We start from the raw sequence: 46773 nt of genomic DNA, 5'->3' as shown, positions 1-46773 counted from the left end.
AGACGAACCAGGGTTTTTCGAAACCGACACGGTGGCCCATTGCGGGCCAACCCTGCAAGGCGAATTCGCCCGCACCCTAACCATGACTGATGTGCGCACCGGGTGGGTGCACCTAGAAGTGCTCCGTCATAACGCCCAAGTGCACATCCTGGCAGGATTGGACCGGGCCGCAGCCGCCATCCCCTATGGGATCGCGGGCTTAGATTGTGACAACGGGTCAGAGTTCATCAACCACGAAGTCATGCACTGGGCTGCTGACCGGTTGATCTTTTTCACCCGGGGCCGGCCGTATCAAAAAAATGATCAAGCCACCGTGGAATCCAAAAACAACCACGCCGTGCGAAAATTTGGGTTTCACTACCGGTACGACACCGCAGATGAACGCGCCATCCTGGCGGCCCTATGGCAGGTGGTGGGTTTGAAACTCAACTACTTCACCGCCACCAAAAAACCCACCGGCTGGACCCAAGACGCCAGCGGGCGGCGCAAACGCCTCTATGACAAACCCAAGACTCCCTACCACCGGCTGCTGGATGCCGGGATCCTCAACGCCCAGCAGAAACAAGAGCTTCAGAAGTACCGGGCAGGTCTGGATCCGGTCGGCCTGGCTGCCGAGATCGATCAGATCCAGCAACGGTTGATCAAGCTCGCTGCGGGCAAGACTGCAAGGCTTGAACGCCAGATCGAGAAGGCTCAGGCCCTACCGGATCCCGCGGGCATCAAGGTCCACCACACCCGGGCCGGCTGAGACCCCGGTTAGCGGGGGAAATATGTGCGAGGCACGGCCTGCAATTCCCGGGGATCTTGACATGAGGCACTCCGGGGCATCTAGGCCACGAGTTACGGACGGCCGTGTGCGCGAAGCGCACGTCGGCCGCGTGACATGCACGTGTCCACTGAGAAGAAGGGGCTCGCGCTATCGCGCGTGTTGGCCTCGGCAGTGCTGCCTGGCGAAGCGTGAAACGTAGCTTGACCTCGACCGACGCCGACTACAGACTCCATTGCCGCCGAGCTCATGATCAGTCTCTCGCTCCGAGTGTTGACCTGGCCGCGACGGCATAGTTTTTCATAGTGCCATGAACAGAAGCACATGGGCATACTTCGGCTCCTATAGCTTGTCCCTCCTGGGCAACGGCATCGCATCAATCGTCCTGCCTCTTTTGGTGCTCGCGCGAACCGGTGACATCCTCGCCGCCGGAATCGTGGCGAGCGTTACATCTGCAGTGAGCGCGGTGATTGGACTATTCGCCGGCGTGTTAATCGATCGCATCAATCGTCGAACGATCTCGATCATCAGTGATGTTATTTCTGCCAGTGCGGTTGTAGCGCTTCCGATTGTTGACGCAACCGTAGGACTAAATTTAGCTTGGTTCATCGGCTTGGCAGTGTTAGGAGCTTTTGGGGATGCGCCTGGAATGACTGCCAGAGAGGCACTTTTGCCGAAATTGGCTAAGTTGAATAATGAACGCCCAGACACACTTGATCGTCTTGTTGGAACACGCGAGGCTCTTTCTGGTGCGCTCATGTTGGCTGGTCCGGGTCTAGGTGGGTTACTGATTGCCGTTTTCGGCGTTGGATCCACGACTTTATTTGTAACTGCGGCTACGACCCTAACCGCTGCAGTTGCCTCATATGGAATCCAACATAGAGCAGGAGACCCTGACCCTCTGGAATGCGCGGACAAGCATCAGTACCGCTCTCCGATGGTTGCAGTTCTGTCTGAACTCGGTGTGGCTCTACGGTTCTTGTTCTCTCAGCGCCTTATTCTTGGCGCCACCGTGCTTACCGCTTTGTTTGTTGCCACCTCCGCTGCGCTGCAGACGAGCTTGCTACCTGCATTCTTCGCGGCTGAAGATCTTCCCGGGCTCACGGGGCTGGTCGTCGCATGCCTATCCGCCGGAAGCCTGGTCGGGGCCGGTATATACGCTGTGACTGTAGGAAAGATATCGCGACGGACCTGGTTTGTTGTCGGGATGATTGGGACTTTGGTGGGATACATCGGCCTAGGAGTAATGGCAACTCCTTGGCTCGTAATTACCGCCGCTGTGGTTATAGGCCTTGCTGGCGCGCCCGTTTCGGCCGTGCTTGGAGTAGCGACAATTGAGGCTACGCCGGACCAAATGCGAGGTAGAGTGCTAAGCGCTCAGAATACTATTATGCTCGCGGCGCCAGCTGTATCGTCTGCCCCAATAGCTGCTGTCGCGAGCAACTGGGGGCTACCGGCGGCAGGGCTTTCTCTGGCAACTGTAATTGGTATCGTAGTTGCGGTTAGCATCGTAACGCCTGCGTTTAAGAACCTCGACAGTGTTCTGCCGAGCACCGACGCAGACGACTGATGTAATTCCCCGCGAGGTTGTGAACGCGTTCAGCTGGGGTGAGACCGCCGATGCCGGTGTGGGGTCGGTGATGATTGTAGTAGTGCAACCAGTCGGGGTAGGTTGCGGCGCGGGCTTCGTCACTGTAATAGGTTTGGGCATAGGCCCATTCCTGGGCCAGGGTGCGGTTGAAGCGTTCGACTTTGCCATTGGTTTGGGGTCGGTAGGGTTTGGTGAAGCGATGCTTGACGGTGTCCCCAAGGTTGGCCTTGAACAGGCGTGAGCGGTAACAGGCGCCATGATCAGTCATCACGGCCTGCACGGTGATCCCAGCATCGGCGAAGAATGCTTGGGCGCGTTGCCAGAACCCTGCGGCGGTCTCTTTGCGCTCATCGGACAGGATCTCAGAATAGGCCAGCCGCGAGTGATCATCCACGGCGTGGTGTAAGAACGCATAGCCGCGGCCCGTGTTGCCGTACCCGTTGTTTTTGCGGCCTGCGACCCCGAGTTTCCGATGGCCACCGCCGTCAGGGATTCGGCCCAGTTTCTTGATATCCACGTGCACGAGTTGCCCGGGAGCCGATTTTTCATAACGGATGGGGGCTGGTGTGCGCACCGGCAGCCCGGTGGTCTGATCCACGTGCGCTAACCGGGGCATCCGGTATCGGGCCAGCACCCGACCCACCGTGGAGCGGGCGATACCCAGGTGATAACTGATCCGATGCGGGCCCCACCGGCGGGTGAACCGCAACGCAATGATGCGCCGCTCCTTGCGAACAGACAACCGATGGGGTGACCGATGCGGCCGCGACGATCGATCCGTCAGCGGCTCCCCGGCCCGATAGCGAGCGGCCCACTTCGAGGCCGTGGCAGGTGAGACTTGCAAGCGTTCGGCCGCTCGACGAATCGTCCAGCCGTGCTCAACAATCAACACAGCAAGGCGACGACGGCCTTCAGGAGTCAACGGTGCATTAGAGTGGAACATGAAGACCTCCGGTTTTCAGACGCAGGTTGTGCTAACCCCATCTGTACCGGAGGTCTTCTTCCTACCGCGAGTGTTCACAACCTCCCGGGGAACTACACCTAGGCACCGTCAGCTCGATATCGCCGACCTCGCTGGCGACCGTCTTGGAATACGAGCCATTACGGGCATTGACCGGCCGGTCCGTGACGGCTTTAGCCTCCCGGTCACCAGGCCCGTAACCCAGATGCGAGGTCATCTGAGCCTGCAGGCCCCGTTCGAGTGCTTCCTTGATCAGTTCAGGAATCACTCCACCGTTGCCGGTCAGCTCGATCTCACCGGCGTCGATCCGAGCGAAAAGCTCGTCCAAGGCGCCACTGGCCTTCAACTGCGCAACAACATCAGCCCCACCAGGCTGATCAACACGATCATCTGTCATGGTCATCATCATGTCCTCTCATCGATGACTCTGTACACAAACAATCTGACACCCTCGTCTTTGCCACAGTTCTCAACATAAAACGTTGTTCGAAATCCTCGAACTCCTATGGCGGGTCACCAAGCGGAGAAGTTCTCGGTGACCTGCCTTTGACTAACACTGTCTTTCTCCCAACGCGATCGAAGAGATCGCAGAGGAAGAAACACAGCACCACAGGCGCGCTCCATGCTATGCGTGAGCGGGGCGAGATGGTGGACTGTTCAGGAACGTATCATTGAATGATTTTGCCGCATGTCAAAGCCAGGATCCTCTCTTAGGTGAAGGGTAATCCGCTAATGACACAGCGAGAAAAGGTATTTTCCAAGCGCGACGAAACGAATAAACTATGGTAAGACCAGAGTTTCACAATGTATTTGGAAGGTAGAACGCATCATGTCGTGGCAAAATAATCCTGGCCCGCAGGGTTCCGATCAGCAGGGTCCCCAACCAAATCCAGGTCAGGGCCAACCTTCTGGCTCAGGACAGTGGCAACAGCCTCAACAACCGGGACCATATCAGCAACCGCAACAGCCAGGTTTCCCGCAGGCAGGCCCTGCCGGTCAACGTTTTGGTGCTTCTGGAAGTGCACCCGGTGGTTTTCCGGGTGCAGTGACAAAGATGGAAGAACCTCAGGCATCCAAGATCGCCAAACTATTAGTGTTGGCCTCGGCCGCGGTGATGGTGGTGCATGCCATTTTGCAGATGGTCATCCTGGACGTGCGCGGAATCGTGACTAGCAGTTTTGTTGAAATTGACACCACCGGTACTGGTGTAACAGAGCGAGAGGTCATTGACGGTGCAACGGGTGCCGTTTCCGCATTGGCCTACGGAGTAGCGGCTTTCGTGTTGCTCATCAGCCTCGGTTTGTATGCTCTTGTGTATTTCGGCATGCGCGCCAATAAGAACTGGGCCAGAATCCTCGGTATTATCTTCGCGATTTTGGGAGGTCTGTCCTACCTGGGGACGCTGTTGACAAGCTTTGGCCACGTCGACACGGCCGGGATGATTATCGACCTGCTTGCAGGTCTGTTAGGTACGGCGATTGCGGTGTACTTCCTCGTGCTCGTGTTCCGCAAAGACGTCGCGGACTGGTACCGTGTCCAGTCTTTGCCAAAGTTCTAATCAATACCAGCTCCTCGGGTTCTTGGAGCTGACGTGTGGGCCATGAAGCGATATTCAGCTTGATGGCCCACCGTTTTAACCTGGAACTTGACGTTTGTTGGCACCTGCCGGCAGAAGCCGTGAGCCAGTAGAATAGTGGTCGCAGAGTTTTTCGCGTGAAAGGCCCTACTGTGAGCGACTTCCTGCCAGACAAGCACCCCTACACGACATGGATGCGACGTTACACCTTGGTGCCTGAACTCGCCGAAGAGTTCATCCAATTTTTGATTCACGAAGTCTTCCCAGCTCGCCGTGAATTTGGTTTCGAGCCATTACATGTATGGGTTGACGCCGATCGATCGCAGGTAACCTGGCTTGTTGGTGCAGCGTTGGATTCTCAAGATTTCGCCAGGCTGGAGGAGAACTGGGAAAACTCGGAGATCCGGGCCGATGTTTTTGACGGCAAACCCGCATACGTTGTAGCCAAAGACCTCCGTGAGGTTCAATCGGTGCCCATTGGCCCAGAGATCTAGTTAGTCCTCCTGTGGCGTCCGTGCCTGGGCGCGTGCCCGTTTTGAAGCCAAGCTCCTCACCAGCTCGGTTGCTGTGGCCATTGCGGCCATCCCTGCCATGACTCGGCGGGGTTTAGACAGACCCAACCGGAAGAGGCCGTAGCTGACCTTCCGATCCAGGCTCAGGAGCGGTCGGCGTGCCACCAAGGTAATCGTCGATGCCAACGCTCCGGCCACCCATGCTGGGACAACGGCCCGGGGCGCTTTTGGGTGATGCCTACGCAGACTGTCGAAGTCTGCGGTGTCGTAATAGTCCTGGGCAAATTCTTTGGCCAGATTGTCGTTGGCCGTTTGGATTGCGTGCGCCGTGGTCAAGCCCACAAGTGCACAGGTGGCGCCCCAGTACACCCATGACTTCAGGAAGGAGAGCTGATGTGGGTTAATAAGCGTGAGAGCAATACTAGTGGCGTTGAGGCCGACAGAGGTGAGATCGTTGTAGTCCGCATAGGAAATTAAGGTCTGTGGGGGTGCTTCAGCGTATGCTTGCTGTGGGCTTTTTGGGGTATGCGTCATCACACATCCGGTTCCGTCTACCAGGCGAACGCGCTGATCAGAGCATGCTAGTTGTACTCTTTTGTAATACTTATAGTTGATTGTACAATTGTCAAATAAAAGTAATGGATCTAAATAGGGTGTATCTTGAATCACGAAGTGTTCAGTGTATCGAACTGATTTAAATTAGGTTGCTCGTGCTGACTGCTTCAAAATGCCCTCGGTCGCAACCATGTGAGTGGCTACCTTACAGAATAACCTTTGAGGAACAATTCAGTGCCACCTAGGGTTCAAGATAAGAGGTTAGATGAAACGTTAAATATGCGAATGCCCATGTGTGGCAGAGTGGGACGACTGATATGTACGTGACGCGTTTGGGTAGAAATCAATTCTGTATGCCGATGCTCACTGTGCAATAAACACTAGCGCTTAACAGTGTTGGTTCAGATCCTGTGGCCTGGAATACAACACTCAGGGGCTCGTTGGTGCATTATTTGGTGTGAGCAATTTCTTCTAAATACTGCTGGAGTAGTTCACGGTCCTGAACGTGAGTTAAGGTTTTAAACGCTATAGGTGCGGTTACCCACTGAATTTGGTCGATTTCGTCGTTGGCGACAAAGGTGCCTTCTTCGGCCACGGACATCACCCAGTAATGGACTTCTTTATTTGGATACTTCTTGGTTCCTAAATCGTGCCGAGGAATGCAAACACATGCCGTTTCTTCATGTACTTCTCTTAGGGCAGTTTGGAGAATATCTTCACCAGGATCTTGTTTTCCCTTAGGAAAAGACCAGTCGGAATATCTAGGCCGGTGTACTAAAAGATAGTGGAGTTCACCATTGATATCTCGTGCAACCAACCCTCCTGCGGCGATAATGGTATGATTCAATCGATCAATCCTTCTCTAAAGATGGCTGAAAAGCATGGTTATGTGAGATCTAATATTCCCTTCACGCCACCATCTTTTTCTTTTACAAATAACGTTACTGAATCTGCGGCCTCGATGATCTTTGTGGTTGCGTATCGTCCTGTCATGATGATGTTTGTTTCGGAAGACCTCACACCAATGGCTTCCGTGACTGCGTTTTCCGAGAGCCAACCGTGGGATACCGCATTTGTGATTTCATCTAGCACTACAAGTTTCTTTCCTGGACGTCCAATCTCTTCTTTGGCTGTTACCAGCGCTGTTTGAGCTAGAGATCGAGGATCTTTTGCACCCCACGTTAACGTTCTTGAAAATGTCAGCCATCGAATGCCTAGTATTTTTGCTCCAGAGGATTCTGCTAAATTCCAGGGGACACCCTTAATAAATTGGATGACGATGGTGTCCTGCCCTTGTCCTACCGACCTAAGGGCGTAACCGAAAGCTGCGGTACTTTTGCCCCATCCTTCGCCGTAAAAAAGCATAACTATGCCTGGCGATTCGGACCTTAGACTAGCATTAATTGTTGGTTGGTTTTCGTTCATGACATATTTCCGAAAAACACTGCGCCACTAGCTTCTATGTTTGCGCTGACTGATTGCCCAACGTCAAAGTTGCTTGTGCTTGTAGCGATAAGATCACGTTGGTCATGCAGGCGTACGCGAATACGGTATTGGCGACCCTCAAAATTGCAACTTACAACTGTACCGGCAATTCCATCTGAGTTTTCAGACAGAGTGACTGCATCAGGATGGATGTATGCAACCGGTTCGTCTGATCGTCCAGCACCGTCCTCGCCTGGACCGCACCATCGCCCTACTATTTCCTTATCGTTTAGAAGTGCGGTGGAGGAGGACATGGGGGATGTAGAGATGTCTAGTCGGTCAAGTTCTAGACGGGTCGTGAAGCCTGTTATATTCGCTACCCAGCCGCTGGCTGGGGCGGTAAATAACTCCTCTGGTTTGGCAAGTTGGACCCTTTCGCCTTCGTGTAGTACAAGGATTTTGTCCGCGAGGCTGAGTGCTTCCGTAATGTCGTGTGTAACGTAGAGTACCGTCGTGTCGATTACTGAGAAGAGTTGCTTTAGTTCCTCTCGCATTTCGTCTCGTAAGGAGGCATCGAGATTCGATAAAGGTTCGTCGAATAATAATAAACTCGGCCGTGTTGCAAGTGCGCGAGCTATAGAAACACGTTGTTGTTGGCCTCCAGATAACTCCCCTGGTTTTCTGTTCTCTAATCCTGAGAGTTGTAGCATTTCCATAAGCTCTGCAACTCTTCGAGTACGGAGTTGAGAGTCTGTTTTGTTTCGACCGTATTTTAGTCCATATCCGATAGTTTGCCTGACGTTCAAGTGTGGCCACAAAGCGTAGTCTTGGAACACCATGCCAAGCCCTCGCCGTTCGGTTGGTACTTGGCGGGCAGGCGAAGATATCGTCTCGCCAGCCATTGATATGGTTCCCGCCGCCGGTCGCAAAGATCCCGCGACAATTTTCAATAAAGTGGACTTTCCACATCCTGATGGACCGAGAACTGCGAGCGTTGTGCCTTTTCCGACTTTCAGGGAAATGTTATGCAGTGCCCAGTCGTCGGTGCCATATTTAGCGCCTATACCATCAAGACGGAGACCTTCAGTAGGGTAATCACTGCTAGACGTCATCGCTGACCCCTTCCATGTTCTATTTCTGACGCATGAGTCTCTTGCCGACTATTTGGGAAAAGGCGACCAATATGATCATTAGGACCATACTGATCATCGCCCCTGCTGTTGCGTATCCGTACTCACCTTTTTCGTACTCGGCGAGAATCTCAACCGGGAGTGTGTCGAAGGAGGGCGGCGCAAGCATCGTTGCGCCTGCGAGGTCAAAAACGCTTGCAGCAAGAACTGCCGCAAATGCTGAAATCACAGCAGGACCTACCAGAGGTAGCAGGATTGACCTAATTCTCCGAAAGAAACCCACACCTGTAACACTTGCAGCGGTCACTAAATATTCTGATACTTGACCAAGCGCACCCATCTGCAATCTGACTGCTATAGGTAGTGCTGCCGCGACCCCAGAGAAAACGAGGAGCACCGGAGTTCCGTATAAATCTAAATTAATTGTATTTAGAGCTGGCTGATTCCAGACGAAAATATACCCCACGGCCAACACGATGCCGGGGACTGCTAAGCTTACCGTTCCGGCCAGATCTAACAACTTGTTGCCCGCAAAATTCGTGAAGGTCATCGAAATCGCCATCATGAGGCCGAGAAGAGTAGTTAAGAGGGCAACCACGACAGCGATAATTACTGAATTTCGAATCCCGTTCATCAAATTGGACCCCATTTCTAATGCCTGCTCGTAGTGGGCAAGCGTTAGATTGCTTATTGTGAATCCGTCTGCCAGTCGCTCGGACAGCGATACCTGAAGGGATGAACCGATTGGTATCCCAAGCGTTACAATAAAAGCAACTATCGAAATTAGGCTATATAGTCCTGAGATCCTGCTTTGTCTCTTTGTATTTTGAACCGAGCTCCCGGAGAGAAAACTGAAGGAGGAGCTCCTCAAGATTCTTAAGTATATGAATATCGCAATGGCAACGATTATTACTAAATAGAGGGATAAAACGCCTCCAAGTGCAAAGTTTACTGGACTTTGGCGCACGGACGCGTATATCGAATAGGGGAGAGTCGGAAAATTGTATTGAGACGATATGGCAGCAGGAAGACCAAAATCACCCAGCGTCTCTACGAAGACAAGCAACGCTCCGGATATCACTGCGGGGGCTAACAAGGGGAGGCGAAGGGTCCAGAAAACGGTCCAGGGGGATACCCCGAGCGAAGCGGCAGCTTCCCAGAGAGATGAGGTGTTCCAGTTTAGCGCAGCTGAAGTCGCCAGGTAAGACAACGGGAAATTGGTGAGTGCCATGACCGCAATTATCCCACCCGTGCTAAAAACTAATTGCGATACGTCGATTCCAAAAGTGTTTAGGGCAACTCCGCTTGGAGAAGCAAACATCACCCAGCCCTGGGCAATAATAAAGGATGGGCTGACAAGCAGAATCCAGACACATGCATCTATCAAGCTGGCAAATCGGAATTCCTTCGTGTGTCGTATGTAGGCGAGGGACATACCGATTAGGGTGCCTATGACCATGGAACCTGTGGCAAGCGTCAAGGAATTGAATAAACTCGCTTGCCAAAGCGGTCGTTCAAATATTTCTAGCAGAAGTTGTGGCTCGATCTGCCAGTCCCTTGTTAATCCCAATCCCGGGGCAAAGCCTTGTGCTATTACGAATAAGAGTGGTAGGCCGATCAAGACAAAGCAAATCGAGACCAGGATCCAACCAGCAGTCCGCGAACTATCGAGTGTTTTCAAAGTTGAACGTTCTGACCTTTGTGGTAGGAGGGATCTATCTCTTACTGAAGCTGCATATTGGCGAACCAGTCTTTTATCTCGGCTTCGTTTTCAGCGGCGAATTCAGCATCGGTGCTTTGGATATTTGGGTCTTCGGGTCGCGCGTCGGGCAGGCTGGATTGGTCTACGCCCTTCACATACGGCGTGATGATTCCATCGTCTTCACCCTCTTCCATCAAGTAGGTCATGTTGTCTGAATCCAGCATCCAATCGATGAGTGCGGCAGCCGCGCACGGTCGTGGAGTGTTAGCGCTAATCGCGGCTGCCCGGACTACTCCGGGTGATCCTTCGTCAGACCACACGATTTCGATCGGTTCCCCAGACTCCATAAATTCGTATGCGTGTTGCTCTTGGAGGATGGCGGTTTTCACCCCGCCCGTTGCCAATGCGGTCGCCACTGGGCCATTCTTGTCGTACAGGTTTAGCCCATTCTGATTTATCGTACTGAAATATTCCTCGGCTTCTTCTGTTCCGAGCTCTTGAAAAATCCAAGAAACGATGGGGTATGCCGGTGCTGCGACTGCCGGATCAGCGATGCCAACTGGCGCGTATTCAGGTTTAGTCAAGTCTTCCCAAGTTTCAGGGGCGTCACTTTCTTCAAACTCTTCAGTATTGTAAGCGATCACCCCAGCGGCGTGCTCGGAAATCGGGATCCACGCTCCATCTTCTGGAAGTAAATCTTGTGCCTCCTCTTCAAGATTATTCAGATTTCCTACAGGTGGGTTTTCGAGGAAATAACCTTGCTGACGCAACGATTCCAAACTGCCGTGGCCGTCAAGGAGCACTACATCCCATTGAGGATTGTTGGCCTCTGCTGAGATACGCGCGAGTACCTCTCCGCCGCCTAAATCGGCAATATCCGTTTCGATGCCTGTATCCGCTGTGAATTCATCCGTCAGGGTTGGTCCCCAAGGGTTCATATACACCCTAAGACTGCCTTCTTCAGTGGAACATTCTTCGGCATCTAGGGCTGGAGCTGAAGCAGCTTCTTGCTCAGCATCATTTGAGGCAGGCCCACATCCCGCGAGTGACAGCGTTACGGTGATGGCCAAGCCGCCCACAAAAACCTTCCCTGCGTTGTTCATTAAGACCACAAGCCTTCCTGTCCAATTGATGTCCCTATTATTCATTAGCTTGTCTCGGATGGCGAAGCGTCACATCAAAAAGTGCTTACTAAGCCTCGTACGTGTCCATGCTAAGTGGAGGTGTTGCACTGAGTATTTATTGTGTAACAACACGGTGAACAATCGAGGTAAATTGCCGTCAAATTTTCCGAGTGATATTTACGTGTATTCCATCAAGAGTTTTCTATTAGATACTCTAAATTTACTGGAGGGACACTTTTCGGTAGATATGGCAGAAGCAGGCGAGGTGTGTGGGCAGATGAGCCTGAAGGAAGAGAATTTAGTACGCACTTGTCTGGTGTAAACGACGCTGTCTCCCCTGCGGTGAATGCGGGCGACCAGTAGATTTATGTAGCTGTCGGAACTAGGTTCGATTAGGTTGTCACCTATGTAAGTTGCGGGATAAAAAGTCTTGGCCCGGGGCGAGTGCGCGACGTGCGTACTCACCCCGGGCCAAGGGCCAAGTTTACTGGAGTGTTAGAAGCTACGGGCCAAGATAGCCTGCTTGACTTCAGCGATAGCCTTGGTCACCTGAATACCGCGGGGGCATGCCTCGGTGCAGTTGAAGGTGGTGCGGCACCGCCATACGCCCTCTTTATCGTTGAGGATTTCCAGGCGCATGTCGCCGGCATCGTCACGGGAGTCGAAGATGAAGCGGTGAGCGTTCACGATCGCCGCCGGACCGAAGTACTGGCCATCGGTCCAGAAAATTGGGCACGAGGAGGTGCATGCTGCGCACAGAATGCACTTGGTGGTGTCATCGAACCGTTCGCGCTCAGCAGCGGACTGGATCCGCTCCCGAGTCGGCTCCTGATTGTCGTTGGACACCAGGAACGGCATGATTTCGCGGTAGGACTGGAAGAAGGGCTCCATGTCCACGATCAGGTCTTTCTCGCACGGCAGACCCTTGATCGGCTCGACGGTGATCGGCTTGGTGTGGTCAAGATCCTTCAGCAGGGTTTTGCAGGCCAAGCGGTTGCGTCCGTTGATGCGCATCGCATCGGAACCGCACACACCGTGAGCGCAGGAACGACGGAAGGACAGAGTACCGTCGTGTTCCCACTTGATCTTGTGCAGGGCATCCAGCACACGGTCAGTGGGGTACATTTCCAGTTGCCAGGTATCCCAGTAGGCATCTTCCTGGAACTCGGGGAGGTAACGACGTACCTGAACGGTGACGGTCAGGGTTTCCAGTTCTCCGGCGCCACCCTGATCGCCGAGGTCAATCTGTGATGCCGGCTCGGCCGGTTCAGCATATGTTGCAGTCATCAGTACTTACGCTCCATCGGTTCGTATCGGGTTTGGACGACGGGTTTGGTCTCGAAGCGGATACCTCTAATGCCTTCGGTTTCCGATTCGGAGTCGCGGTAGAGCATGGTGTGCTTCATCCACTTTTCGTCATCACGATCGGGGAAGTCCTCGCGGTAGTGACCACCGCGGGACTCTTGACGGTGCAAAGCGGCAACGGTCATTGCCTCAGCGATATCGAGCAAGTAGCCCAGCTCCAGCCCTTCGAGCAGGTCAAGGTTGAAACGACGACCCTTATCCTGGACCGAAACGTTTTCGTACCGCTGACGCAGGTCGCCGATCTCGTCCAGGGCGCGACGGATCGATTCTTCGGTGCGGAACACCTGCACGTCGGCGTCCATGACTTCCTGCAGGCGGGCACGCAGGTCAGCGACCTTCTCGTTGCCGGTCGCCGAGCGCAATTTCTCGATCTCGTCGACCACGAAGGATTCGCCGTTTTCAGGAAGTTCTACCCACTCAGCATCTTCGGCATAGCGAGCAGCGTCAATGCCAGCGCGACGACCGAAGACGTTGATGTCGAGCAAAGAGTTGGTGCCCAGACGGTTCGAGCCGTGCACGGAGACGCACGCAACCTCTCCGGCAGCGTAGAGGCCGGGAACAACGGTGTCGTTGTCCTGCAGTACTTGGGCATCAATGGTGGTTGGAATACCGCCCATGAAGTAGTGACAGGTCGGGAACACCGGAACCGGTTCGTAATAGGGCTCCACGCCCAGGTACGTGCGGGCGAACTCGGTAATGTCAGGAAGCTTGGCGTCAATGTGGGCCGGCTCGAGGTGGGTAAGGTCCAATAGGACGTAGTCCTTATTCGGGCCACAACCGCGCCCCTCACGCACCTCGTTGGCCATGGAACGAGCCACAATGTCACGTGGTGCGAGGTCCTTAATGGTCGGTGCGTAGCGCTCCATGAAACGCTCGCCCTCAGAGTTACGAAGAATACCGCCCTCACCGCGCGCGGCTTCAGAGAGCAAAATACCCAAGCCAGCCAGACCGGTGGGGTGGAACTGCACGAATTCCATGTCTTCCAGTGGCAGGCCGTGGCGGTAGGCGATTGCCATACCATCACCCGTCAGGGTGTGGGCGTTGGAGGTGGTCTTGAAAACCTTGCCGGCACCACCGGTAGCGAAGACAACAGACTTGGCCTGGAAAATGTGGATCTCTCCGGAGGCCAAATCATAGGAAACAACGCCAGCCACGCGCTTCTGTGTGTAAGGCGTGCCGTCTTCGCGGGTGGCTTCTTCATCAACCAGCAACAGGTCCAGCACATAGTATTCGTTGAAGAATTCCACGTTGTGCTTCACACAGTTCTGATACAGCGTCTGCAGAATCATGTGACCGGTACGGTCTGCAGCGTAGCAAGACCGTCGCACCGGGGACTTTCCGTGTTCGCGAGTGTGACCGCCGAAGCGTCGCTGGTCGATTTTGCCTTCCGGGGTGCGGTTGAAGGGCAACCCCATCTTCTCAAGGTCGAGCACCGCATCGATGGCTTCTTTAGCCATGATCTCCGCGGCGTCCTGGTCCACGAGGTAGTCGCCACCCTTAATGGTGTCGAAGGTGTGCCACTCCCAGTTATCTTCTTCAACGTTGGCTAGCGCCGCACACATACCACCCTGGGCAGCACCGGTGTGAGACCGGGTGGGGTAAAGCTTGGTCAGTACGGCGGTGCGGGTGCGTTGGCCGGCTTCAATAGCTGCACGCATCCCCGCGCCACCGGCACCAACGATGACAACATCGTATTTATGTACCTGAACCTGCATCTGGTGGAATCTTCTTTCTGTTAGGTCATCGAGTGGCTCGGAGTGATTCGGTGGGTCCGAGCGTTACGGAAAGATCCGGTCTTTAGCCGAATTGCGGCATGGAATAGCAGAAGCTCGGCGAACGGTCGAGCAGGTTGCCTGCGTCATCGACCATGCAGGGCTCAAAGGTGAAGATCACCAGGGTGCCCAAGACGATGATGGCGACCGAAGCCAAGTACAGAGCCATCTTCAACCAGAAACGGGTGCGGTCTGAACTGGTGTAGTCCTCAATGATTGTAGCCACACCAAACGTCCCGTGGATCATGGCCAACCAGAGCATGACGAGGTCCCAGATCTGCCACAACGGGTTTGCCCACTTGCCGGCAACGAGACCAAAGTCAATCCCGTGCACACCGTCACCAATCATCAAGTTGGAAAACAGGTGAACAAAAATCAGCACCAGCAGGATGGGGCCTGAAATGCGCATAAACAGCCATTTCAGCATTTCCTTGCTGGTATTCGAGCTGGAAGATTTCCGAGTGAATTTCGGGTCAATGGCACCGGTGCGCGGTGCTGCGATATTGGTTTCTTCGGTAGTAACGCTCATCCTAGACCCCCGCAAACGCTAACATCAGGTGGCGAACGGTGAAACCACCGACCACGACGACCCAGGCAATCAACACGATCCACAGCATGGTTTGGTGGTGTTTGGTGCCCTTTTTCCAGAAGTCCACCAGCACCAGACGAATGCCGTTGAAGGCGTGAAAGACGATGCAGGCCACCAGCCCGACTTCGCCGATGGCCATCAGTGGATTCTTATACGTGCCGATCACTGCATCGTAGGCTTCCGGAGAAACCCGCACGAGTGCGGTATCGAGCACGTGGACCAAAAGGAATAGGAAGATGACGACACCGGTGATTCGGTGGGCCACCCAGGACCACATTCCTGCTTTACCGCGATAAAGCGTGCCCCTGCCGGATTTTCGAGTGGTTTCGGCAGAGGTGTCCGCGGTTGTCACAGTAGACACTTTGTAACCTCCCAAGGATGCAAGGGCGCTGGAGACACCCTCAATGTCTACGTGTCAGCGCCGGTGCGAAAATGCTTCCTTCGAAGATAAGGATAATCGCACCGGGGGGTCTGTACCCAAATGAGTCACACTGTGTGTTATCTAACGAAGTGTTTGCCCGCTACCAGACCACAAGCAAACACGTGGGGCTCTGCGCATCCTTTCCTGAACAATTCCTGAGGAAGTGCCGGTTTCAGGCCACGTTAATCATCTGACAACCTACCGGTGGCTTACTGTGGGAAGGGTGAATGCTGATCCAATCAAGAATCCCGAAGACCGTTTTTGGGCGGTCATCCCAGCCGGCGGTGTCGGCACCCGCTTGTGGCCTCTATCCCGTGCTGCAGCGCCGAAGTTCCTCCACGACCTGACAGGGTCTGGACAAACCTTGATCCGAGCGACCTACGAACGTTTGGTGCCGATCTCCAAAGAACGCACCATGGTCGTGACTGGTCGGGCGCACCACGACGCCGTATGCACCCAGTTGCCCGATATCTCGGAGTCCAACCTCTTACTTGAGCCAGAACCGAAGGATTCCGCCGCCGCTATTGGGCTGGCGGCTGCGGTGCTGTATCACCGAGATCCAGAGATCATTATGGGATCTTTTGCTGCAGATCAGGTGATTGGTCCCGACCACGTTTTCCGGCAGGCAGCTCGGGAAGCCATCGCTACCGCTGCCGACGGATATATTGTCACGATCGGTATCAAGCCAACGTACCCATCGACAGGTTTTGGATACATTAAGGCAGGCGCACGGCTGGACGTGGATAATGCTCCGACTGCCCACGGCGTACAGCGCTTCGTGGAAAAACCCGAGCAGCACCTGGCGGAAGAATATGTTGCCTCGGGGGACTACTTGTGGAACGCCGGAATGTTTGTCGCTCCGGTGGGACTGATGCTGGAACACCTGAAACGCACTGAACCGGAGCTATATGAGGGACTGATGGAAATCGCCGCGGCGTGGGGGACCCAGCACCAAGAAACGGTGCTGGAACGGATTTGGCCGACCCTGCCGAAAACTGCCATTGATTACGCGGTGGCAGAACCAGCCGCCGACGCCGGTGTCGTGGCCGTGATTCCCGGAGACTTTATCTGGGACGACGTCGGCGACTTCGCCGCCATCGCTCGGCTGAACCCGGCCCGCGATGATTCGGGAGTGACCGTTATTGGTCCCACCCCGCGGGTCTATTCTGACGATTCCACCGGTGTGGTGGTTACCGACACGTCGCGAGTCATCGCACTGATCGGGGTCGAGAACATCGTGGTGGTTGATACCGGCGATGCTTTGCTGGTGACCACCACCGACGACGCTCAATCCGTGAAGCAAGCAGTGGAAGCACTCAAAGCCCACGGTGACGACGATGTTCTTTAAGTAACATCAGATGGCGGTTGCGTTGCTAGCGCCTTGACAATCTCCTTAAGATAAAACCCATGCACGAAGGATTACCAGCATCATTACCCGCAACTGAGACCGCCGAGCAACGGGCTCGGATCGCTGAAGACTCAGCACATGGCGGGGCAATGAATGTGGAATCTCCGTTTCGCAGTTCCGCCGAGAAACCCGTGCGCGATGACCCGGATCTCCCGCGGGTCTCACCAGTCGTTGACGGACTATTGCCGAGAATTCGGGCGTTTCGTCGAGATATTCACCAGCACCCCGAGCTGTCTCTGGAAGAACACCGCACCACCGCGAAGATTCTAGAGTTACTCAACTGCGCCGGGCTGGAACCACAACAAATGGAATCCACCGGTGCGTGGGTCGATATCGGTCAGGGGCCGATCGTGTTAGGGTTGCGCGCCGATATTGACGCGTTGCCGTTGCAAGAACGCACCGGACTGGACTACGCCTCGGTCCATGACGGCATCGCCCACGCCTGCGGACACGACATGCATACCGCCGTGATGGCCGGGACCGCGTTGAGCCTGCAACAGATTCTGTCCGGACAGAGCGTGCTGCATACATCCGGGCTGGAACTCAACGGCCGGGTACGTATCATCTTTCAGCCTGCTGAAGAACGACTACCCGGTGGTGCCTTGCAGGTTATGAAAGCCGGACTGTTGGATGAGGTGCCACGGATCTTGGCGGCCCACTGTGACCCGGCCTTTGACGTCGGCACCATCGGTACCCGCATCGGTGCTATTACTTCGGCTACCGACACGTTGCGCATTACGGTCACCGGTCACGGTGGCCACACCTCGCGCCCGCAACAGACCGAAGACGTGGTTTATGCGCTGTCCAAAATTGCTTCTGAGGTGCCAGCGGTGCTGTCGCGACTGGTGGACGTGCGCTCGGCAGTTCAAGTGGTCTGGGGACATATCTCCGCAGGGGCTGCCCCGAACGCGATTCCCTCGATTGGTCAGCTGTCGGGAACCTTGCGCTGTTTGGACGCCGATGCCTGGGGCGCAGCAGCAGATTTGCTCGACCAAGTCATTCGGCAGATCGCAGCGCCCTACGGTGTCGCGGTGGAAATCGACCACGTCCGCGGTGTGCCACCGGTGGTCAGCACAGAGAAAGAAACTGATCTGATCGAAGATGCAACCCGTTTTGAGATTGGGTCCCGCGCCATTACGTTGACCCCGCAATCGATGGGTGGCGAAGACTTTGCGTGGATGACCCAAAAAATCTCTGGAGCCATGTTCCGGCTGGGCACCCGAACCCCAGACGGGCCGATTTACGATCTGCATCAAGGGGATTTCAATCCGGATGAACGAGCCCTGGGCGTCGGGGTGAAAATCTTCACCGCCGCTGCGTTGCGGGCCTTGGCCGGGGTACAGTGAAAAGCGTGGGTGAAGGCATACGCACAGACGTCCCGGTTTTTGAAAACCAGTGGCAGGATCTGCACCGGCACGCGGTGGAAGCCACGAGGAAAGCCTACGCGCCGTACTCTGACTATCCGGTCGGGGTAGCCGGCCTGACCCAATCTGGTCGGATCCTCACCGGGGCCAATATTGAAAACGCCTCCTACGGGCTGACTCTGTGCGCCGAATGCACGCTGATCTGTCAGGCCATCATGCTCGAAGCTGACCCGCTCATCGCGGTGGTGATCGTTAATGCGTCCGGTGAATTCATCACCCCCTGTGGTCGGTGCCGACAGCTACTGATCGAACACACCGGGCCCAGGCTACAACTCACCACGGCTGAGGGGCTCACTACTCTGGGACAACTGCTACCTCAGGCCTTTGGCCCGAAAAACCTCGCCACCTGAGCGAACCCCAAGACACCGATGTGAGCAACTGGAAAGGCAACACCGGATGACATCAGGGCACTTTCACCCCGTAGAGCTGATCGCCACTAAACGCGACGGAGAAGCGCTAACGGCCGAGGCCATCACGTGGATCATCGAACGCTATACCGCCGGGGGCCTGCCGGATGAACAAATGTCGGCGTTGCTGATGGCGATCTACTACCAAGGGCTAAATACCCAGGAGCTCCATGCCTGGACCCAAGCGACGATCAACTCTGGGACCCGGATGGATTTCTCCACTCTGGGGCACCCTACCGCCGATAAACATTCCACCGGGGGAGTCGGCGATAAAATCACCCTCGTGTTGACTCCGTTGGTCGCCAGCTACGGGGTGGCAGTGCCCCAACTGTCTGGTCGCGGATTGGGCCACACCGGTGGCACCCTGGACAAGCTCGAGTCTATCCCCGGTTATCGGGTCAATCTCACGCCCGAGGAGATGACCCGCCAGCTGAAAGACATCCGGGCAGTGATTTGTGCGCCCACCGCGGCTCTCGCCCCGGCCGATCAGAAGATCTATGCGCTCCGGGATGCCACCGCGACTGTTGAGTCGATCCCGTTGATCGCCTCCTCGATCATGTCCAAGAAGATCGCCGAGGGAACCGACTCGCTGGTGCTCGACGTCAAAGTCGGCTCTGGTGCCTTTATGAAAGACCTGGGTTCAGCTCGCACACTGGCCCACACGCTAGTCCGCCTCGGCACAGATGCGCAGGTCAACACCACCGCACTGGTCACTGATATGTCCACCCCGCTGGGTCGCACCGTCGGCAACGCGCTGGAGGTCGAAGAATCCCTCGAGGTTCTCTCCGGCGGTGGCCCCCAAGATGTCCGTGACCTCACCGTCGCGCTGGCCACTGAAATGCTGAGGGCTGCTGGAATCACCGACGTGGATCCGGCCGAGCACCTGGACTCCGGGGCCGCCATGGATACTTTCGTCGCGATGGTTTTCGCTCAAGGCGGCGACCTGCGCGCCACGCTACCGACAGCACACCACGAGCACCAGGTGGTGGCGGACCGTTCCGGGAGTGTGACGAGCGTGGACGCGCTGACTGTCGGGCTGATCGCGCGCCGGCTGGGCGCCGGTCGCGCCCAGCGTTGTGATGCTGTCCAAGCTGGAGCCGGGGTGCGACTACACGTGCGCCGAGGCGACTCGGTCACCGCCGGTCAGCCAGTGGCGACTTTCTACACCGATGACACCAAGCTGATGGTATCGGCTTTGGAACTCACCGAGCAGATGATCGAGATCGGTCCTGACGCGACAGATACCACCGTCCCCGATGGCGTGATCCTTGATCGAATATCCAACTGATCTCGAGGACCCGTAGGCTAGAAGGGTGTTTGCATTCCTCGAAGATCTCATCCTGCGGGCGGCCACCGCGTGGTGGACCCCGCTGGCGCTGTTTATTCTGTGCTTCATTGATGGGTTCTTCCCGATCGTTCCCTCGGAATCGTTGATCGTTGCGCTGGCCGCGATCGCCGACCGAGAGAACACGGTGGGATTGACGACGCTGTTTTTTGTGGGCTGGTTCGGAGCCACTCTGGGTGACCAGGTTGCGTTCCGGCTGGGCCGTGCGATTGGCGTGACCCGATTCCGGTGGATGCGTTCCCGTCGGGTAGCCGGTATCGTCCAGCTAGCCAGACGGTCCCTGCACCGCAACGGGGCGCTACTGATCATCACGGCCCGGCATGTGCCCGGTGGACGGGTCGCCGTGAATTTTGTGGCCGGAGCGACCGGATACGCCTGGTGGAAATTCTCGCTCTTAGATTTTGTCTCAGCCGGGGTATGGGCCGGGTACTCCATCGCCATCGGGGTATTGACCACCGGATGGTTAGACAACGTCTTACTGCAAATTGTGGTGGCGCTCATCTTTGCGGGACTGTTGGGCCTGCTGATTGATTTTGTTGCCCGCAAGGTGGTGGCCCGGATTTCCTCGACGCCGGCTCAGGCGCCGGCCGAGGTAATCCGCCCGGCCGGGTTTAGCGAAGACTCCTCCGAAAATGGGCATGGCTCTAACGTGCGGGGCCGTTCTGGCATAGACTCGCAAGAGTGAGTCCAAAACACGCTGCTTCTGCACCCGTTGTCACCAATCCGCTCGCGCTTGATCTCGCCGCTCTGCCCAAGGTGAGTCTGCACGATCACCTCGACGGCGGATTGAGACCAGCCACCATCTTGGACCTGGCCCAATCCATCGGTCATCAGCTGCCGGCCGATACCACCGAAACATTGGCTGAATGGTTCCAGGTCGCTGCCAACGCCGGCAGTTTGGAAAGCTATCTAGAAACCTTTGAGCACACCACTGCGGTGATGCAGACGGCTGATGCGCTACAACGGGTGGCCCGAGAATTCGTCGAAGACCTCATCGACGACGGAGTGGTCTATGCCGAAGTGCGGTGGGCTCCGGAGCAACACACCCACCAAGGACTCAGCCTGGAAGACGCCGTGGAAGCAGTCCAAGCCGGTCTCGAACAAGGGTGTCAACAAGCCAGCGATCAAGGTCAGAGCATTCAGGTACAGCAATTACTGTGCGCCATGCGTCAAGCTGACCAGGCTCAAACGATCGCTGAACTGGCGGTGCGCTACCGCGACTCCGGGGTGGCCGGCTTTGACATTGCCGGGCCCGAAGACGGATTCCCGCCCCACCGCTTCGCTGAGACCTTCACCTGGCTGACCGAACAATTCATGCCCATCACCGTCCACGCTGGCGAAGCAGCCGGAATCGACTCGGTGGCCGATGCCATCATCTCCGGCCGGACCCTGCGACTAGGCCACGGCGTCCGGGTCTCCGATGACATCATGATGGAAGACACTGAGACCGGTGACGCGCTGGTCAGTCTGGGTCGGGTCGCTGAAGGCGTATTGCAACGCCAGATGGTGCTAGAACTGTGCCCCAGCTCCAATCTGCAAACCGGTGCTGTCGAGCCCGGGACGGCAGAAGACCCACTGGCCAACCACCCCTTCGGATTGTTGCATGAGCTTGGATTTGCCGTCACCGTCAATCCGGATAATAGGTTGATCTCCGGCACCACCGTGACCGATGAACTCTACTTACTGACCCACTCCTATGGTTACACCCTGGAAGACCTGCTGGAGTTCCAGCTCAACGCCGCTCGCGGAGCGTTCATCTCGCAGGCCGAACGCGATAACTTATTGGAGAAGATCAATCGCCACTGGTGTGCGGTGATCGAGGATCACCTGGACCCTCACGACCCGCACCGCCCGACCTGCTTTACTGCCCTGAACGATGACTGATACCACCCAGCACACCGGCCCCGTGACCTCGAGTGAATTAGCACGATTGCGCTGGATTACCGCACAATTGCGTCGGTGGTGCCCCTGGACGGCACAGCTGACCCACCGTGAGCTAACCAACTATCTGATTGAAGAAGCCCACGAAGCCGTCGACGCCATCGAAACCGGGGATATCGCGGAGATACGCGATGAGCTCGGTGATGTGCTCTTCCAAGTTGCCTTGCACTCTGCCCTGGCTGAAACGAACCCGAAACCAGCCCAACGGTTCACCATCGAAGACGTCGCAGCAACCATTAACCAGAAAATGATTCGGCGCAACCCCCACGTGTTTACCCCGGAAGGACAGCTACAGGACCCCTCCGTTCTTGGGCAATCCACGGTCGAGGATGTCGAGCACACCTGGGAACACATTAAACAGCAGGAAAAAGCCGATACCACTCCTGACAGCACCGACGAGTCCAAAGCACAGGCCGAACGCGTCGCTCACGCCTCGATTTTTTCAACCCCCTCGGGATACCCGAGTCTGGCGGCCGCTGCCAAGATCCTGTCGCGGGCCCGCAGACAAGAGGTCAACCCGCTTGAGGAGACCGCGGGTAACACACCAAATCCCCCGGAGTCCATCGAGACCGAGCATCAGTTGGGGGCGCAACTGTTCGCGTTGGTTGCCCAAGCCACCCAACGGGGGTTGGATCCAGAAAGAGCCTTGCGGGAATATCTGCACTGGCTTGAGGCTCAGTCTGTGCCGAGCTCTGCTCAGCGCACTGATAGGGTGACACCATGATCTGGCTGATGAATTCCACGCAAACCATCGAGGCACCGTGGGGTGTTTGGGTGGCAGTTGCACTCATCGCCGGTGTGCTGGCGGTCCTGGTTGTTATGGTCGCCGCCGTTCTGCGCGGATCCTCTAATTATCGTCGCTCCAACACGTTGAAGGATTTCCGTGCCCGACAGCGTGCCAACGATACCACACAGTGTCACGAACCCAGAGAATCCACTGAACCCAGCGAATCCTCCACCGATACTTCCGAGAACTGACCGATCGATCCCTCAGATTCCCTAATCCGTTGATCTCTAAGGAGAGGACCCCAACACCATGTCCTTTATCGATGCAATCCACGCACGCGAAATCCTCGATTCCCGTGGTAACCCCACCATCGAGGTCGAAGTCCTGCTGACCGACGGCTCAATGGGACGTGCCGCAGTGCCATCAGGCGCCTCCACCGGTGAATTTGAAGCAGTCGAGCGCCGCGACGGCGATGCAGAACGCTATAACGGCAAAGGCGTGCTCGACGCTGTTGTGGCAGTCAACACCGACATCGCCCAAGAACTGTTGGGCGAAGACGCCACGGATCAACGTCGCATTGACCAGCTGATGTTGGATCTGGACGGCACCGAAGCCAAATCCAACCTGGGCGCTAACGCCATCCTAGGCGTCTCCATGGCAGTGGCCGATGCAGCCGCAGAGTTCACCGACCTGTCACTATTCAAGTACCTCGGTGGCCCCCACGCCCACACGTTGCCGGTGCCGATGATGAACATTCTCAATGGTGGCGCTCACGCAGACTCTAACGTCGACGTTCAAGAGTTCATGATCGCCCCGCTGGGTGCTGCATCCTTCTCGGAAGCCCTGCGCTGGGGCGCTGAGGTCTATCACAGTCTGAAAGCTGTGCTCAAAGAACGGGGCTACGGTACCGGCCTGGGGGATGAAGGAGGCTTCGCACCGTCGCTACCATCTAACCGCGACGCCCTGGACCTGATCACCACCGCGATCACCAAGGCCGGCTACACCCCCGGCACCGATATTGCTCTCGCCCTGGACGTGGCCAGCTCAGAGTTCTTTGACAACGGCACTTACACCTTCGAAGGTCAGGAACGCACCGCCGAAGAAATGACTGCGTACTACCAAGACTTGGTGACCGACTACCCGCTGGTTTCGATCGAAGATCCCCTGGACGAAGAAGATTGGGAGGGCTGGGCAACTCTGACTCAGGCCCTGGGTGAAAAGGTTCAGCTGGTCGGTGACGACCTGTTCGTGACCAATAAAGTCCGTCTGCAGCGCGGTATTGACGAGCGCGCCGGTAACGCCATTCTGATCAAAGTCAATCAGATCGGTTCGCTGACCGAAACCTTCGAGACCATCTCGCTGGCCCAGTCGCGGACCTTCAACTGCATGATCTCCCACCGTTCCGGTGAAACCGAGGACACCTTCATCGCCGACCTGTCGGTGGCCACTAACGCCGGTCAGATCAAAACCGGGGCTCCGGCACGCTCTGACCGTGTGGCTAAGTACAACCAATTGCTACGTATTGAAGAAGAACTCGACGACTCGGCGCGCTACGCCGGTCGTAGCGCATTCCCGCGTTTCCAGATTTAACGAACTTCTGTCGGTAGCCCACAATCAACGGCCGAAGAGTATCAATCGGCACTCTTCGGCCGTTGCTAGTTTACCGATTTCGAGTTTGCGGGCGCGGGCGACGGACAGTCGCCAGTTGTGGTGACTAAGGTAGGGCCAGAACAATTGCGTCAACAGTGCCAGTCAACCGGTGAACTGGTGCGAGCTGGGCGCCGGAACGGACCATCAGAGACGACGCGCCACGGAAGGAGTCGTTGTGAGCCCGAAAAAGCCCAGGGTCCCGAAAAACTCCTCCACATCGCGAGTAGCTGATGCCACACGTGATGCCCAGCGTCGGCAGGATCAACGTGAAAAAGCTGTCCAACGCGGTACGGCCGGAACGGACACCCGGCGTGGACAGAAACTATTAGCCCGGCGCGCCCAAGAGCGCGTCCGGCAACGTTACAGTCACGCCACCCCGGAAGAACAACGTCCTGCCCGCAACTTCTCCGGCCGGATGATTGCGGTGATCATGGTGCTGTTTCTTGCTGTGGTGGTGATGGCACCCAGCCTGCGCACTATGTTGGAACAAAACCAGGAGATCTCCCAGGCCGAGGCCGATTTGCAGGCAGAGCAACAGCGCAACGAAGAGCTCACTCAACAACTCAATCGCTGGGACGATCCGGCGTATGTGCAACAGCAAGCCCGAGAACGGTTTAATATGGTCATGCCAGGTGAACATAAGTACCTGGTGGTCGGTGGCGAGGAACTAGCCGAAGGCGAGGAGCCGGTGACCGAGGAAGAGGAAATTACCGAAGACCAGGCACCGGCCTGGGCCGATGACTTTTGGAACTCTTTCGTCCACGCCAGCCAACACCAAACGAGCCAACCATAAAACGCAAGAACCAAAGAATACTCCCGCACAGCATGGAGGATGCGTGGCCACGGTAGACCACCCCACTGAAGCAGACCTGCAGACCCTCAGTCGTCAGCTGGGGCGACCGGTGCGCGATGTGGTGGCCATCGGTGCACGGTGTCAGGGATGCGGGTCACCCCTGGTTGCCACCACAGCGCCACGACTGTCGAATGGTATCCCGTTCCCCACCACGTTCTACCTGACCCACCCGCTGGCTACTACCGCCGTGTCCCGGCTGGAAGCCACCGGGATCATGGCGGAGATGACCGACGAACTGGCTCACAACCGGCACCTTGCTGATCAATACCGGGCTGCCCACGAGAATTACTTAGCCGAGCGTGATCGGATCGGCCAGATTGCCGGGGTGGGCGAGGTCCCCGAAATCGAAGGAATTTCTGCCGGCGGAATGCCCGAACGGGTCAAATGCTTACACGTGCTGGCCGCTCACTCCTTGTCGGTGGGCCCCGGAGTCAACCCATTGGGGGACCGCGTGCTGGATCTGATCTCCGAAGAGTTCTCGGCGCAGAGGTGCCGATGTGAACAGGGATGGGACGATGCATCAGTCGCCCCACGTCAGGATCTGTCCCGCCACGTGCGTCGACTCAACCGGCAGGGGCGGACCAACCCGATCCAGCACCGCCGGGTTAGCGCCGATGAGGCCACTGCGGTGGCTGCTATCGACTGCGGGACGAATTCGCTTCGTCTGCTGGTGGCCCGCCCGGTTGCCGACCCCGACACCGGGGCCAAACTGGTCGAACTGCACCGTGAAATGCAGGTGGTTCGACTGGGCGAAGGGGTAGACCAGAGCGGAGAATTTGCCCCGCAAGCCCTAGAACGTACTTTCGCCACCTGCCGGGATTACGCCGAAGTGATTGAACACCACCGCGCCGAGACCGTCCGATTTGTAGCCACCTCGGCCTCCCGTGATGTCTCCAATCGCGATGCGTTCATCGCCGGGGTGCGCCAGGCGCTGAACGTGACACCAGAAGTCGTCTCCGGCGCCGAGGAAGCCCACCTAACCTTCTCCGGTGCCCTGAGTGCCCTCGATGATGCACAACTCCAAGCCATTGCTGTCGAGTGCGAAAACCCGGATCAATCGGTGCGGGTCATGGTGGTGGACCTCGGCGGCGGGTCCACCGAGTGCGTGGTCGGCGAGGTGGGTTTTGCCTCGGGACATCGCGAGATTACTCTGGTCGGCTCGGTTTCAGAAAACATCGGGTGTGTCCGCTTCACCGAACGATACCTGCGTTCTGACCCACCGACCGCCGAGGAAATTGCCGTTGCAGACCGTGAGCTCAACGAGGTTTTCACCCGAGTGCACGAGGAACTGGACTTCTCCACGATCGATGCGGTCATCGGGGTTGCTGGGACCGTCACGACGCTCACCGCAGCGGCGTTGGGCCTGAAAGAATACGATGCCGATGCCATCCACGGCGCCCAACTGGATCGAGAAACCCTGAAAGCCACTGCGGCCACCTTGCTTCACTCGACCCGCGCCGAACGGGCCAACCTAGGGTTCATGCACCCGGGCCGTGCCGATGTGATCGGAGCCGGCGCGCTGATCTGGTCGACGTTGCTACAGATAGTGCACGACGCTACTGGCGGAAAACTGGCCGCCATTATCACCTCCGAACACGATATTCTCGACGGCATCGCCCTATCGCTGATCGGGCCGAACGACAGCAGGGTCCAGGACTCATAGCATGAAGGTCGTGGTGATCGTCAATCCACTGAGCGATGCAGTTCTACGTGCGACGACGCTGGCTCTTGCTCTGTTGTTATGCTTGGTCAGCACACCGGTGCCCAAAGCGCAGGCCGATCAATGGCGGGACAGCCAAGAGTGGATCACCGAGTACGGTTTCGACCAAGCCTGGAAAGAAACCCGCGGCGAGGGGGTCACCGTTGCGGTGATTGACACCGGTATCGATGACACGCACCCGGATTTGACTGGCCAGGTGATCGGGGGAACCGATGTGTCGGGGCAGGGTCACGACGACGGCACCAAACCGATTGGTGAGGACCCTCACCACGGCACGAGCGTGGCATCTCTGTTGGCCGGGCACGGCAATAATCTGCGCGAGGTTGACCAAGCCACTCAGCAAGAGCCCGAGAACGACGACAATGACGAGGAAGATGCCAACGCCTCTGAGGATGCCGAGACGGACACAGAATCAGAATCGGAGCCCTCTGCTGAACCGGGTCCCGGAGACGACGGCATCATCGGGACCGCACCCGAAGCGCAGCTGCTGAGCATTTCGGTCTATCTCGGCGACGGCGAGGATGTTCCCAGCGCCGAAGAACAGATTGCTGAAGCCGTGACCTGGGCGGTTGACCAAGGTGCCGATGTCATCAATATTTCACTGGCCTCCTCCGAACAAGATTGGCCAGAATCCTGGGACGATGCCTTTCTCTACGCTGAGGAAAACGACGTGGTGGTCGTGGTGGCTGCCGGCAACCGGGCCGGCGGATCGACGACGGTGGGAGTCCCGGCCACAATCCCTGGTGTACTCACCGTGGCAGGACTGGACGCGGATGGATCCGCCAGTTGGGACTTTTCCACTGAGGGCATCACGATCGGTGTGGCCGCCCCGGCCGACCCGCTGGTCGGAGTAACCTCGGACGGCGGGTATCAGAACTGGTCGGGAACCTCTGGTGCCGCACCGCTGGTCTCGGGCCTCGTCGCGCTCGTGCGCTCGGCCCATCCGGAGGATTCGGCAGCACAAGTCATCAACCGAATTTTGTCCACGGCCCAACCTGCAGGCGATTCCGGCACCGATGCGCTCTACGGTCACGGAGTGATCAACGCCGAACAGGCCGTCACCACGCAGGTGCCGACCGTAACGGAAAACCCGATGGGCTCGATGGGCGAGTGGATCCGCGTACACCGTCGTTCATCTGACGACGATGCGCTCACCGGTAGGTCTGACCAATATCAGGGCCACGAGCCGGTGGAGGTGCCCACCGAACTGCCTGGGGATGCCACAGCCCAATCGACTCCCGCGACACCGATGACCGGTGCGGCCAGTTGGTGGCAACCTGTCATGGTCATCGGTGGGACGGGCCTGGTGGTAGCGTTGGCCGGGACCGGAATATGGCAATTGGCGACCCGCCGAGCTGCTGGTCGTCCCACGAGTCGTTAGCCCGCCCACAACCTGAATATCTCACCGTGTCAGAATGTGGTATAGATCTCACTGTGTAGTTAATACAATCAACCGTCGCTGTTGAATTCACAACCGCGCGTAACCGGCCTAACATAGGAAACATGGCTATAACTCCTCAATTATCACCGAAACCACGCGTGCTCATTGTGGGCGGCGGTTACGCCGGCATCACTGTTGCACGGAAGCTCCAGAAAAAAGTTCGTGATCGGGGCGGTGTGGTCACCGTCGTTGACCCCAACGCATACATGACCTACCTCCCGTTCCTGCCCGAGGTTCTCGGCGGACACATTGAGGCCCGCCACGCTACGGTGGACCTGCACACTCACCTCAAGCACGCCGAAATCGTTCAGGGCTCGGTCGTCAATGTCTCTCACGCCGAGAAGATCGCGACTGTAGCCGCCGAAGACGGCGAACAGTTCGAGATTCCATATCAGGACATCGTGATGACCGCAGGTTCTAACACCCGTGTATTCCCGATTGACGGTCTAGATAAGACCGGCATCGGTATGAAGACCATTGAAGAGGCAGTCACTCTGCGCAACCAGATCCTGGAACGCGTCGAGTCGGCAGCCTTGATGACCGACGCTGCTGAGCGTCGTCGCGCGCTGACCTTCGTGCTAGTCGGTGGTGGCTTCGCCGGTGTGGAGACCATCTCCGAGATCGATGACCTGGTCCGCAACGCCATCGCCCGTAACTCCCGATTGTCGCAGTCCGAGGCTCGCATCGTGCTCGTTGAAGCCATGGGACGCATTATGCCCGAGGTCTCTGAAGCGCAGGCGGAAGGCGTTGTCGAGCACCTGCGCGACCGTGGCATCGAGGTGTTGCTGAACACTTCGCTGGACAGCGCCGTTGACTACGAAGTCAAGCTCAAAGACATGCGTGACGATTCACCGGCCGGATCCTTCTACGCTGACACCATCGTGTGGTCCGCCGGTGTTGCCGCCAACGGTATGGCCAAAGAAACCGATTTCCCGGTGGACGACCGTGGTCGCATCGAGGTTACTCCGACTCTGCAGATCTCGGATGGAGACGGTGGCGTGACTGAAGGTGCCTGGGGTTGTGGCGACATCTGCGCTGTGCCGGATCTGACCGGTGATGGCCCCGGTGGATTCTGTGTGCCGAACGCACAGCACGCCGGCCGTCAGGCGAAGCGCCTGGCCGAAAACCTATTGGCCGTACGCTTCGGCGAAGGTGTCGTTGAAGAGTACTACCACAAGTCTCTGGGTACCGTTGCCGGAATGGGGCTTGGCAAGGGCGTCGGTAACCCGCTGGGCGTTGAACTCAACGGCCTGCCCGCCTGGCTGGCACACCGTGTCTACCACGCCTACGCGTTGCCGACCCTTGAGCGCAAGTCTCGCGTGGTCTCCGGCTGGATCCAGGAACTGCTGTGGGGTACAGACACTACCCAGACCAAGCGTCTGGAGCGTCCGTTCAACGCCTTCCGCAAGGCCGCCGGTAAGCCTGAGATTCCGTCACGGTTCACCAAGAAGACCGAAGAAATCGAAGCCTAAGCTCTCGATCACACCAGCGCAGACGACATTTGTGACGCGCTGAGTTAAAACAACGGCCCCGGTCGAGCGCCTCCAGTATGATCTGGAAGGTGTTCTGGCCGGGGCCTTGTGATGTCTCGGAGCCACGAATGAGCCCCCATAGCCCAATTGGTAGAGGCAAGCGACTTAAAATCGCTGTGTTGTCAGTTCGAGTCTGACTGGGGGTACCGGCGTCCTGAATAGAGGCTGATGATTCACTGAATCGCCTATTCAGTTTCGGGGACTACACTCGGGGTGATCATCCCAAGGAGACGCGCAACCGGCGCGAGGACAGCTCCTGACACCCAACCCGAAGGGACGGTAGACGTTTGCTCGGCAAAAAGATCCTCAGTTCCATCGCACTGATTGCCATGTTGAGCCTGTCAGCCTGTAATGCAGATGAGGAAAACGCAGATGGGGCGCCCGAAGCCTCTGCATCGGCTGGCGACCAAGGAGCGCTTCCGGAACCAAATCTCGACGACGTTCCCGACGTGGTGGCCACGATCAACGATACCGAGATCACCAAAGAGGAATTTGCTACCAACTATGAGTCTCAGTATCAGCAGATGGCGTACCAGGCTCAAATGAGCGGTTCGGACGTTGACGAAGATCAACTCAAACAGGAGAGCCTGGAGATCATGATCGGCAATGAGCTGTTGCTCCAAGAAGCAGAGGACCAAGATATCGAGGTCACAGAGGATGATGTCGATGAGTTCCTCGATGACTTTGCTAAACAACAAGGGCTGGAATCTCAGGACGAGCTCATCGCGCAGTTTGAGGAACAAGGCATGGACGAGGAACAACTGCGTGACGATTCCAAGAAACAAGTTGCCATGGATCGGCTGATCGAGACTCTCGATGTTGACGAGCCTTCGGAAGAAGAGCTCAAAGATCTCTACGACGACCAGATGGAACAACAGAAGCAACTCATGGAGGCTCAAGCCTCGGCTGATCCGTCCGCACAGGCCGAGGATGGATCGTCGGAATCCGCCTCGGGCGAAGACCAGCTACCGAGCTTTGAAGAGTCCAAGGACGACCTGGAAGAGCAGGTTAAGCTTCAAAACGAGAATGAAGCCGTCACTGAATTGGTGGAGGATTTACGCGAGGATGCCGATATCGAGATTTTCCTCGAAACCCCCGCTACTACAGAATCTAGCTCTGAGGACGATAGCGACGAGGACGCAAAGTAACAAGTGTGCAGGATAGTGCCATACAGCAGGGGATTATCACCGCTGGTAGTTAACCTAGCTTGCGGGTAGTTAGCTAACACCGGCGCAGTGGTTACCGTTAGACTGGCACATGAACACCTGACCGTCAGATACGAGAGGACGGCCCATGGCCAACCCAGTCTTTAACTCCGACAATTTCAAGCAACAAGCTTCTGGGGGCGTGCAGACTCCTCAGACCATTTCCGCATCTGAACTCGAAGAGATGTATGCTCGCCCCTCCGCGACTCCACAGGATACCGGGCGAGTCAGCTACAATGATGTGATCCTGCGGACCGCTTCCCAGCTAGCCGTGGTGTTGGTCGGAGCTTTGGGACTGTGGTTTGCCGGAACGATGCTCGGATTGGGCGGAACCGTCGGTCCCGCCACGCTCATCGGTGCTATTGGCGCGATCGTCCTGTCCTTGGTGAACGCGTTCAAAAAGCAGCCCTCACCGTTGCTGATCACGCTGTTCTCCCTCGCGGAGGGCCTGTTCCTTGGGGGGATCTCCCTCACCTTGGACGCCATGTACCCGGGGGTGGCCAGCCAGGCTGTTCTGGCGACCTTGTGCGTCTTCCTGGTGATGTTGGCGCTATTCTCCTCTGGTAAGGTCCGTGCTACGGCGCGTGGCATGCAGATCTTCATGCTGGCCTCTCTGGGTTACGCCGTATTTGCTTTGGTGAACTTCGTGCTGATGATTACCGGAGTCACCGAGGGGATGTTCGGTCTACGTTCAGGTTGGCTGGGTGTCATCGTCGGCGTGATCGCGATCGTTTTGGCCGCTTATTCGCTGGTGATGAGTTTTTCCATGATCCAGCAGGGTGTGCGCAACGGTGCCCCACGCTCCTTCGCCTGGACTGCAGCATTTGGCTTGGTCACCGACTTGACCTGGCTTTACCTGGAAATTCTGCGTGTGCTGTCGATCTTGCGCGAGATGGCCGATGCGTGATTTCCGGCGCACGGCTATCGTGTTTTCGTCAGGTCACGATCTGAGGTGACCGATAATACGGGCGGTGTCACGCTGAGGCCACCTTTGGTTAGTCTGCGTGACACCGCCCGCGTATGTTCTGTCTTGGGTTTTCTTCACAATTTCCGGGACAGAGTATGCTTACAAGGGTTGAGGCTTGGCACGAGCCTTTACCGTAGTGATCAGCACAGAGAGGACCTGGCCGATGAGTTCAGCCCCTCCGAAAAGGCCTGTCGAGGACTCAGAGTTCGACTCGCCTACTTTGGCTGAAGTCGGGAGAAAACTAGCGGCTGACATTCCCTACGGTGTCACTGTCGCAACTGGATGGGCGCTACAGTTCATTATTATTGTCGTCGCGGCAGGTATCGGAATTTGGCTGTTTTCACACGTCTCCCTGCTCGTAATCCCGCTACTGATCGCTGCTTTGCTGTCCAGCCTGCTCTATCCGGTGCATAGCTTTTTGAAAAACCGGTTTCGGTTCCCCGCCTGGCTGTCGGTAGTTACCGTGATGCTAGGCTTCCTCTCGCTCATCGTGGGACTGCTGTGGCTGGCAGGGCAACAATTGGCCGTCGGGTTCGCTGATATGTGGCAGCAGATCCAAGAAGGCATCGTAGGACTTTTCGCCCTGGCCGAGTCCTACGGTCTCACCACAGACCGATGGCAAGAAATCCTGGCCGATGTCTGGAACACCTTTACCCAGAATTCCGACGCTCTCGTCTCCGGGGCCATCGGCTTCGGCTCCACCGCGACGAACATCGGTGCCGGAACACTGATCGCGCTATTCGCGTTGATCTTCTTCCTCATCGACGGTTCCCGGATCTGGAACTTCATGCTCAACTTCGTGCCACGTCGCCACCGCCGTGCAATCGACGGAGCCGGACACGCCGGTTGGAAGTCACTGGGAAGCTATGTGCGAGTCCAAATCTTCGTGGCCTTCGTTGACGCGGTCGGAATTGGCTTGGGCGCCTGGCTACTCTCGGTCCCGCTCGCCCTGCCCCTCGCGGTGCTCGTCTTCCTCGGTTCTTTCATCCCCATGATTGGTGCGGTTTTGACCGGTGCGATCGCGGTGATCCTAGCACTGGTTGCCAACGGTTGGGTCAACGCGCTGTTGATGTTAGTGGTGGTGCTGATCGTGCAACAAGCCGAATCACATATTCTGCAACCACTGGTTATGGGACGCGCCGTGCAGCTACACCCCTTGGTGGTATTCCTCGCTGTCTCTGGCGGTACTGCGCTGATGGGTATCGTCGGGGCGATCTTTGCGGTACCGGCCATTGCCTTCGCTAATTCTTTCGTCAAATATCTGGCGGCGCGACCATGGGAGAAGAACAAAGATCCCCACGCGGTCGACCCCGAAGCACCCGACGAGATCGCCCCCAGCGCTGGCGACCTCTGACGATCCGATCCGCTGCTCTCATCCATCGCGTATCAACCCTCAGGAGACCGACTCGTGACATCCACTGATTCTTCTGTACCTGTATTGCCCGCTGAGGTGCCGGTGAGTTTCGACGATATTCTTGCTGCGCGCGACGTCATTAGCGCGGTAGCGGTGGAAACCGGCATGGAGCACTCCAGAGCGCTGGGGCGGATGACCGGTGCCACGGTGCATCTGAAGTGCGAAAATCTTCAGCGTGCTGGCTCATTCAAAGTGCGGGGCGCCTACAACCGGATGTATCACATTCCCGAAGAGGACAAGGGAAACGGGGTGGTGGCTGCCTCTGCAGGAAACCACGCCCAAGGTGTTGCCTTAGCGGCGTCAAAACTTGGACTGCGCGCCACGATCTTCATGCCCCTAGGAGCAGCACTACCTAAGGTTCAGGCTACGAAAGATCACGGCGCGGAAGTCGTCTTGCTTGGCAATAACGTCGACGAAGCCTTGGCAGCAGCGAAGGACCACGCAGCAAAAACCGGGGCAACGTTTATTCATCCCTTCGACGACGAGAAGGTCGTGGCAGGGCAAGGAACTGTTGGACTCGAAATTCTCGAGCAACAACCCGATGTCGACACGGTGATCACCAGTATCGGTGGTGGGGGACTGTTGGCAGGGACAGCAATCGCCATCAAGGAACTGGCACGGCGACAAGGACGCGACATCACGATTATCGGTGTGCAAGCCGAAGATGCGGCCGCCTACCCGGCCTCGCTGGCCGCTGACGGCGTCGTTTCTCTCGAGCAACTCACGACGATTGCTGACGGCATTGCGGTGGGCCGTCCGGGCAATCTACCCTTTAGCATCATCAAGGATCTCGTGGATCACGTGGTGACAGTTTCTGAAGACCAAATCGCTAACGCTTTGGTGTTCTTATTGGAGCGGTCCAAGATGGTGGTCGAACCAGCCGGTGCGGTATCGGTGGCGGCGTTGATGTCGGGGAAGCTGAAGGACCTGGGGCTGGCACCGAAATCAGTGGTCGCGCTGTTGTCCGGGGGCAATATTGACCCGCTGTTGATGCTCAAAGTGGTTCAGTCGGGTCTGTTGGCGGCCGGACGCTATCTCACCGTGCGGATTCCCCTCCGAGACCGCCCAGGCGAGCTGAAGAACGTGTCACGGATTATTGCCGAGGCCGAAGCGAATGTCATCGGAGTGGACCACACCTCAATCGGTCCTTCGCTGGGCATGGGCGAAGTGTATATCACCATTAACATGGAAACACGTGGCCATTACCACTCAGACCACCTACTTGAAAAACTTCGTGAAAGTGGCTACGAGCCCGAAATCACACACTAAGGCCCGGGAACGTGGCTACAGTGTAGCTGGTCCTAACTGCGACTTAGTCATCAATGCTGAGGTGCCACTGGTCTGAGCGTGCAACACCGACAGCACCGGGTGGTGCCCATCAAGCTCGTGCACCCGGTTGCTGAAGTCCTTTTGCTCCCAATCAGCGTTGGCGGTCGCGAACATGAGGCCGGTGGCGTTGATGCTCTCAATGATGCCCAATAGTAGACGGTCTTCGTAGGTGGGCTCACGACGCCCCAACAGCACCTGCGTTAGAGGTGTGATGACCTCTTCAGCGGTGGTATCAAGAACGAGCTCGTAGCGCGTTGGTCTAAATGGTCCTGGGTTATGGGTGGACACCAAACCGTTGTGCTCAAAGTTGTCCAAGACACCCTGCAGCGGATCGAACTTCTTGGACTTCACGATCCGGGAGAGCTCATCGCCAGTCTTATCGCGCAGTTTCTCGACGACGTCGTTCAAGGCCGGAGAGCTCGAGGTTTTTTCCTTGACGATAATCTTCGGATCATCCATGTTCCACGGTTCGGTCAGCTCGGCGGGGGTAAAGGACACCACGCCATCGGTCTCCAAATCGGCCATGGTGGCTGCCACCCGTGCTTTCGAGAGCAAGGAGGAAACTCCTGCTAGCTCGTCTTGGAACTCCAGGCTGAGTACTACGAAACGCTCTACAATCTTCACAAATCCTAGGCTAGCAGTTAACTGCCACAATCACAGATGGTCTACCAGCCACTTTGTCATCTGCGTGGTTGCTCTCAGCACAGTGGGCAAGGGGAAATAACACCAGGAATATTGTCCCTTAAACAAGTCCCGGGCCTCGGTGTTGCACGCGAGGCCCGGGAGGAGGCGAAGCTTCTGAAAAAGTTACTTTCCAGGATTGTAGGGAGTAACCTTCTTCAGAACAACTTCGATGTCCTTACCATTCGGGGCAGTGTAGGACAGGGTTTCGCCAGCTTGACGACCGTGAATTGCTTCGCCGAGGGGAGAGCGCTCAGAGTAGACATCGAGTTGCTCGTCTTCGGAAGCGATTTCACGGTTACCAAAGATAAAGGTCATTTCGTTACCGCCGACGGTGGCCTCAACGACCATACCGGCCTCAACGACGCCGTCGTCCTGTGGCGTGTCGCCCACAACTGCGTTCTCCAACAGCTGTTTTAGTTCCGCGATGCGGCCTTCGTTTTTGGACTGTTCTTCACGAGCGGCGTGGTACCCGCCGTTCTCCTTCAAGTCGCCTTCATCGCGGGCCGCTTCAATGCGGTCGACGATTTCTTGACGACCTTCGCCAGCGCGGTATTCGAGTTCTTTGCTCAACCGGTCATAGGCTTCTTGGGTCAGCCAAGGAGCTGAGGGTGAGGTGGTCATAATTCCTCCTTGAAGGATCGTTTGGCAGGGAAAGTTTGAGTTGTCCACTGCACGTCAAGTTCTTTACTGCACAAAGACCCGCCGTGGGGCGTGCGGTTTAACCGAATCCGATTTTATCGGATGCGATTCGCATGCCCCCACGACGGGACTTCGTCAACGCTTTTGCGGGGTTAGGGAGAATTCTAGCACTGGACCGCGACACGGTGTAGTCTGGTCGCCGTGGGAGCGTCTACCGGGCTCTCTTGCGCCAGGAAGGCTACCGTTCGACATCAAAATATGAGATGTTGCTGGGACCGTCTTCGTAGTACCAGCAATCATTCACGCCACCATTGGTTCCTAGCCCATCGGTTCGGACCTGGACGTCGTAGTAACTAGTCAGATCTGAGGGGCTGGAATCAATTTGTTCGCCGATGGCCTCAGGGCCAATGATGACTGTTTTCCATCCCACCACCGCATAATTATCGGCCAGCACCTGCACCGCACAGGAGACCGTGGCGTCGTGCTCTTTAGTGAGCTGGAAGCGAACAGTGGCATGATCTTCGGAGACGATGTCGAAGCCCACGTCTTTATAGCTCAATCGGTCTTCGGTCATCGAGTAGGTCCACACACCGGCGAGCGCTACGGCTAGAATGAGAGCCGTCACCGCAATAATGATCCCCCAACGACGCCGTCGCTCCTGCCTTTCAGGCGAGTTCTTACTTTGGGAGCGACCATAACGATTGGCTAAGCTATCAGAAGCCGATGCCTGCGCCGGAACTGGGCTATTGACCATAGACTTAAACTCTACCCAGCCACGGCGTAGCACAGCCAATGTGACCGCGAAGCAGTGGATCAGGAGTACAGACAACTCGTGAGCGTTTCAACACAACAAAGGTCCGGATCATCGCAACACCCAGAGTTTGGTGTGCCCGTAGGATCCGAGGACTACGGTAGCACGCAGCCGAGTGACTATCAGCGTCCAGAAGCCACCGATGTTCCGCCCTCCCAAGGGTTGCGCCTGATGGCTGTTCACGCACACCCTGATGATGAATCCTCCAAGGGGGCGGCGATGATGGCAGCATATGAGGATGCCGGTGCTGACGTCATGGTGGCATTGTGCACCTCGGGAGAAGCTGGGTCGTTGCTGAACCAGCACTACCAGGGTGACGTTGCCCGTTTGCACCGAGACATGACCGCGGTACGGCGAGTCGAGATGGAAGAGTCCTCTCAAGCGCTTGGCATAGACTACCGCTGGCTCGGGTTTATTGATTCGGGCCTGCCAGAAGGCGATCCAGTTCCCGAACTACCCTATGGGGTTTTTGCCAATTCTGATCGTGATACTCAGGTCGCGGTGCTCGTACGACTGATTCGAGAGTTTCGCCCCCATGTGTTGATTTCCTATGATGAGATCGGTGGCTACCCCCACCCCGATCACCTGCGCGCTCACGAGATCACAGTCAAGGCGTATCAAAGCTCAGGCGATCCGCAAGCCTATCCGGGCACAGGGCAAGCGTGGGAAGTATCCAAGCTGTACTACGACCGGGCTTTCAACCCGGATAAATATTTTGCCCTGCACAAAGCCTATGAAGCCTCCGGCCAGACCTCGCCTTATGCGGATCGCATTCAGTGGTACGAGTGGTTGCAATCCGGTGAAGACCCGGACGCGTGGCGGTTGACCAAGCACCAGGTCACCACACAGATTCCAGTGGGGAACTACCTGGACCGTCGCGATGCTGCACTACGGGCTCATGCCACGCAGATCGATCCGCACGGGTTCTTCTTCACCCCCCACGACATTGTGCGGGATGCCTGGCCCTGGGAAGACTACGTGCTGATTGACTCGCGCGTACCAACTCACCTGCCCGAAACCGACCTGTTCTCCGGTCTGCGCACCCCCACCCCAGACCAGGCAGATCAGGGAAACGAGGCCTGATGACAACTGCCCTGCAGACCGCGGTCCTGCTGGCCGCTGAGGAATCGAACTTGCGCCCCGGACTCGACCAGGAAGAGGTCACTCCGGGTATTGAAGGGTTTCTGCTGACCTTTCTGATGGTGGCGCTGTCCGTGGTGGTTATCCGCATGATGGTGCGCTCGGTCCGCAAAGTGAAGCTACGTTCCAAAACCGCCGAAGATATGCTGGTGGAGCGAAACCAGCCAAGACTTTCTGAGAAACAACGCCAGCGCCCTGAGATCGACGAGCTCAGCCCTGACCGTCTCGGAATGATGCGCAAGAAGTACCCCGGCTATTTGGACTCGCCTCCGCTCGAGCCACAAGAGCCTGAATCTGGGCGGGACCATCGCTAGAGTTGGGGTATGGACTATCCCGACCTGTTTTATCGACTTTACGAGCGCCGGTTAGCTCAGGGCCTTGACGCCTCCCGTTTGCCCGGGCATATCGGTGTCGTCCTGGACGGCAACCGGCGCTGGGCGAAAGCCGCGGGGGAGCCTACTGCCCGGGGTCACCAAGCCGGTGCCGATAAGATCCTCGAGTTTTTGGGGTGGAGCGCAGAGATCGGGATCCCAATGGTAACTCTCTATATGCTCTCCACCGATAATCTGAATCGGGATGCCTCCGAGCTGAGGTCCCTGGTCGCTATTATTTCCGATACGCTCAAACGGCTGGAAGAAGGCGAAATCAACGGTCGGCCGATCAAAGTCCAACCCGTGGGGTCGACCGAGATTTTGCCAGCATCGCTCTCCGAACAAATCCGTCACCTTACGCGGCGCGGTGCCCAACACAATGAATCCGGGATGCACGTGAACGTGGCAGTCGGTTACGGCGGTCGTCAAGAAATCGTGGACGGGGTCAAAGAGCTTCTAATCGAAGCCGAAGAACAAGGCCAAACCCCCGGTGACGTGGCGGAAAAACTCAGCATCGAAGAAATCTCGAATCGACTGTACACCCGAGGTCTTCCGGACCCCGACCTGGTGATTCGGACCTCCGGTGAACAGCGACTCTCCGGATTTTTGATGTGGCAGTCAGCCTACGCCGAATTTTACTTTTGTGAAGCTCTATGGCCTGATTTTCGGCGGGTTGATTTCCTGCGTGCCCTGCGTGATTATGCCTCACGACAGCGCCGGTACGGGAGTTAAAGCCACAGCTGCGCACCTGCGGGATTCACCGGGAGTTCATGTCCTGGTTAGCTCTTTCTCACTGAATGCCCGTACCCTCTGACTCGTCAGGAAAGGTACGTAACCGAGAGACCTCTTACATTAACGGCAGGAGCTTCCACCGTGTCGCTTACCCCTCCCCGTTCTGTTTCCGTTCCGCAGACCACGGCGGCAGAACACAATATCGACCAAAACCAACAGACCCCAGCATCAGAAACCGAGGTCAGGACTTATCTCCTGGATACCTCGGTTTTGTTGTCTGACCCGCACGCTCTGCTGCGGTTCGCCGAGCACAAAGTCGTGTTACCGATCGTGGTCATTTCTGAGCTGGAGAAGAAACGTCACGACCCGGAACTAGGTTATTTTGCCCGCTCAGCATTACGGTTGTTGGACGATCTACGCGTCCAACATGGGTCGCTAAACCAGCCGGTCCCGCTCAATGACGAAGGCGGTCAACTGGTGGTCGAGCTCAACCACATTTCGGTCGACGTTTTGCCCTATGGCTTCCGTGGCACTGATAACGATTCCCGCATCCTCGCGGTGGCTCAGAACCTCTCTGATGAAGGTGAACGCGTCACCGTCGTGTCCAAAGACCTACCCATGCGTGTCAAAGCCTCCTCCATGGGGCTGGAAGCCGATGAATACCGCAACGAACTGGTCAAATCTTCCGGGTGGACCGGCTTGGACCGCCTGGACGTCACCGACGAGCAGCTCTCCCAGCTTTACTCCGGAGAGAACCTGCTGGATGATCGTGTGGCAGAGATGCCCATCAACACCGGGCTGGTTCTCAACTCCGGTACTGGCTCTGGACTAGGGCGCGTCACCGAAGACCACCAGATTCAACTGGTCAAAGGTGACACCGAAGTCTTCGGCGTGCACGGTCGCTCAGCCGAACAGCGTCTAGCCATCGACCTGCTCAACGATCCCAGTGTCGGGATTGTTTCGCTGGGCGGTCGCGCCGGCACCGGTAAGTCGGCGCTGGCACTGTGTGCAGGTTTGGAAGCAGTGTTGGAACGTGGCGACCACCGCAAGGTCGTGGTCTTCCGTCCGCTCTACGCAGTGGGCGGACAGGACCTGGGATACTTGCCCGGTTCAGAGGGTGAGAAGATGTCTCCGTGGGCCCAGGCGGTCTTTGACACCCTCGGAGCGTTGGTGTCTCCGACCGTGATGGATGAAGTCATCGAGCGCGAATTACTTGAGGTTTTGCCCTTGACTCATATTCGCGGCCGGTCTCTGCACGAGTCGTGGGTGGTGGTCGATGAGGCCCAATCATTGGAGCGCAATGTGCTACTCACGGTGCTGTCCCGGATCGGGCAGAACTCCAAAGTCGTGCTGACCCATGACGTAGCGCAGCGCGATAACCTGCGTGTGGGCCGTCACGACGGTATTGCTGCAGTTGTCGAGACGCTGAAGGATAACCCGTTATTCGGCCACATCACGCTGACCCGTTCGGAGCGCTCACCGATTGCAGCGCTGGTGACTGAACTACTTGAAGACCGCATGCACTAAGCCCCGGGCCGCAGCCCCACACATCGTACACAAGCCAGGCAGGTCAGGACACGATACGTCGGGCCTGCTTGGCTTCTTTTAACGCCTTGCGTTCAGCCCGGATATCTTTGGTGAGCGTCAGCGCGGCCACGATGCCGGCAATCACCCCGCCCAGGTGTCCTTGCCAGGACACACCTGCCTGCGGGAACAATCCCCATACCAGTCCGGCATAGCCGATAATCGTGATCACCGAGATCAGCATGGCCCAGAATTTACGGACCAAGATGCCGTAGATCATCAAGAACGCGGCATAACCGTAGATCACCCCGGACGCGCCAGTATGCACCGAGTTGGAACCGCCGATCAGCCACGTGATGACACCGGAAATCAGCCAAATCTGAAGGGTCACCTGACCATACTTGCGCGTGATCACCGCCAGGAGTGTGCCCAGGATGATCCAGGGCACCGTATTGGAGAGCAGATGAGAAAAACTAAAGTGCAGCACCGGAGCGGCGACAATCCCGACCAACCCCTCGAGACTGCGTGGTTGAATACCGGCGGCATTCGATAATGCATACCCGGTGACGGCGTTGATGATCTGCAAAACCCACATGACCGCCAGCGGCACCAAGACCGGGGCCCACGCCCACAGAATGCGACGGGTTAGGGAATTGTCATCGCTGGACTGCTCGCGTGACTCGGCGGATTCATCTGTACGGGAACGAAAAAGGGCCATAACCGGTCCGATCCTTCAGGGGACAACAAAGGGTAGGTGAGTTTCTAGTGTCCAGTCTACTGAGAACTCCCTACCAGTCAGCTGTGGCGAGATACCCACAGGGGGCGCACTCGCGCTCGTGAGACCGCATGTCTCTTCGGTATGCTCGCAACTGTGTTCAGCCTGCTGTCGGAAATGACCTTCTCAGCCCACACCCCGGGGTTCGTGTGGCTGTGCTGTGTCATCGCGATGCTGATCTATGTGGTCAGCTGCATCGTGTTGTTCACGGTTGATGTGCGGCAACACCGGCTACCCAACGGGTGGACTGCGACCTTGGCCATCGGTGCAGTGGCCTTCTTAGGCGTGAGCACGTTGATCGCTCCGCAGGATTCTGTAGCCCATGGCAGACTAGCCACGATGGTCGTGGGCTTGTTCGGATATCCCGCGGTGATGTTTGTGTTGCATCTGATCACCCGGGGTGGCTTGGGCATGGGGGATGTGAAACTTGCCGCCGGGCTGGGCGCCTATACCGGTTTTGTCGGCTGGGAAGCCACGGTGGTGGCGCTAGTGTTGGGCTTCGTGTTGGGTGGCCTCATTTCCCTGGTTGCGGTGGTGTTCACCTCGGCGACCTGGGCCTCACGCATTCCGTTCGGGCCAGCGATGATCCTCGCAGCCACCTTCGCTTTGCTGGGATAAATGTCACCTGGTGCTCCAGAGGCGATGTGTTCTAGCACGAACACCGGTTCTGATCCTAGAGTGGAGATCACGTCCACCGACGCCTGTCGGGTCCACTATTCCGATGACCGACTTTTTGGAGGGTTGCCATCATGTCATCAGCTCTTTCTGCTCTGTTCGATGACCTGAAAGACATCGTTGCCCAACGTACTGAGCTCTCAACACCTGCACCGCAACCCTGAACTGAGTATGCAGGAACACGACACCGCCAACACTATTGACAAAGAGCTCTCCGACCTGGGGTTGGAGACACAGCGTATTGGTGGCACGGGAGTGGTGGCGGTCATCACGAACGGCCCGGGTCCGACCGTGCTGGCCCGGGCAGACATCGACGGACTACCGGTGACCGAGAACACCGGGTTGGATTACACCTCGGAACGCGAGGGCGTGATGCACGCCTGCGGTCACGATATGCATATGGCCACGTTGTTCGGAGCCATCGATGTGCTACTCCAACACCGCGATGCCTGGTCCGGAACCTACATCGCCCTCTTCCAGCCTGGAGAAGAAAAAGCCGCAGGAGCCAAAGCCATGGTTGAAGACGGCCTGGTCGACAAGATCCCGACCCCCGATGTGTGCTTTGGGCAGCACGTGATGGTTTTTGAAGCCGGACATATCGGCGTCGTTGCCGGCCCGGTCATGTCGGCCGCCGATTCGGTGAAGATCACCGTCCACGGTCGAGGCGCCCACGGATCCTTGCCCCAAAACTCCATCGACCCGGTCGTGATCGCCGCGACGATCGTGTTGCGTTTGCAGACCTTGGTCTCGCGGGAGATCTCCCCCTCCGACTTTGGTGTGGTGACCGTCGGCGCGCTCAACGCTGGGTCCAGTGCCAACATCATTCCTGATAAAGCCGAGCTCCGTCTTAATCTGCGCACCTACGACAGTGCGGTGCGTGACAAACTGGTGGCCGGCATCGATCGTATTGTACAGGCCGAATGCGAGGCTGCTGGAGTTGAGAAAGAACCGGAGATTGAATACTACGACCAGTTCCCGCTGACCACCAACGACGAGAGCCTGACCGAGCGAGTGGCTGAGGCCTTTGAGCAGGTCTTTGAGGATGGTCAGGTGTTCCGTAGCGCGCGGGTGCCGGCCTCGGAGGACTTCAACATCATCCCTGATGCCTTCGGAGTGCCGTATCACTACTGGCAACTTGGTGGCACCGACCCGAAGCTATTTCGCTCGAGTCTCGAAAACGGCACGTTGGTCGAAAACATCCCGGTCAACCACTCACCGGGTTTCGCTCCGGTCATCGATCCCACGCTGGAAGCTGGCATCAAGGCGCACCTCGCAGCTGCGTTGACCTATTTGGGACAGGACCAAGCCCCCCAAAGCTAGCGGATCGATCGTGTTCCCCCTCTCGTTCTGAACGTCGTGACGCGGTTATGCTCCATGGCGTGAACTTTACTCCAGAGACGGCCGTTTCGGTCTCACAGATTGTCGTCATGCTACTCGTCGCAACGATGCTGGGCCCTTGGGCCAAACAGGTCTTAGCACCGCAACGACGCCACCGGAGGCATCGGTGGTTGCAGGTGACCTCGTGGCTGTCCTACTTCTCGAAGGTTTTTGCGCTGTTTGGCTTGCTGATCAACATGCAGGCGGTGTCATTGCTGTTGGTCGCGCTATCCCACATGGGCGTATTTGCGCTCGCACAGCCTGATACCGCCGGGAGGAGACGTCCTCGGCGTGCGCTGATCAGCCAGTAGGAACTCCACAGGCCCCGGAGCAGTAACGCTGTAGCGAACTGTTCGGAGCCTGCGGTGGTTGGTACGTGGTGATCTCGGGACGATCCTGGTCCCGGGGAGCTTACTCGCCGGGGTGGGTCATCGACATCAAATCCAGGGCCTCGTCGAGCTGTTGTTCGGTAACGTCACCTCGGTCCACATAGCCCAGGGCAATAACGGCTTCACGCACGGTGACCTTTTCGTTCACGGCGTGCTTGGCGATCTTGGCAGCTGCTTCGTAGCCGATCAGCTTATTCAGCGGGGTCACGGTCGACGGGGACGCACCAGCCAAGAAGGCAGCGCGCTCAACGTTGGCCTGAATGCCAGCAATCATCTTCTCCGCCATGACCTTCGCAGAGTTGGACAGCAGCCGAATGGACTCCAGCAGGTTCGCTGACATGACCGGGATACCCACGTTGAGTTCGAACGCACCGTTGGTAGCAGACAGCGACACAGTGGTGTCGTTACCGATCACCTGCGCGCACACCTGGATGACAGCCTCACAGATCACGGGGTTGACCTTGCCCGGCATGATGGAGGAACCCGGTTGAAGGTCCGGGATCGCGATTTCGCCCAGACCGGTGTTGGGGCCCGATCCCATCCAGCGCAGGTCGTTGTTGATCTTCATCAGCGAGTAGGCGATATTGCGCAACTGTCCGGAGGCTTCCACCAGGCCGTCACGGTTGGCTTGAGCCTCGAAGTGGTTGCGAGCCTCGGTGATGGGCAGACCGGTTTGTTCCACTAAGAGCTCGATCACGCGCTGGGAGAAGCCCTTCGGGGTGTTGATCCCGGTACCGACGGCAGTACCGCCCTGGGGAACCTCGGCTACTCGGGGTAGCGAGGCGTCGATACGCTCGATGGCGTAGCGCACCTGAGCGGCATAGCCACCGAATTCCTGGCCCAAAGTCACCGGGGTGGCATCCATCAGGTGCGTCCGACCGGACTTGACGACCTCGGCGAATTCTTCAGCCTTGGTTTCGAGCGAGCTGGCCAGGATGTCCAAGGCCGGCTTGAGGTCGTTGATCAGCGCGCCGGTAACGGCGACGTGCACCGAGGTGGGGTAGACGTCGTTGGAAGACTGGGAGGCGTTGACGTGGTCGTTGGGGTGAACCTCGGTGTCCGAACCGGCCTCGGCCAGAGCGCGGGTGGCCAGAGTAGCGATGACCTCATTGGTGTTCATGTTTGAGGAGGTTCCGGAACCGGTCTGGAAGACATCGACCGGGAAGTGGTCGTCGTGTTCACCGGCAATGACCTGATCGGCTGCGGCAATGATGGCCTCGGCACGCTCGGCGTCGAGCACACCCAGTTCCTGATTGGTGCGGGCAGCGGCTTTTTTGACCTGCGCCAGGGCGTAAATGTTCTGCGGTTCGATCGGCTTGCCCGAAATCGGGAAGTTCTGCACGGCCCGCTGGGTCTGGGCTCGATACAGCGCGTTGATGGGGACTTGAACCTCACCCATGGTGTCGTGTTCAGTGCGGTACTGTTGCTGGTCGTTGTGCTGTTCGGTCATTGGTTGTGTCCTCTCTGACTGATCTGACGGATGTGACGGATCGAAGGGGGCCTGGAGTGGGGACGGTGGGGCTTAGGCAGTGACAGGTCCTAGCGTATCGCCGACCTGCACGGTGCCGTCGGCTAGCGAATAGGTCAGGGCCATCACCGCGGTGCGACCGGCTTCCACGGCCTCGGCCACCACCCGGTTGGAGTCAACCAGCCGATGGACCATCTGGTCGGTGTGTTCTAGCACGGTGCCGTCGACGTCGGTGATGCCGGCCTGGCGGGCCGCCATGACCGATGGCGTGATGCGCTCGACCAAAGAACGCAGAAAGCCACCGGGGACGGTGCCGGACTCATAGGACTCCACGGCGGTGGTGACTGCACCGCAAGAGTCGTGGCCCAGCACCACGATCAGCGGTATATTGAGCACCCCAACACCGAATTCCAATGAACCCAGCACGGCATCGTCGATGACTTGCCCGGCGGTGCGAATCACGAATACATCGCCGAGACCGACATCAAAAATAATCTCGGCAGCCAACCGCGAGTCAGCGCATCCGAAAATGATCGCAATGGGTTCTTGAGAGGTGGCCAGCTCTTGGCGACGGGCAGCATTCTGGTGCGGGTGGGTGACTTGTCCGGAGACGAACCGGGCGTTGCCGTCTTTGAGCGCCTGCCATGCCTGATCAGGGGTCAGTGTAGCGTTGGCGTCCTCGGTGGGGGTATCGGTCATGCGTCAGCCTCCTGGGGCGGGGTAGCAGTGGATGGTGCGGTAGCCGAGGTCTTCTCCACGGCGACCTCACGGTCTTCGATCAATGTTGCGGTCAGCTGCGATAACTGGTCGTCGGGTAGCGAACCTGACACCACGAGGGTGACCGGTTCGGTGGCCTTCGGGTCGGGGACCTCCCCAACTAAGTAGGTGTGTCCATCTTCTGCATAGTAGACCTCGAAGGGATAGTTCAAGATTTCTGCAGCACCCTGGGGCTCGCCACTTTTGACCCGGTCATCAATCCACAACTCTCCAGCCCCAGCCGCCTGATCGACGCCAAAAAATTCGTCGTCGTCGCTGGAGTACCCCACCGACCAGTAGGGTGTGTCATCATCGGCAGAGGGATTGTGCCAGCGGGCGTAGTTGGCCGACCAGTCCTCGGGAAGTTCGGGAATGACAGGATCAAAGCTGGCCACACTGCTGGCCTCGGACGCGGTGGCTGCGACGTCAATGTCCAGGTCGTAATCGCCACCTTGGCGCGGGTTAAAAGCGATCACAATACCGACCACGACCAGCGTGATTAACACCGAATAGGCGATTCCCTGAATATTTTGACGCATCCGCTGCGACTGAGATTTCGTGACCCGCGGTTTGGGCGCCT

Annotated in this window: 47 protein-coding genes, 1 tRNA gene and 1 pseudogene (1 of these 49 running past the window's edge); 29 read left to right on the top strand and 20 right to left on the bottom strand. The window is 57.3% G+C overall.

Annotated elements, in window-relative coordinates; genetic code table 11:
- Nucleotides 1-748 (top strand): DDE-type integrase/transposase/recombinase (locus DCC25_RS07245; protein ID WP_199445895.1); only part of this gene is annotated, 748 nt, incomplete at its 5' end.
- 328 nt (nucleotides 749-1076) lie between these two features.
- On the top strand, nucleotides 1077-2336 hold the full coding sequence (locus tag DCC25_RS07240; protein WP_110101166.1) for an MFS transporter: 1260 nt from the start codon (nucleotides 1077-1079) through the stop codon (nucleotides 2334-2336).
- Here DCC25_RS07240 and DCC25_RS07235 read toward each other — a convergent pair.
- From DCC25_RS07235 to DCC25_RS07225, 3 genes and pseudogenes are all read right to left on the bottom strand, one after another.
- Nucleotides 2290-3300 carry an IS481 family transposase gene (locus DCC25_RS07235; RefSeq protein WP_110101165.1) on the bottom strand — a complete coding sequence of 337 codons (1011 nt, stop codon included), beginning with the start codon at nucleotides 3298-3300 and terminating at the stop codon, nucleotides 2290-2292. The two genes, DCC25_RS07240 and DCC25_RS07235, sit on opposite strands and share 47 nt — an antisense overlap.
- Before the next feature lie 97 nt (nucleotides 3301-3397).
- Nucleotides 3398-3715, bottom strand: a pseudogene (locus DCC25_RS07230) (transposase); the annotation flags it as partial.
- 430 nt (nucleotides 3716-4145) lie between these two features.
- Complete coding sequence (locus DCC25_RS07225) at nucleotides 4146-4370, bottom strand: hypothetical protein (RefSeq protein ID WP_110111064.1); 225 nt, start codon at nucleotides 4368-4370, stop codon at nucleotides 4146-4148.
- A gap of 2 nt (nucleotides 4371-4372) precedes the next feature.
- On the opposite strand from DCC25_RS07225, the gene DCC25_RS07220 reads away from it, so the two are divergent.
- A complete protein-coding gene (locus DCC25_RS07220) occupies nucleotides 4373-4876 on the top strand; it encodes a hypothetical protein (RefSeq protein WP_122549519.1) in 504 nt (167 codons plus the stop codon).
- A gap of 170 nt (nucleotides 4877-5046) precedes the next feature.
- Nucleotides 5047-5388, top strand: coding sequence for a hypothetical protein (locus tag DCC25_RS07215; protein ID WP_110101163.1), 342 nt, complete (start codon nucleotides 5047-5049; stop codon nucleotides 5386-5388).
- Here DCC25_RS07215 and DCC25_RS07210 read toward each other — a convergent pair whose 3' ends face one another.
- The 10 genes from DCC25_RS07210 to sdhC all read right to left on the bottom strand — a co-directional run bounded on the left by DCC25_RS07210 (nucleotide 5389) and on the right by sdhC (nucleotide 15429).
- On the bottom strand, nucleotides 5389-5940 hold the full coding sequence (locus tag DCC25_RS07210; protein ID WP_110099653.1) for a hypothetical protein: 552 nt from the start codon (nucleotides 5938-5940) through the stop codon (nucleotides 5389-5391).
- 469 nt (nucleotides 5941-6409) lie between these two features.
- A complete protein-coding gene (locus tag DCC25_RS07205; RefSeq protein WP_158524647.1) occupies nucleotides 6410-6808 on the bottom strand; it encodes an NUDIX hydrolase in 399 nt (132 codons plus the stop codon).
- Nucleotides 6809-6846: 38 nt separating this feature from the next.
- Nucleotides 6847-7386, bottom strand: a complete 540-nt coding sequence (locus tag DCC25_RS07200) for a cob(I)yrinic acid a,c-diamide adenosyltransferase (protein ID WP_110099651.1) — start codon at nucleotides 7384-7386, stop codon at nucleotides 6847-6849.
- Nucleotides 7383-8498 carry an ABC transporter ATP-binding protein gene (locus tag DCC25_RS07195; RefSeq protein ID WP_110099650.1) on the bottom strand — a complete coding sequence of 372 codons (1116 nt, stop codon included), beginning with the start codon at nucleotides 8496-8498 and terminating at the stop codon, nucleotides 7383-7385. The genes DCC25_RS07200 and DCC25_RS07195 overlap by 4 nt, the downstream gene beginning before the upstream one ends.
- Before the next feature lie 19 nt (nucleotides 8499-8517).
- The gene (locus DCC25_RS07190; RefSeq protein ID WP_146206434.1) at nucleotides 8518-9975 is read right to left on the bottom strand and encodes an iron ABC transporter permease; all 1458 of its coding nucleotides are present in this window, start codon (nucleotides 9973-9975) and stop codon (nucleotides 8518-8520) included.
- Nucleotides 9976-10238: 263 nt separating this feature from the next.
- Complete coding sequence (locus tag DCC25_RS07185) at nucleotides 10239-11321, bottom strand: ABC transporter substrate-binding protein (RefSeq protein WP_166769883.1); 1083 nt, start codon at nucleotides 11319-11321, stop codon at nucleotides 10239-10241.
- Nucleotides 11322-11837: 516 nt separating this feature from the next.
- On the bottom strand, nucleotides 11838-12629 hold the full coding sequence (locus DCC25_RS07180) for a succinate dehydrogenase iron-sulfur subunit (protein WP_110099647.1): 792 nt from the start codon (nucleotides 12627-12629) through the stop codon (nucleotides 11838-11840).
- Nucleotides 12629-14422 carry a succinate dehydrogenase flavoprotein subunit gene (gene sdhA, locus DCC25_RS07175; protein ID WP_110099646.1) on the bottom strand — a complete coding sequence of 598 codons (1794 nt, stop codon included), beginning with the start codon at nucleotides 14420-14422 and terminating at the stop codon, nucleotides 12629-12631. Before sdhA ends, DCC25_RS07180 begins: the two co-directional genes overlap by 1 nt.
- An 82-nt stretch (nucleotides 14423-14504) precedes the next feature.
- Nucleotides 14505-15008 (bottom strand): succinate dehydrogenase hydrophobic membrane anchor subunit, encoded by a 504-nt coding sequence (locus tag DCC25_RS07170; protein ID WP_110099645.1) that lies wholly within the window; start codon nucleotides 15006-15008, stop codon nucleotides 14505-14507.
- Between the two features lies 1 nt (nucleotide 15009).
- The gene (gene sdhC, locus DCC25_RS07165; RefSeq protein WP_255410766.1) at nucleotides 15010-15429 is read right to left on the bottom strand and encodes a succinate dehydrogenase, cytochrome b556 subunit; all 420 of its coding nucleotides are present in this window, start codon (nucleotides 15427-15429) and stop codon (nucleotides 15010-15012) included.
- Nucleotides 15430-15712: 283 nt separating this feature from the next.
- Here sdhC and DCC25_RS07160 point away from each other — a divergent pair, with 283 nt between their 5' ends.
- From DCC25_RS07160 to ilvA, 18 genes are all read left to right on the top strand, one after another.
- Nucleotides 15713-16837: a mannose-1-phosphate guanylyltransferase gene (locus tag DCC25_RS07160; RefSeq protein ID WP_233487953.1), complete on the top strand. Its 1125-nt coding sequence runs from the start codon at nucleotides 15713-15715 to the stop codon at nucleotides 16835-16837.
- A 149-nt stretch (nucleotides 16838-16986) separates the two neighbouring features.
- Nucleotides 16987-18243, top strand: a complete 1257-nt coding sequence (locus DCC25_RS07155) for an amidohydrolase (protein WP_110099665.1) — start codon at nucleotides 16987-16989, stop codon at nucleotides 18241-18243.
- A gap of 5 nt (nucleotides 18244-18248) precedes the next feature.
- The gene (locus DCC25_RS07150; protein WP_233487951.1) at nucleotides 18249-18671 is read left to right on the top strand and encodes a cytidine deaminase; all 423 of its coding nucleotides are present in this window, start codon (nucleotides 18249-18251) and stop codon (nucleotides 18669-18671) included.
- A gap of 46 nt (nucleotides 18672-18717) precedes the next feature.
- Nucleotides 18718-20016 (top strand): thymidine phosphorylase, encoded by a 1299-nt coding sequence (locus DCC25_RS07145; RefSeq protein ID WP_110101161.1) that lies wholly within the window; start codon nucleotides 18718-18720, stop codon nucleotides 20014-20016.
- A 25-nt stretch (nucleotides 20017-20041) separates the two neighbouring features.
- Nucleotides 20042-20758, top strand: a complete 717-nt coding sequence (locus tag DCC25_RS07140; protein ID WP_110099641.1) for a DedA family protein — start codon at nucleotides 20042-20044, stop codon at nucleotides 20756-20758.
- Entirely contained in the window at nucleotides 20755-21957 is a 1203-nt protein-coding gene (locus tag DCC25_RS07135; protein WP_110101160.1) for an adenosine deaminase, read from the top strand. The genes DCC25_RS07140 and DCC25_RS07135 overlap by 4 nt, the downstream gene beginning before the upstream one ends.
- On the top strand, nucleotides 21950-22738 hold the full coding sequence (locus tag DCC25_RS07130) for a MazG nucleotide pyrophosphohydrolase domain-containing protein (protein ID WP_110101159.1): 789 nt from the start codon (nucleotides 21950-21952) through the stop codon (nucleotides 22736-22738). The genes DCC25_RS07135 and DCC25_RS07130 overlap by 8 nt, the downstream gene beginning before the upstream one ends.
- 8 nt (nucleotides 22739-22746) lie before the next feature.
- Nucleotides 22747-22992 (top strand): hypothetical protein, encoded by a 246-nt coding sequence (locus DCC25_RS07125; protein WP_146206433.1) that lies wholly within the window; start codon nucleotides 22747-22749, stop codon nucleotides 22990-22992.
- A gap of 58 nt (nucleotides 22993-23050) precedes the next feature.
- Nucleotides 23051-24331, top strand: a complete 1281-nt coding sequence (gene eno / locus DCC25_RS07120; RefSeq protein ID WP_110101157.1) for a phosphopyruvate hydratase — start codon at nucleotides 23051-23053, stop codon at nucleotides 24329-24331.
- 235 nt (nucleotides 24332-24566) lie between these two features.
- Nucleotides 24567-25184, top strand: coding sequence for a septum formation initiator family protein (locus tag DCC25_RS07115; RefSeq protein WP_110101156.1), 618 nt, complete (start codon nucleotides 24567-24569; stop codon nucleotides 25182-25184).
- A 43-nt stretch (nucleotides 25185-25227) separates the two neighbouring features.
- Entirely contained in the window at nucleotides 25228-26907 is a 1680-nt protein-coding gene (locus tag DCC25_RS11830; RefSeq protein WP_304529233.1) for a DUF501 domain-containing protein, read from the top strand.
- 1 nt (nucleotide 26908) lies between these two features.
- Entirely contained in the window at nucleotides 26909-28345 is a 1437-nt protein-coding gene (locus DCC25_RS07105; RefSeq protein WP_110099634.1) for a S8 family serine peptidase, read from the top strand.
- Between the two features lie 122 nt (nucleotides 28346-28467).
- Entirely contained in the window at nucleotides 28468-29877 is a 1410-nt protein-coding gene (locus tag DCC25_RS07100) for an NAD(P)/FAD-dependent oxidoreductase (protein WP_110099633.1), read from the top strand.
- Nucleotides 29878-30009: 132 nt separating this feature from the next.
- Nucleotides 30010-30083: transfer RNA gene (locus DCC25_RS07095), tRNA-Leu, on the top strand.
- A gap of 141 nt (nucleotides 30084-30224) precedes the next feature.
- On the top strand, nucleotides 30225-31085 hold the full coding sequence (locus DCC25_RS07090) for a SurA N-terminal domain-containing protein (protein WP_110101155.1): 861 nt from the start codon (nucleotides 30225-30227) through the stop codon (nucleotides 31083-31085).
- Between the two features lie 145 nt (nucleotides 31086-31230).
- The gene (locus DCC25_RS07085; protein WP_110101154.1) at nucleotides 31231-32049 is read left to right on the top strand and encodes a Bax inhibitor-1/YccA family protein; all 819 of its coding nucleotides are present in this window, start codon (nucleotides 31231-31233) and stop codon (nucleotides 32047-32049) included.
- 223 nt (nucleotides 32050-32272) lie between these two features.
- On the top strand, nucleotides 32273-33463 hold the full coding sequence (locus DCC25_RS07080) for an AI-2E family transporter (protein ID WP_199223131.1): 1191 nt from the start codon (nucleotides 32273-32275) through the stop codon (nucleotides 33461-33463).
- A gap of 54 nt (nucleotides 33464-33517) precedes the next feature.
- Nucleotides 33518-34792 carry a threonine ammonia-lyase gene (ilvA, locus tag DCC25_RS07075; RefSeq protein ID WP_233487949.1) on the top strand — a complete coding sequence of 425 codons (1275 nt, stop codon included), beginning with the start codon at nucleotides 33518-33520 and terminating at the stop codon, nucleotides 34790-34792.
- A gap of 15 nt (nucleotides 34793-34807) precedes the next feature.
- Here the strand turns inward: ilvA and DCC25_RS07070 are convergent, their stop codons facing one another.
- From DCC25_RS07070 to DCC25_RS07060, 3 genes are all read right to left on the bottom strand, one after another.
- Nucleotides 34808-35476, bottom strand: a complete 669-nt coding sequence (locus DCC25_RS07070; protein ID WP_158524755.1) for a GPP34 family phosphoprotein — start codon at nucleotides 35474-35476, stop codon at nucleotides 34808-34810.
- A 183-nt stretch (nucleotides 35477-35659) separates the two neighbouring features.
- A complete protein-coding gene (gene greA / locus DCC25_RS07065; protein ID WP_110099629.1) occupies nucleotides 35660-36157 on the bottom strand; it encodes a transcription elongation factor GreA in 498 nt (165 codons plus the stop codon).
- A 256-nt stretch (nucleotides 36158-36413) separates the two neighbouring features.
- Nucleotides 36414-36929 (bottom strand): DUF4307 domain-containing protein, encoded by a 516-nt coding sequence (locus DCC25_RS07060; RefSeq protein ID WP_110101152.1) that lies wholly within the window; start codon nucleotides 36927-36929, stop codon nucleotides 36414-36416.
- 228 nt (nucleotides 36930-37157) lie between these two features.
- On the opposite strand from DCC25_RS07060, the gene mca reads away from it, so the two are divergent.
- From mca to DCC25_RS07040, 4 genes are all read left to right on the top strand, one after another.
- On the top strand, nucleotides 37158-38069 hold the full coding sequence (gene mca, locus DCC25_RS07055; protein WP_110101179.1) for a mycothiol conjugate amidase Mca: 912 nt from the start codon (nucleotides 37158-37160) through the stop codon (nucleotides 38067-38069).
- Nucleotides 38069-38440 carry a hypothetical protein gene (locus DCC25_RS07050; RefSeq protein ID WP_110101151.1) on the top strand — a complete coding sequence of 124 codons (372 nt, stop codon included), beginning with the start codon at nucleotides 38069-38071 and terminating at the stop codon, nucleotides 38438-38440. The genes mca and DCC25_RS07050 overlap by 1 nt, the downstream gene beginning before the upstream one ends.
- Before the next feature lie 9 nt (nucleotides 38441-38449).
- The gene (gene uppS / locus DCC25_RS07045; protein ID WP_110101150.1) at nucleotides 38450-39229 is read left to right on the top strand and encodes a polyprenyl diphosphate synthase; all 780 of its coding nucleotides are present in this window, start codon (nucleotides 38450-38452) and stop codon (nucleotides 39227-39229) included.
- 201 nt (nucleotides 39230-39430) lie between these two features.
- Nucleotides 39431-40756 (top strand): PhoH family protein, encoded by a 1326-nt coding sequence (locus tag DCC25_RS07040; RefSeq protein WP_233242962.1) that lies wholly within the window; start codon nucleotides 39431-39433, stop codon nucleotides 40754-40756.
- 43 nt (nucleotides 40757-40799) lie between these two features.
- Here DCC25_RS07040 and DCC25_RS07035 read toward each other — a convergent pair whose 3' ends face one another.
- The gene (locus tag DCC25_RS07035; protein WP_110101148.1) at nucleotides 40800-41471 is read right to left on the bottom strand and encodes a rhomboid family intramembrane serine protease; all 672 of its coding nucleotides are present in this window, start codon (nucleotides 41469-41471) and stop codon (nucleotides 40800-40802) included.
- 141 nt (nucleotides 41472-41612) lie between these two features.
- On the opposite strand from DCC25_RS07035, the gene DCC25_RS07030 reads away from it, so the two are divergent.
- The 3 genes from DCC25_RS07030 (at nucleotide 41613) to DCC25_RS07020 (ending at nucleotide 43891) form a co-directional block, all read left to right on the top strand.
- Nucleotides 41613-42146 carry an A24 family peptidase gene (locus DCC25_RS07030; protein WP_110099623.1) on the top strand — a complete coding sequence of 178 codons (534 nt, stop codon included), beginning with the start codon at nucleotides 41613-41615 and terminating at the stop codon, nucleotides 42144-42146.
- Nucleotides 42147-42323: 177 nt separating this feature from the next.
- The gene (locus DCC25_RS07025) at nucleotides 42324-43523 is read left to right on the top strand and encodes an amidohydrolase (protein ID WP_233487947.1); all 1200 of its coding nucleotides are present in this window, start codon (nucleotides 42324-42326) and stop codon (nucleotides 43521-43523) included.
- A 59-nt stretch (nucleotides 43524-43582) separates the two neighbouring features.
- Complete coding sequence (locus DCC25_RS07020; RefSeq protein ID WP_136360826.1) at nucleotides 43583-43891, top strand: hypothetical protein; 309 nt, start codon at nucleotides 43583-43585, stop codon at nucleotides 43889-43891.
- A 100-nt stretch (nucleotides 43892-43991) separates the two neighbouring features.
- On the opposite strand, the gene DCC25_RS07015 is transcribed toward DCC25_RS07020, so the two are convergent.
- From DCC25_RS07015 to DCC25_RS07005, 3 genes are all read right to left on the bottom strand, one after another.
- Entirely contained in the window at nucleotides 43992-45419 is a 1428-nt protein-coding gene (locus DCC25_RS07015; RefSeq protein WP_110101146.1) for a class II fumarate hydratase, read from the bottom strand.
- Nucleotides 45420-45491: 72 nt separating this feature from the next.
- Complete coding sequence (locus DCC25_RS07010; protein WP_110099619.1) at nucleotides 45492-46136, bottom strand: carbonic anhydrase; 645 nt, start codon at nucleotides 46134-46136, stop codon at nucleotides 45492-45494.
- Nucleotides 46133-46773, bottom strand: the 3' portion of a protein-coding gene (locus DCC25_RS07005) for a DUF4245 domain-containing protein (protein WP_110099618.1). Its footprint extends 58 nt past the window's final position; 641 of the gene's 699 nt are visible here — the last part of the coding sequence; its start codon lies off the right edge, out of view — the gene reads right to left on this strand; its stop codon occupies nucleotides 46133-46135. Before DCC25_RS07005 ends, DCC25_RS07010 begins: the two co-directional genes overlap by 4 nt.

Origin of the sequence: Auritidibacter sp. NML120636 (genome assembly GCF_003185945.1) — a bacterium.
Lineage (GTDB): Bacteria > Actinomycetota > Actinomycetes > Actinomycetales > Micrococcaceae > Auritidibacter > Auritidibacter ignavus.
Note: the sequence above shows the minus strand (reverse complement) of the source record. Positions and strands in the feature narration are given on the sequence as shown.

Coding starts and splice junctions, on each gene's coding strand:
- DCC25_RS07240 (WP_110101166.1), top strand. CDS start 1,077: ATGAACAGAAGCACATGGGCATACTTCGGCTCCTATAGCTTGTCCCTC.
- DCC25_RS07060 (WP_110101152.1), bottom strand. CDS start 36,929: ATGGTCAATAGCCCAGTTCCGGCGCAGGCATCGGCTTCTGATAGCTTA.
- uppS (WP_110101150.1), top strand. CDS start 38,450: ATGGACTATCCCGACCTGTTTTATCGACTTTACGAGCGCCGGTTAGCT.
- greA (WP_110099629.1), bottom strand. CDS start 36,157: ATGACCACCTCACCCTCAGCTCCTTGGCTGACCCAAGAAGCCTATGAC.
- DCC25_RS07085 (WP_110101154.1), top strand. CDS start 31,231: ATGGCCAACCCAGTCTTTAACTCCGACAATTTCAAGCAACAAGCTTCT.
- eno (WP_110101157.1), top strand. CDS start 23,051: ATGTCCTTTATCGATGCAATCCACGCACGCGAAATCCTCGATTCCCGT.
- DCC25_RS07050 (WP_110101151.1), top strand. CDS start 38,069: ATGACAACTGCCCTGCAGACCGCGGTCCTGCTGGCCGCTGAGGAATCG.
- DCC25_RS07170 (WP_110099645.1), bottom strand. CDS start 15,008: ATGAGCGTTACTACCGAAGAAACCAATATCGCAGCACCGCGCACCGGT.
- DCC25_RS07105 (WP_110099634.1), top strand. CDS start 26,909: ATGAAGGTCGTGGTGATCGTCAATCCACTGAGCGATGCAGTTCTACGT.
- DCC25_RS07220 (WP_122549519.1), top strand. CDS start 4,373: ATGGAAGAACCTCAGGCATCCAAGATCGCCAAACTATTAGTGTTGGCC.
- DCC25_RS07080 (WP_199223131.1), top strand. CDS start 32,273: ATGAGTTCAGCCCCTCCGAAAAGGCCTGTCGAGGACTCAGAGTTCGAC.
- DCC25_RS07235 (WP_110101165.1), bottom strand. CDS start 3,300: ATGTTCCACTCTAATGCACCGTTGACTCCTGAAGGCCGTCGTCGCCTT.
- sdhA (WP_110099646.1), bottom strand. CDS start 14,422: ATGCAGGTTCAGGTACATAAATACGATGTTGTCATCGTTGGTGCCGGT.
- DCC25_RS07030 (WP_110099623.1), top strand. CDS start 41,613: ATGCTCGCAACTGTGTTCAGCCTGCTGTCGGAAATGACCTTCTCAGCC.
- DCC25_RS07130 (WP_110101159.1), top strand. CDS start 21,950: ATGACTGATACCACCCAGCACACCGGCCCCGTGACCTCGAGTGAATTA.
- DCC25_RS07155 (WP_110099665.1), top strand. CDS start 16,987: ATGAATGTGGAATCTCCGTTTCGCAGTTCCGCCGAGAAACCCGTGCGC.
- DCC25_RS07210 (WP_110099653.1), bottom strand. CDS start 5,940: ATGACGCATACCCCAAAAAGCCCACAGCAAGCATACGCTGAAGCACCC.
- DCC25_RS07145 (WP_110101161.1), top strand. CDS start 18,718: ATGACATCAGGGCACTTTCACCCCGTAGAGCTGATCGCCACTAAACGC.
- DCC25_RS07190 (WP_146206434.1), bottom strand. CDS start 9,975: ATGGTCATAGGCACCCTAATCGGTATGTCCCTCGCCTACATACGACAC.
- DCC25_RS07125 (WP_146206433.1), top strand. CDS start 22,747: ATGAATTCCACGCAAACCATCGAGGCACCGTGGGGTGTTTGGGTGGCA.
- DCC25_RS07010 (WP_110099619.1), bottom strand. CDS start 46,136: ATGACCGATACCCCCACCGAGGACGCCAACGCTACACTGACCCCTGAT.
- DCC25_RS07185 (WP_166769883.1), bottom strand. CDS start 11,321: ATGAACAACGCAGGGAAGGTTTTTGTGGGCGGCTTGGCCATCACCGTA.
- DCC25_RS07015 (WP_110101146.1), bottom strand. CDS start 45,419: ATGACCGAACAGCACAACGACCAGCAACAGTACCGCACTGAACACGAC.
- DCC25_RS07200 (WP_110099651.1), bottom strand. CDS start 7,386: ATGAACGAAAACCAACCAACAATTAATGCTAGTCTAAGGTCCGAATCG.
- DCC25_RS07180 (WP_110099647.1), bottom strand. CDS start 12,629: ATGACTGCAACATATGCTGAACCGGCCGAGCCGGCATCACAGATTGAC.
- DCC25_RS07100 (WP_110099633.1), top strand. CDS start 28,468: ATGGCTATAACTCCTCAATTATCACCGAAACCACGCGTGCTCATTGTG.
- mca (WP_110101179.1), top strand. CDS start 37,158: ATGGCTGTTCACGCACACCCTGATGATGAATCCTCCAAGGGGGCGGCG.
- DCC25_RS07035 (WP_110101148.1), bottom strand. CDS start 41,471: ATGGCCCTTTTTCGTTCCCGTACAGATGAATCCGCCGAGTCACGCGAG.
- DCC25_RS07195 (WP_110099650.1), bottom strand. CDS start 8,498: ATGACGTCTAGCAGTGATTACCCTACTGAAGGTCTCCGTCTTGATGGT.